The organism is Roseofilum reptotaenium CS-1145, from assembly GCF_028330985.1.
Taxonomy (GTDB): Bacteria; Cyanobacteriota; Cyanobacteriia; order Cyanobacteriales; family Desertifilaceae; genus Roseofilum; species Roseofilum reptotaenium.
This window is the reverse complement of the sequence record NZ_JAQMUE010000080.1, coordinates 1-57,671: the sequence shown is the minus strand read 5'-3', so window position 1 is coordinate 57,671 and position 57,671 is coordinate 1. Positions and strand designations below refer to the sequence as shown.

The following is a 57,671-nucleotide window of genomic DNA, read 5'->3' as shown; positions in this document are numbered from 1 at the left end:
TCTCCTAGTGTTTTCATTGGTAAGGGTTCGTCAATCCCTTCGAGCTTTACCAAAGGAATTCGTAGCGAACCACTTTGATTGCCATTCGGCTGTACAAAGGTGATATCTGTGATTCTACGCTCAATTAAATTCAAGCCGGAAATCACTTCTGATTTTAAAGGGGTTAAGCTAGTTAAATCCCATAATTGAGCAATGCTATGATCTCGATTTTTCTTCATCGGGATAGATTGACAAGGGATGGTATTATCTTCTAGAGGGATTGAGAAAAGTTTGTTGTCAAAAACTTTCAGGTCAATGAGTCGAGGCTTTTTACCTTCCTCATGAACAATAATAGAAGAAACAATATCTGGAATTTCTCCATTAGATTTTAGGGCATCAAGAGCAACGGGTACTTTTCTCAGCAATCCTTGTTCTTGTTGTATTTGGTATGGCATTAAGTTAATATGAAATTTAGGTATAGAAGGTTCTTCTGACAGAAAAATTCCTTCCTCTCCCATTTTGGGTAATTGATGATTAAAAAACAAATGACGTAGAGTTTCTAAGGTTGAAGTCTTCACGTCTACTGGTTTTCCCTTAAACCAATTCTCTTGTCGCCTATCTGTCAAGTCAAAAAGGACATCTTGGGAAGCTCTGCTGGCATAAATGCGGATGGCTTCTAAAAAGGTGCTTTTACCAACGTTATTTTTGCCGACGATCAGATTGACATGGCTTAAGGATTTAATTTCCAGTTGGCGAAATATTCTAAAATTCTTGATATAAAATGATTTCAGCATGATATCAACCGAGGCAATACACTCCAATTAGGGATTGGATAATCCAACCCCTAAATATCAGGTTAACTTAAAACCCAATTTACCAAAGAGCGAACGGGGAAACCGGTTGCACCAGCGCTATGGTAGCGGTAATCTTTATCTGTCCAAACGGGTGCGGCAATATCTAAATGCATCCAAGGGGTTTCCTTGATAAATTGCTTCAAAAATAGGGCGGCAGAAATGGAACCGCCTGCCCTTGCACCGGCATTTTTCATATCAGCAACGACGGATTTCATGCTGTCAAAATAGCTCTCTTCTAAGGGCATCCGCCAAAATTGTTCTCCGGCAAGTTCGGAGGCACTCATAAAGTCGGCGGCTAGGGTATCGTCGGCTGTCCATAACCCGGCAATTTTATTACCCAAAGCGATAACACAAGCGCCGGTTAAAGTGGCTAAATCGACGATCGCCTCCACACCCAGTTTTTCGGCAAACACCAAGGCATCTGCTAACGTAAGACGACCTTCAGCATCCGTATTATTGACCTCAATGGTTTTGCCATTGGAAGCTTTGAGAATATCTCCCGGATGCATGGCATGACCGCTAATCATATTTTCGGTCGCCGCTGAGATAAAATGAACTTCAACATCAGGTTTTAATTGGGCGATCGCCTTGGCTGCGCCTAATGTGGCTCCTGCTCCTCCCATGTCGGTTTTCATCATCTCGATGCTACTGCCTGCACCCGCTTTGATATTCAAGCCACCCGAGTCAAAGGTTAAGCCTTTACCGACGATGGCTAACTTGCGGCGCGGTGTACCTTGGGGTTTATAGGTGAGATGGATAAACTGAGGGGGAAGATCGGAGGCTTGGGCAACGCCCAAAAATGCTCCCATTCCTTGTTCTTCACATTCTTTTTGCCCTAAAATTTCCAGCTCTAAGCCATATTCGGAGGCGATCGCCCGCGCCGTTTCTGCTAAGGTAACTGGTGTGACCTCATTAGCGGGAGCTGCCACCAATTCCCGTGCTAAAATCACCCCAGAACAGATAATCTTGGCTTTCTCTAGAGCCGCTTCTGTACCGCCTAACCCCAACAGCGCCACGGTTTGCAACTCTGGGGGTTTCTCCTCTGGTTCTGACTTAAAGCGATTATCCTGATGTAAGCCTAACTCAATTCCTTCGGCGATCGCCTGAGTGGTTAAGTGGCGATCGTCATGCAACAGGGGAAAACTAATACCTAAATTTTGGCAGCGTTCCTTTTGTGCTAATTTAGCTGCCGATGCTCCTCCTTGACGCAGACTATCTACACTGAGCTTTTCCGATTTCCCTAAGCCCACCAAAATCAGTTTGCGGATCGGGTATTTTTTCCCTAAGCGAGTAAATATTGTACTACCCTCTTTACCCTTAAACTCCGCATCTTCAATGAACTCAGCCAGAGCGCCCTCTAGCTTCTCATCCAGTTGTGCCAGATCCGCACTCAGCTCCACCGCATCCTCAAAAAAGCCCAGGGCAAGTGCATCCCCCGTCCAATCTAACCGTGGCGTATCTGTAGGTTTGAATTCCATCGTGATTGATAATAAGTGTACCGTTTCCTTTTATTTAGTATAGTGGGGTAGCGAGCCTTAGACTATGCCTTAGACTATCCTAACCAGGAGCAATTGCGATCATATAATTCGCATTTGCCGATCGCTTTAGCTTCTCTAAAAGCTGTCCTTGCCGTAGAGTCAGAGAATATCAAAGCGCTGACTATAATCTTGATGTCAATTACAATTCTGTTGGTTTTCGCGATCAAGAAATGACTCTAGAAATTCTAGAGTTATTTCGTTAGCAATAGCTTGTTAGCTTGCTTCTTCCATGAGTTCTAGAAATAGTCTCTCTCCAGTAAGAGCGAGCGTTAGGGGCGAGGGCTATACTTCATGCAATAAAGAAAGGCTATATAACCAATCCTCTGGGTAAGCATTAATCGCTCTAGTGTGGGTGTAAGATCGGCACGGATGTAAATTTGCGATTAAGATCGGGGAATATACAGCGTAGAGCTAATCTTTTATGCTGGCTGAAACCTATCCCCCGGTTCCGTTCGTCTCCTAATCCGATCGCTATTTCTATCCCAATCATGTCTAAGGCTAAATCTAATCTTCCTCTCATTTTCTCGATCGCCGGAGTCAGTCTAGGGGCAATTCTTGGAGGGTTTGTCCTCCATCAAACCCATCTGGATCGCCAGATTGCTGATGAAGTGCGCTCTTGGCTGCCCGAAGTTCCGTCTGAAAAACCAACGTTTCAGCTTACTCCTGCTGAGGTTCAGAAGTCCCAGATTGCCCAGTTGGTGAAACTTTCGCCGACTGAGCGCCAACCCTATCTGGAAGCGATGAGCCAACAACCAACTCATCCAGAATATGCTCGCGCTCGCTATGTGTTGGCTATGGATCAGTTAGCTCAAAATCAACCCCAGGAGGCGATCGCCAGTTTAGAGAATTTAGAAGCCCGTTACCCCCTCCTCGCGGCTCATATTCTTTCTGAACGCGCCCAAGCTTATGCACAATTAGGGGAAAACACGCAAGCCGCAGCGACTTGGCAAAAGATTTTAACCACCCATCCCAATCATCCTGTGGCGGCTGAAGCACTCTATGAGTTAGGTAAAACTAATCCTAAACTGTGGGAAGAGGCGATCGCCAAATTTCCTGCCCATCCCCGCACCGTAGAAATTGCGGCGAATCAACTGGCGACGAATCCCAACTCCTTGCCCCTATTGCGCCTGCTGGCGAAACATGCCCTCCATAAACCGGACTATACCGAACTCCTGGATCGCCTCACCAAAACCCATAGCGCCCAACTTACCCCTGAAGATTGGGAAATTATTGCCTTTGGTTATTGGGAAAAAATCGAGTATGGCAAAGCTGGTGCAGCCTATGCTAAAGCGCCCGCAACTCCGAAAAACCGATATCGTGCCGGTAGAGGATTACACCTTGGAGGCAAAACCCAAGAGGCGATCGCCGCCTATAAATTCTTGTATAGTAGTTATCCCAATGAAAAAGAAACCGCCCAAGGCTTAATTCATCTTTCCCGGTTAGTCGATCTGCAACCTGCACAAGAGTATCTGAATATTGTCATTGATCGGTTTCCCCACAAAGCCGCCGCAGCCCTGGTAGAACAAGGCAAAGTGTTAGACGCGCTCAAAAGTTCCCAATCTGCAAAACAGGCGCGGCAGTCCATTTTAACCCAATATAGTCAATCAGAAGAAGCAGCCAAACTCAGATGGCAACAAGCCGAAGATGCAGCCGACAAGGGTAACTTACTGCAAGCCTGGAGACTTGCCCAGGAAATCACCGTAGAAAACCCGGAGACAGAGTACGCTCCCGAAGCCGCCTTTTGGGTAGGAAAATGGGCAAAAAAACTGGGCAGGGAGCGGGATGCCAAAGCTGCCTTTGAATATGTGCTACAGCGCTACCCTGAATCCTATTATGCCTGGCGATCGGCTCTCATGCTTGGATGGAATGTGGGCGACTTTACCAGTGTTCGCTATCTCGAACCCGACGTAGAATATAGCATCCCTCGCCCCCTGTTACCCGCCGGTTCTGAAACCCTGAAAGAACTTCATCAACTGGGACAAGATCGAGAGGCTTGGATGCTCTGGCAAGTCGAATTTACCAATACCATGAAACCCACTGTTGCCCAACAGTTTACCGATGGTATTCTGCGCTTGCAAGTTGGCGATTATTTAGACGGAATCTTCATGCTCAATAGCCTGGCATGGCGGGACGATCCTGAAGAGCAAAAACAATATCAAATGCTCCGTCAACAACTCGCCTATTGGCAAGCCCTCTATCCTTTTCCCTATCTAGAATCCATTGAAAGTTGGTCAAAAGATCGGCAACTCAATCCCCTTTTAGTCACGGCTCTAATTCGCCAAGAATCCCGGTTTATGCCCCAAATTCAATCCGTCGTTGGCGCTACCGGATTAATGCAAGTGATGCCAGAAACTGGGGAATGGATCGCCGGTAAAATCAATCTTGCCAGTTATCAGTTGGACAATCCGAATGATAATATAAAGTTGGGAACCTGGTATTTAGACTATACCCACAGCGAGTATAGCAATAATTCCTTGTTGGCTGTAGCGAGTTACAATGCCGGCCCGGGAAATGTGGCCGATTGGCTGAACCGTTTCGGTTTCCGCGATCCTGATGAATTTGTGGAAAAAATTCCCTTTCCTGAAACCTATGGCTATGTCAAGTCCGTATTTGGAAATTACTGGAATTATTTGCGCTTGTATAATCCAGAAATTATCCAAAAAATGGAAAAGATCAACTAAGTGAAGGATGTTTTAACTGGATAAACCATGAATCATAAAGTGCGAAATCGGAGAGCAGTTTCTCTATATGAACAAGATTTTGTCCTCTGGACTGAAGAACAATTTCGTTCTATTGGTAATCGTGATTTAGAAGCAATAGATTGGGAAAATATTGAAGAAGAACTGTTAGCCTTGGGACGCAGCGAACGGCATCAATTGGAAAATCGCTTAGACGTTTTACTTGAATATCTCTTAAAGCGATGTTATGTGGATAGTGCCTATGATAATCGCGGATGGGAGCTAACCATTAAGGAGCAGCGTAAACAACTCCGGCGTTTGTTGCGTAGCTCACCAAGTCTCAAAACTTATTTTGCCAAGATTTTCGTGGAAATCTGGGAAGATGCGAGATCGGATGTTGAAGATATTTACTCGAAGATCGATTTTCCTGAAATCTGCCCGTTCCCAGAAGATTTAGAGGTTTTGCTAACGGAAAAATTTTGGAATTCATAAAAATCATAGTAAAATCAGGAAAGTTTCTTGAGAACTAATTTTAAACTATCTTGAACCAACCTTACCCATTCCCAAACTATGCCAACTGTTGAATATAATCTAGAATTTTGGTCAAATTATAGCTGGTCCGAGCAAGGTGATGAATGGTCTCATGCTTGGGGCGGCACAGAGTTTTTATGGTGGGGAACCCTGTATCCCCGGATTCAAGCCTTTATTCCCACGGGCAGCATTTTAGAAATTGCCCCAGGTTATGGTCGGTTTACCACCTATTTTAAGGATTATTGTCAAGAGTTAACCCTTGTTGATTTAGCTGAACCCTGTATTGAAATTTGTCAAAAACGGTTCGCTAACTATTCCCACATTAACTATTATGTGAATGATGGGAAGTCTTTAGATATGATTCCCGATCGCTCCATTGATTTCGTCTTCAGCTTTGATTCCCTGGTTCATGCTGAATCTGATGTAATGCAAGCTTACTTAATGCAGCTAGGGCGAAAGCTTAAGCCCAATGGAGCTGGATTTTTTCATCATTCTAATATTGGCAATTTTAAGGACAGTTCCGGGAATCTTACTTTTCCCAATCCCCATATGCGAGCTGAAAGTATGACCGCTCAACTGTTTGCAGAGTATTGCGATCGGGCAGGTTTGCACTGTTTAAGTCAGGAATGGATTAATTGGGGAGAGAACGATGATATCCTCAAGGATTGCTTATCGACATTTAAGGTGAAAGATCCACAATGGAATCAAAATAATCGAGTGTTTAAAAATCCCCATTTTATGGAAGAGGCCAAACGACTGCAAGATATTTCTGTATTATATCGTCCTTCTCGGTTTTAATATCATAGGTGCGTTCGCGACAGCGTAATGCACCCTACTCTTTTACTATTGCCTATTGCCTATTTTCTATTGCCTAGTTTTCCATATTCAATAACACTTTCAAGACTCCTTTTTGTTGAGCCAATTCAAAGCCTTCTAGACCTTCACTAAGGGGATATTCTGCTTGGATTAAACGGTTAATATCGATTTGATGTTTCTCTAGTAGAGCCAGGGCTTTGTCAAAGGGACCGCAGCGCGATCCAATTAAGGTAATTTCGTTGACGACGAGGGTGGAAGCATCCAGGGTTAGGTTGCCGGCATACGTGCTTTTTAGGACAAGAGTTCCTCGTGGACGCAGGGCGCGGGCGGCGATCGCAAATCCCTCTGGATTTCCCGTACATTCTATACTTCGGTCAAATGTACCATCTTGTACATCATTTGCAAACCCTACCTTAATTCCTAAATCTTCTAAATTAGCTAACTTCTGCCGATGACGACCAATAACCAATAGATCGCATCCAGTCAGGGCCAAGCTTTGAGCCACCAATTGCCCCAACTTACCATCCCCAACCACTAAAACCCGGTCTTCAGCCGTAATCGATACCTGTTCTTGAATTTCCAAAGCTGCCGCTAACGGTTCTGTAAACGTGGCTGCATTGGTGTCCACCGTATCCGGAACCGGGTGTAAATTTTTAATCGGTAACGTTAAATAATCCGCAAATGCCCCATTCCGATTCACAATTCCTAAGACCGTCCGATTTTCGCAATGGGTGGGTTCTCCGCGTTGACAAAAACGACAGGTTCCACAACTGGCATTAATTTCCCCCACCACCCGTTGATTGAGTAAATTTTCCGGCCCTTCCGCCACAACACCCACAAATTCATGACCGAGAATCCCCGTATAGGGATAGTATCCACGCATCAGTTCTAAATCTGTATTACAAATTCCCGCCCGCAACACTTTGACTAATGCTTCTCCCTCTGGAGGAGTGGGGGTAGGTAAGTCGGTTCGCAGTTGCAGGTTTTGATTTTCGAGCCAGATTCCTTTCATCATTAATATAAGTGCTTCGCGCTGGTCATGGCTAATGGGTAAAATAATTGTAAAATAGATTGAAGTAATTAACAATCCAATTTGTTTCGGAGTCACAGAGAGTGAAGACCATCAAAACTTCTCTGTATGAACAGGATTTTGTCCTCTGGACTGAGAAACAATCTCGCTTGATTGCCAATCGGGATTACAAGAACCTATTACCCATTACCGCGCGTTTCATGTCTGCGATAGCGGAAAGCGCTTTATCACCATGTCTTTAACAGCGATCGCTCAAAAAATAACCACTATCGGAGAAGCAGAGCAGCACTTTAATTTAGTGCAGACAGTTGATCCTAACTTTTTTACCGAATGGCAAGTTGATTTACCGGAGTTAACGGAGACAGAAAAAACAGAATTAGATCGGATTAGAGCCAGATATCGCTATCATTGCTCTCAGGGACATCTGGCTGAAGGATTAGTTAATTTAGTCGTGTTATCTCCCTTATTGGAATTGGCAGGATTTTACGATCCACCGTTTCAAATGAAAGCAGAAGTTGCTATTGAAGTCAATACATACGTTTCTGCGAGTGAAGTTTCTGAGGAAGTTTTGCGCGGTAGAATTGATTTTTTGGTAATCTCCCAAGGAATTTGGATAGCAGTCTTGGAATCGAAAAGTAGCCAACTGAATCTAGATACGGCAATTCCCCAAACTCTTGCCTATATGATGGCGAATTCTCATCCAGAGAAACCGGCATTTGCAATGGCAACTAATGGTGGGGAATTCTTTTTTCTGAAGCTCAGTTCTCAAGGAATGCCACAATATGATATTTCTCGTAGTTTTTCCCTGTTGCCTTTACGGAATGAATTGTATGAGGTGCTGAGAGTTTTGAAAAACCTAGAACCAAATATCAAGCCATAGACTCTTATTTGGTTTAATGTAAGGGGGTGTGTTACAATAGCAAAAAGACAGCGTTTTCCTCCATTAGTTTATCATTGATCGTCAAGAAGGGAGATTAAATGGAAATCATTTCAAAAAATAAAGACGCTACTCCAATTCATGAATTAGTTGACCGAGCGATTGAAAGCAATCAACCCATTTTATTACAAGGTTCAGCCGGTAATGCGATTCTGGTTAGTGAAGCAGATTGGAATGCAATTCAAGAAACTCTTTATTTACAATCTATTCCTGGCATGTCTGAATCCATTAAAGAGGGTGGACAAACTCCCATAGAAGATTGTATGGATGAATCAACCATTAGGGATATTTTAAATGGATGAAATAGATGAATGGGAGATTGTATTTACTAAGCAAGCAGAAAAAGATGCTAGAAAAATTGCTTCTTCTGGGCTAGGAAAGCAAGTAACAAAAATTTTGGATGTGATTAAAGAAGATCCTTCTACTACCTATCCTCCCTATGAAAAACTAAGCGGAGATTTACAGGGTTACTATTCTAGAAGAATTAATATCCAGCATCATTTAGTTTATCGAATTTTACCAGAAGAAAAAATTATTAAAGCGATCCGGATGTGGACACACTATGAATTGTAAACTGCACAACTCGTGGGTCATATGGCGCGATCGCCCCCACTCGGTTCTTTAAGTAACTTTTTCTACCAACACAACGCTTCAGCATTGATTAGAAAGTCATAGTAAAATAGAAAGGTTGCCTGAGAACTGATAGTAAAGTATCTTGAACCAACTAACTATAGAAAACTTACCACAGACAGCCTCTACTAATCCGCCGAATCCCGGCATGATTTTTGCTCGTCATGAAACCTTTCATCCTCGCTTTGGTTGGCTCAAAAAAGGGTTTGATTGTGCAAAAGAAGATGAAAATATTTTTCTTGCTGATGATGCCCCAGTTCGGTTGGGAGTGGGGAAAAATATGGTAAAATCTATTCGCCATTGGTGCAGCGCGTTTAAGATTTTAGAAAATGATAGTCCCACAGAGTTTGCTCAACGGCTTTTGGGAGAAGAGGGTTGGGATACTTATTTAGAAGATCCGGCTTCCTTGTGGCTATTGCATTGGCATTACTTAAAAGCGCCTTGTTTAGGAACAGCTTGGGATGTGATTTTTAATCAATTTCGCGAGGTAGAATTTACCCAAGAAACTTTGTTTAATTATCTGGTTAAGTATCGCGATCGCCGTAGCTCTAAAATTGCGGACTCTTCCCTGCGTAAGGATGTGAGCTGTTTGTTGAGAATGTACGTTGAACAGCCGTCTAAATCTTGGACAAGTGAAGATTCTCTCGATTGTCCGTTTACGGAATTAGGATTAATTCATCGGGTGGGTGAGTCGAAATATTATACGTTTCGGATTGGCTATAAACCGAGTTTACCAGAGGCAATTATTGTTTATGCTTGTCTCGATTATGCGGCTCGAAAAGAGTACTCTGCTCGGACTATTGCTCTGGCGAACTTGCTCTATGATTTTGGCAGTCCGGGGTTGATTTTTAAGCTGACTGAGAGCGCGATTTGTAGGGCGATTGAAATGGTGGGCCGTCAGTTTAAGATGCTTCAGATTACGGATGTGGCGGGGAAATTGCAACTGGCGTTTGATGATGAGCCTCAAACTCTAGGCGATCGCATCCTGCAAGCCTATTATGATGCTCAGTAAAATTCAATGAACAGTTAATAATGAACAATGTTGTTCATTGTTCACAGTAAGGGAGGAAACATGAGTCAGAACGTTTTAGCGAATTATTTTCAGTTACATCGCCGCTATTATCGCTCGGTGAATTTGGAGCGGGATATCGATCGCTCGCAGGCGATCGCAGGCTATATTCTCACAGAGCGCTCTGCATCGACGTTGGAGCGGATGGTTTCAGCCTTCACAGAAACCACGGCTCATAAATCCTGGACGTTAACCGGGGTGTATGGTTCGGGAAAATCGGCATTTGCCCACTATATCGCTGGGTTATGTCATCCCCAAGATAGTCCCATGCGATCGCAAGCCGTTGCCATTGCACGGGAGGCTTTTGGGGAGAATTCGCCCGTGATGGAGGCGATAAACACACAATTACCCGATCGCGGTTTGCTCATTGCCGTTGCCACAGGACGCAGCGAACCCCTCAGTTGGACGATTGCCCGTGCTTTAGCTTCGGGAGCGGAACGATTTTGGCCAGGGAATGGGAAAAAGCCGAAGATTTTAAGGCAGTTGAATGATTGGCAATGTGCAGCCGATGAAGGCAAGTGTCAAGTAAAAGATCGCCAAATTCTGCAAGCGCTGCAAGAGGTAGCTAATGAAGCCAATACGCATGTGCTGTTAATTCTCGATGAACTGGGTAAAAGCCTAGAGTTTGCCAGCACTAACAAGGGGGTGAGCGATCTATATTTACTGCAACAAATTGCCGAACTTCAGTCCAACCCAGAGCAACAGGTCTATTTCTTAGGATTACTGCATCAATCCTTTGCGGGTTATGGAGATCGCCTGAGTACCAGCGAACAGAATGAATGGATTAAAATTCAAGGTCGCTTTGAAGACATGCCATTTACGGATTCTCCCAGTCAAATGACGCGGTTGATAGGTCAAGCGATCGATCGCCATAATGCCGATCCGATTCTGCGCCGTGTCCAGCAGTGGGGAGATGAGTGGTATTCAGCTTTACATCACGTGTTATCTGAACAAGAAATTCAAGCGAAATTAATTGAAAAAATCGGCCCTCTGCATCCGTTAACTGCTCTCGTGTTGCCCTTACTCTGTACGCGCTATGCTCAGAATGACCGCTCTTTATTTACGTTTTTAACTAGCGATGAACCCTATGGATTTCAGAAGTTTTTAGAAACCACAGGGATTGAAATTGAAACGGATTGTTTGCCCACGCTGAAATTGCATCAACTCTATGATTATTTCGTGGAGAATGTCACTGGATTAACTTCGCGGTTTAATTTACAGCGTTGGGTTGAAATTCAAGGCTTGATCCAGGATGCTCGCGACCATGCCCCCGAAACATTAGCGATTTTAAAAACTATTGGTGTTCTCAATTTAATCACGACTACTGGAAAATTACGAGCAAGTCCCGATTTAGTAGCTTTGGCTTTATGTGACTCTCCTAGGGAGGATCAAGAGGAGTGGAAAATGGCGATCGCCAACTTACAGAAGCAAGGATTAATTACCTACCGCAGACAGGCAGAAGAATTGAGGATTTGGGAAGGCTCCGATTTTAATGTGGAAGCGGCAATTGATGCTGAAATTGAAAAAGACCGGTCATCTTTGCAGCAACTCCTGAGTCAGGTTTATCCCTTAAAACCGCTAGTGGTTCAACGTCACTATACACAGACAGGAACCCTGCGCTATTTTGAACGGCTATATGGAGATAATTCCACCAATTTACAGGAATTGAGTTGCACCTTAGAGAGTCATGATGGCTTAATTCTCTATTGGCTAGAGCCTGATTTTCCTTCGTCTATTCCCGATCAAATTGCCCATAATAAACCCTTAGTAATGGTGAAGGTGAATCAATTAGAAGAATTGGCGATACGGGTGCGAGAATTTAGGGCGCTGGAGATGGTGAAACAGGCTCCGGAATTGCAGAATGATGGGGTGGCGCGTCGAGAGGTGAAACACCGCCGCATTGAGGCAAAATGGTTGTTAGATGAAACGTTTGCTAAGTCCCTGTCTTGGTCGGGAAATCAAGAATGTTGGGTAGGGGGAGAAGAGGTTAGGATTGGACGAGACCGACAGTTTCAGTCTAGGCTATCTGATTTGTGCGATCGCGTCTATGATCAAGGACTCAAGCTTGATAATGAGTTAATTAATCGTCGGCAATTGACCGGTCAAGGGGTAAAAGCGCGGAGAGTTTTAATTACAGCCATGATTGAAAAATCGCCAGAAGAGCGGTTAGGATTAACCGGTTATGGGCCGGAAGTGGCGATTTATTATTCAGTATTGGAAACCACAGGCATTCATCGACAAGAAGAAGGAATCTGGGATTTTTATCCCCCCAATGAAGAGTCCGGAGTTTATACCCTTTGGAATGCCATTGAACAGTTTTGTTATGAAGCGCAGGAGTCTCAAAAATCCCTGCATTTACTAGGGGAAAAACTCCAAGATCCTCCCTTTGGAGTCAAGGAAGGGGTGATTCCGATTGTATTTGCGGCTGTTTTGTTGTATCACAGTGATGATGTGGGCATTTATCGCGATGGTAGCTTTATCCCGGTGTTGGGTGCAGAGCATTTTGAACTGTTGCTGAAAAATCCTGGACGCTTTTCGGTGAAGTATTTTCAGATTGTTGGGTTGCGATCGCAGGTATTTAAAGAGTTACAATCGATTTTCAGTTCTCCTCAAGTCAAGACCAGTAAAACTCTCCGTAATGCTTCCCTGTTGGCTGTGGCCAAACCCTTATTGAGTTTTGTGGCTCAGTTACCAAAGTATACCCGGTCTACTCAGAGTTTAAATGCAGAAGCACGGAAAGTTCTACAGACCTTGCAAGTAGCCCAAGAACCGGACAATCTACTGTTTCAGTCTTTACCCACAGCCTGCGGTTTATCCCCGATTACATTTACCGATGAACCGGATCGAGATTTAGCTGTTGCTAAGACCTATCGACAGAAGCTCGTCAGAGCGCTGCATGAAATTCAAACCGCCTATGATCGCCTATTGAGTGACTGTCGGCAACGGCTCCATGAGGCTTTTGGTGTCCGAGATGAGCAAAAATTGCGAGATGATTTAGCCACTCGTGCCACTATTTTAATTGGGAGCTGTATTGAGCCGTTGTTGAAGCGATTTATTCTAGCGGCTGTGGATGAGCATAAGTCGGAGCCGCAGTGGTTGGAGAGCTTGGTAATGATTGTAGCCGATAAACCGGCGCGATCGTGGACAGATGGAGATGTCACCCAATTTGAGATGACCTTAAGCGATTTAGTACGCCGATTCAAGAATCTAGAGAGCCTGCAAAAAGATGCCGAAGCTGCCCAGAGTTCAGGGTTTACAGCCAAGCGCATCACGGTCACTGAATCTGATGGTCGAGAAGTTCATCAAGCAGTCTGGCTTAATCAAGCTGAAGAGAAACTTTTAGAGACTTTAGTCCAAAAGACGCTAGCGTTAGAGGGATTAAAGGATAATCCAAAACGGCAACAAGCTTTTATTGCTAAACTAAGCGAATGGGTTTTCGGTGAAAATGTTACAGATGGTGAAGACCAACTCGACACCCAACGAAAAAAGCGTAAAAATCAAGACAGTCAAGATCAGGTTCTATGAGTCACAAGAAGGTTCGCCATATTCTCGGTCTCTCAGGGGGAAAGGATAGTACAGCTCTGGCAGTATTGATGCAGCAACAGCATCCAGAGTTAGAGATCGAATATTTTTTCTGCGATACTCACAAAGAGCTACCGGAAACCTACAACTACCTAGATCGAATTGAAGCTCGCTTAGGGATTAAGATTCACTATTTGAGCGCCAAACGGGGGTTCGATCATTGGCTGGAAATTCATGATAGGTTGCTACCGTCCCCACAGAGGCGCTGGTGTACGGTGATGATGAAAATCAAGCCTCTTGAGAAATTCATTGGAGACGATGAAACCATTAGTTACATTGGCATTCGTGCTGATGAAAATCGAGAAGGCTATATCTCTACAAAACCAAACATTAAACCGGTATTTCCATTTAAGGAACAAGGGTTAGTGAAAGCGGATATTCTTCGCATTTTGGAGGACAGTGGTATTGGACTCCCTGACTATTATCGCTGGCGCAATCGTTCCGGTTGCTTTTTCTGCTTTTTCCAACGCAAGTATGAGTGGGTGATGTTGGCTCAAGAACATCCCAAGCGATTTGCTGAAGCTGTTAAATATGAGGAAAATCATAAGGATGGCAGAACCTATACCTGGACTGAAGGAGAGACCTTATCGGAGTTATGGGAGAGAAAGGAGGAAATTATTAGAGAGCATGAGGAAGCTATGGCTAAGGCTAGGGCAAAAGAAAAAGAACATGCACCTAATCAACCGTTAAGTCAGGTTTTAGACTCTGTGTTTGAGGATGAAAGTTTTTGCTTTGCTCAGGCCCTTGAATCTGTTCTTGATGAACAAGATGATGACTTACCTTGTTTAGCTTGTCATTCGTAAAATATCTGGTAGGAATTACATTATGTTTGATATCTCTACAGCATTTGATAGTTCAAGTAAAAGTGTATCTGATTTCTTTCAAACTCCAGATGTCGGATTTTATATTCCCTTATATCAACGTGAGTATAGCTGGTCTAGAGAAAATATAGATCAACTCATGGAAGATATCTGTAATGGAGTCGATTTATTAGTCGATCCAGATAAGACTGATTATAATGCCATCCGCTTTTTAGGTACTATTATTCTCTTGGCAGAGAAAGATAAAAAAAATAATATTTATCCTTTAGATGATCGAGGATTACCCGAAACAATATATAACGTCATTGATGGACAACAAAGAATATCAACTCTTGCACTACTTGCCTGTCAAGTATATGAAAGATTATGTTTTCATGAGTCTAAGTTACCCAAAAATCCTACTGATGATGGTATAAGAAACGCTTGCGATAGCTTGAAGGAAGCCGTAAACCGCTATAAATCAATGCTACAAAAACTATTTTCTGTTGATTTAAAACGTGGAAATCCACAGCAAAAACCAATAATTATCCGAGGACAAGTCGATACTTGGACATTTGAAGGTACTGATGACTCGTATCAGTCTGACACTTCGTATTACTTGGCTTTATTTATACGGACAATATCAGAAAAAAATCCGAAATTCCCCCCTATTCCTAAAAGCTCTTTAGTGGGTGCAAATTTAAGGAAAATGTCCAATTGCTTAAAAAAAGTGGTAGAAGATAGTCATAAATCAGAGGATGAGGATCAAGATTTTCCATCAGCATCAGAGATTTTAGAAAGAGTCCCTCAAGAAGATTTATGGAGTTATGATCGACCAGAGCTAGTTGAGGTTATCAAAAATGGTGGAGATAAAATGCCTTTTCCTGAGTCTAGAATTTGGTCTATAATACAACTCCTTGCCTTTAGTTATTACTTACTCAAGCGTTGTTGTTTTACAATTATACTCCCAAATTCAGAAGATTGGGCATTTGATATGTTTCAATCTCTTAATGCAACAGGTACTCCGTTGACTGCACTTGAAACATTTAAACCATTAGTGGTTAACTCTGTTAATACTAATGGTGGATTTAAAGAGTCAGTGTCCGCCCATCATTTTTCTAAAATAGATGAGTTATTTAGTGATTCTAAGAGTTCTTCTGATAAAAACAAGCTCACTAATGACTATTTGAATTTGTTCGGATTAACCTATGATGGAGGAAAAGAGCCTTCTCGTCAGTTTAGTTCTCAAAGAGGATGGCTAACTAAAAAATATAATGAATGTCAATCCCAAAATGACAAGCAAGAATTTATCCATAGGATGGCAGATATTGCTACATACTGGAATGATCTTGTTAAATATAAAGATCCTGCTGAGGCTCCTATCTTCCAGGAAACACAATGCCAAGAACAAAAGAAAGAAGCTATTTTTTGTTTTGTATATCTTCAAGAGGCCAATCATAAAATGGCTAACACGGTTCTTAGTCGTTTTTACTCCCTTTACTTAAAGAATAAGGATGATAATCATGTTGTAGGTTTAAATTTTATGAATGTCTGTAAGGTAGTGGCAGCTTTCTTTACCCTTTGGCGTTCCGCTTTACCCAATGCGGGTTTAGATGAAATCTATAGAACATTACTCCGTACAAAAATATCATGGCAGAAAGGAGATTCTCAATTATCCTTAGACTCACTCAAAAGCTATTTTCAGGGTATTCTAGAAGATAAAAAAATAGGAACAAAAGCAGATTGGAAACAAAAAGCTATGTCTCATCTTAGATACGACAATGTTAAAATTGTTTCTAAATTTGCTCTAATGGTTACGTCACACAATACAATCCCTGATCCAGATGAAATAGGTTTAATGAAAAGTTTAGAAGCTGGATCGAGTCCAGATTACCTAGATACCAGAAAATGGAAATCTCCAGACTTAAAAACGATTGAACATATTGCACCTCAAAAGTCTGATCGTTTGCATGATGATGATAGTTGGGATGAAGCATTATACAATCAAGATGATTATCAGCAAATTGGGAACTTAACTTTACTACCGACTAATATCAATAGTTCTGCTGCAAACAAAAAATGGATCCAAAAGTGGATTTACTATTGTCACTTAGCTGAAACTAACCAACAGGAAATTGCGAAATTACAGCAAAAAGCTCAACAATATGGAATTGATTTAAAAGATCCTACGATTACCAGTTTAACTAAGGCATCTTTGGCTCACCATATCAAGCCAATTGTACAAGTTGGCCCGACAGGTACATGGGATAAAGCATTAGTTGAGAGAAGAACTGAACGTATATGTGATATTCTTTGGGAACGAATGAATCAATGGTTAACAGAATAGCTATGATAATGGCGGGAAATATTCCTAAAATTATCATTCTTTAGTAATGGATTCATACCCAATTTACCTTGATTATCATGCGACGACACCGGTCGATCTCCGCATCGCCGATCGCATCCTCGAAACCATGACTGCCACTTTCGGGAACGCCAGCAGTATCGATCATCACTATGGTGACCAAGCAGCAAAGGCCGTGAAAAAAGCGCGTAAACAAATCGCTCAACTCGTCCATGCTGCTCCCAAAGACATCATTTTTACCTCTGGAGCCACCGAAAGCATCAATCTAGTCATTCAAGGGCAAGTTCCCAAATATACGGATTGGCATCCACCTCGTCTCATTGTTTCTCCCGTTGAACACAAAGCCGTTTTAGACACTTGCAAAGCCTTGGAAGACAATGGACGGGTGGAAATTGAGTGGCTCAAAGTCGATCGCCAAGCACGAATTGACTTAGAACATCTCGAACACCTCTGCTCCCAAGGAGCCGATCTCCTGTGCCTCATGGCAGCCAATAACGAAGTCGGCAACATTTACCCCCTACAAACCATCGGTCAAATAGCCCAAAACCATTCTGTCCCCTGGTTCTGTGATGGCTCTCAAGCCGTCGGTAAAATTCCCATCAACTTCTCCGACTGGGGAATCACCTATCTCGCCATTTCTGGTCATAAACTTTACGCTCCCAAAGGCATCGGCGCATTAGTTATCCGTCCCCGTTATTCCCTCCATTCCCTGCTTTATGGTGGAGGGCAAGAGCGAGAAATCCGTCCCGGAACTCTCAACACTCCTGGTATTGTCGGTTTAGGAGAAGCCTGTGCCTTACGTTACCAGGAAATGGAAGAGGATGAAAGCAGAATTGCCCAAAACCGCGATCGCCTCCAATCTCTGCTCGCCGAAAATATCCCCAACCTCATCGTCAACGGCGATCTCAACCACCGTTTAGCCGGAAACTTGCACATTTCCATTCCCCATATTCCCAACAGCGCCATCATTGCCAGAGTCCGTCATCAACTCGCCATCTCCACCGGAGCAGCCTGTTCTTCCGGAACCCCAGCCCCCTCCCATGTTCTCCGAGCCATGCAACTGCCAGAGCCTGAAATTGACGGAGCGCTACGAATCAGCCTCGGTAAATTTACCACAGAAACCGAGATCGATCGCGCTGCCTCGATCTTAGTAGAGGCGATCGCTAAACTCAATCAACTCCTGAATTAAAAGCATCGCCACTTACGTCTTTAACAGCTCAATCAACTCTGCTTTCTTCAATTTAGAATAACCTGATAATTCCCGTTCTTTGGCAATTTTTTTCAATTCGGCAACCGTTAAACTCTTCAGATCGGTTACCTGAATATCCTCTTGCGCTTCCTCCAGGGTGCTAGTCGGTTGAGCAGAGAGATAAAAGATTTCCTTAAATACATTCAGCTTTGCACCTTTAGTAATGCCACACTTGAGCTTAGTTACCTCCATTAAACTCGACTTCCAATGGTGGCGCGGTGCTTCAACAATACGGTTCGTTGCCACAGCAATTTTTACCCCTTTTAAGGGATTGACTGGGCGATGGATTAAGTAATCTAATCCGCACTGAATCTCGTCAACGGTTGCAGTGGCTAAGTCGATTTTCGGTAAGCGCTCTTGAGAGAGTAGCTCGGAGGCGGTTTGAGTCGCTTCTGAATCATCGGCAATAATACACCAGACTTTCTCTAAACCGGCTTCTTCAGCGACAGCATAGGCGAACATATTACTGATGACTTGGTAGCGATCTTGACCGATTTGTTTGACGAGGATCGGCAGCCAGTTGCGATCGCCTGCCTGACTGACTGCCTTCGCAGTCTCTTTAATCAGAAACTCATGCATCCTTACCGGTTCTCCCGGTTCAATTTCCTCTAAATAGAGGTACATTAGAGCGCCAATTTCCTGTTGCATTAGATAAAATACTCCCTAACTAACTTTTTGTAACTCTCCAAAACAGTTTTATGCAGATAAACCCCTGGTTTTCTAGCAAAAGCACCGTTCGCAATATAAGCATAGTTATTCACGGTAAAAACATCCCTATTTTGCGTCGATCGCTTATATTTAGGAAAGAAATAAGGAAAGAGATTTAATCCCAATTGCTGGTGATATCTATCAATAATTTCTTCAATCGCTTTCTGTGCTTGAATTTTCTGAGGCTCTGGAATTTTTGCACTGCCTTGATTATAAAAAATAGGTAAAGCAATTGGATCGGCACAATCAGGAAAAAATATTTCCCGTTTTTGCCTGCCAACTTCTGGAAACAACTCCGATATTGCCATTGCCGCATTTTCTAAAGAGGCGAGATTATTATACTGAGTCGGCATCAACACAACATCTGTGGTAATGATGGCTTCTTGACTAAAAATTTTCCAATTCGTTGGTGCATCAATAATAATATAATCGTATTCATTTTTCAATGAATGTAACAACTGACTTAATCTACCTCTCGTTACCTTGGCCGTCAATTCTTGCTCTTTTAGATGCAGAAATTTTTGATCGGCGGGAATGACATCAAACCCATATTCTTTTCCCTGACGATATTTCACTCTATAGGTCGAGATAGCATTGATGATGTGATGGTTTCTGTAGTCCTCTAAGCAATCATATAAAGATTCTGATGCCGGTTTAATCGCTAAGTTTTTGCTCAGATCTCTCTGATTAGGATCGAAGTCAACCACTAAAACTTTTTTATGATAGACCCCATTTAGAGTAGCAGCTAGATTAATGGTCGTTGTAGTTTTTCCTACTCCACCTTTATTGTTATACAGAGCAACAAATAATGCTCTTATTGGCCCTTCTATATATTGTTTAATATTAGCAATTTTTTGATCGATATTCTCTGCATCCAGTTGAATCAGTTTTGTCACCGGAAAGACAACCTTGCCATGCTTGCGAAACAATTGAATATAATCTCCATTCGTAATCATACCCCAGCGCACTGATTGACAATGAGTGGCTTCAGAAGCTAGATAATACTTGAGCTGATCGACGGTCTTTTTATAGGGCGTTTTATGCATGAAATTAATATGCCGTCCTTTACTTTCAATGATTAAAAAGGGGTCTTGGCGAGTTTGAGCAAATTTATCAGTGTCCGTGTTTTGACGAGCTGCAAAATCAACCTTATGCTTACCTCTACCAATATAATATTCACAACAATATTCATGTTGAGTAAATCCTAGGGAGTCTAAGAAAACGGGTATAAAATTTTGGTTAACACTAGATTCTGAAGCCTGTTCGGGAAGAGATAACCAAGCTCTCTGGAGTGCAGATTGGGTCATGAGATCGGGACGGAGAGTATAATTATAGGAATAACTTGTATCTTACCGCACTTAGACCCGGATTTTGGTTATGAAGCTCTTAAGACTCAACCGTGTATCCACAATACTGCTGATGGTTGTAGGCGTAATCCTATTTACCAGTTGTAGCCTATTGAATGGCAATAGTCAGGCCCAAACTCAAACTTGGCCGAAATTTGCCCAACCGATTCAGTGTTCTTTAGGAGAGGACTGTTATATTCTGCGCTATGTAGACCGCGATCCAGGGCCAGGTTATGTGGATGTGGGATGTGGCCGGATGACGGATGATGGTCATTCTGGAACGGATTTTGGGATTCCGGATGAGTGGGCAATGCAGCAAGGTGTACCCGTGCTGGCGGCTGCTCCGGGGCGAGTGTTACGGGTACGGGATGGGATCGAAGATAGGCGGATTACATCTCCGGCAGATTTAGAGGCCATTGAAGGTATTAATTGTGGTAATGGTATGGTCATCGATCATGGCCAGGGTTGGGAAACCCAATATTGTCATTTACGCCAGGGGAGTGTGGCAGTGCAACCGGGAACGGAGGTACAAACAGGCACGGTGTTGGGGATGGTGGGGTCTTCTGGAGAGTCTTCGTTTCCCCATGTGCATTTGACAGTGCGGTATCAGGGGAATGTAGTCGATCCGTTTGTGGGGCCGGAAGCGGAGCCGGGATGTAATGTTTCGGGGACTTCCCTGTGGAGTACGGAGATTGAGTATCAACCGATGGGGTTGATTCGGGCAGGATTTGCCAGTGAACTGCCGGATTTGGATCGGGTTTGGTCGGGTGAGTTTCGCGACGATCGCCTCTCAGTGCAGGGAGGAGCGTTGGTGTTCTGGGTGCATGGGTTTGGCGTATTACAAGGAGATGAGGAACATTTGCGGGTGATCGATCCCCAAGGTGAGGTGGTGAGCGAGAACACGAGCGTGCGCGATCGCCCCAATCGCATCATCCTAGTTTACGCTGGTAAAAGAAACAGCCGCGATCGCCCCCTAATTCCAGGAACTTGGCGCGGAGAATATCAGCTTAAACGCGGCGATAAGACCCTGATGAATGTAACTCAAACCATTAAACTCGAATAAACTCCTCTCCCCAGAAAAATGGCAACGTGGGGGGATGGGGGGACTCTGAGACACGGAGATTACTGCCCACTCCCTCTTGCCTTTTGCCTATTCCCCATTACCCTTCTGGCGTGTAAAGCGCTGTATCATCTACACCAAACGCCGTACGGTTTCTAATAACAACTCCTGACTAAACCCTCCCTTCGTTAAATAGGCACTTGCCCCAGCTTCTGCGCCCCGATGTTTATCTTCATCGGAAGCCAAAGACGTGACTAAAATAATTGGTAAATCGGCATATTCCTTATGCTCCCGAATTTTAGCTGCTAATGATAATCCGTCTAAATTGGGCATTTGCACATCAGAAATCACACCATCAAAATGACGACCTCTGAGCTTATTATAAGCATCCAAGCCATCCACCGCTGTTACCACTTCATAACCAGCACTTTCCAAAATTCGTTTTTCTTGGGTGCGGGTGGCGATCGAATCTTCCGCTAACAATAAAACGGCTGATTTTCGATGCTCTTCTTTTTCTTTTACCACCTGTGACGACTCGATTTTACGTTGGATATTTCTCTTCTGGACTGACTTGATTAAATCTTGAGGATTTAAAACCATACAGACTTCCCCTGTGCCTAAGATGGTCGCCCCGGAGATATTACGTACCCGTTGCAGCAATTGACTTTGAGGTTTAAGAATAATGTCCTGTTGATCGAGCAACTCATCCACAATTACGCCCAATGATTCTGGCCCTACTTGCAGAATCAGACAAGGCAAAAGTTCTCTTGTTTTAGGGTTGTATGACTCAGACTCAGATTCAGAAGAAGAGGATAATTCTAAAATTTCTTCAAGTCGAGCAATAGAAATCGGCTGATCTCCCATCGCATAAGTATCTCGACCCTCGATCGCAAAGATTTGATCCTCTGGAATTAACAAAGTTGTCTTCACAAATTCCACTGGAATGGCATAGGTTGAATCCTGAACTGAAACCAGTAACACGGAAGCCGTGGCTAAACTGGTACTCAGTTGAATGGTAAATTTACACCCTTTACCGGGAGTCGATGCAACATGAATATTTCCCTTCAAATGTTCAACATTGGTCCGCACCACATCTAAGCCGACACCGCGTCCAGAAACTTCGGTTACGAACTCTCGAGTAGAAAACCCAGGGGCAAAAATGAGAGCTTGAATTTGTTGATCGCTCATGGCTTCAAGTTCTTCAGGTCGCCGCAATCCCTTTTTTTTAGCTGTGCGTTTAATGTGGTCAAGGTTTAAGCCTTGACCGTTATCCTCAAGTTCAATAATAATACTATTGCCAATTTGAGACCCTTTAAGATGAATCGTTGCTTGAGCTGGCTTGCCTTGAGCAATACGTTCATCGGGAGTTTCAATGCCATGATCGATACTATTACGGATCATGTGCATTAAAGGGTCTTTCATTTCTTCTAAAATTCGTTTATCGGCTTTTGTTTCTGCGCCTTCAAGAATTAAGTTAACTTGTTTTCCTTGTTGTTTGGCTAAATCGCGAACTAAGCGCCCAAATAGGTTAAAAATAGTGGATAATGGTAACAGGCGTAGGGTGCGAATCCCAGAATCGAGTTGATTGGCGATCGCCTCTAAGCGAGCTACATCTTCGGAGGCTCGCGATCGCAACTGATTTAACAGTTTCCCCATCTCTTCTAAATACTCTTCATGGCGTTGTTTGAGCGCTTGCAAGTTGTCTAGACTCTGCTCAAAACCCAGATTGCCATAAGTTTGTCGGTTCCACTCTTCCCACAAGTTCACCATATCGTTCATGGTATTGATATGATGAGCCATGCGGATTTTACTGACCGTTAACTCTCCCGTTTGCGTCATCAAATCATCTAAATTTTGAGTCGCAACCCGCACACTCTCAATTCGATATTTAGATCTGACTATCGGTGCTTCCTGCTTTGAGGCTGTCTGTTGAGGAACGGGTGGGGGAGATGGGGACGCGGGGACAGGGGGACGAGGGGAAACGGAGATCGGTTTTACAGGCTCTTGTGGCTCCTGTACTACGGGTTCTGGTTCGGGAAGGGAGACCTCCGGTGCAGATGGCACTTCTGGTGGTGCTGGTGGCTCCTCTGGCTGGGGTTTCGACTCCGGTTCGAGAAGGGCAGATGCTGCTTCTTCTAGCTCTATTGGCTCCTCTCGTTCGGTTTTGGGTTCCGAGGCTGCTTCTTCTGGCTCTAGGGTTTGCTCTGGCTGGGGTTCAGCTTGAAAAGTGGGGCTTTCGGGGATATTCGCTCCCATGAGTACCGCCAAAGCTTTATAGCATTGAATGCCTGAAGGCTCTCCAGTGACTGCTTCCTGGACAATTTTGCCCATGGCATCTAAACCATAGTAGAGGCGATCGCCCATTCCTCCCTGAAGTGCTGTACTATCCTCTTTAAGTTTACCCACCACTTGCTCGATTTGATGGGCGAGAGATTCCACATCCTTCACCCCCAACATGCGCGAGTCTCCTTTGAGGGTATGAGCTTCTCGCAGCACTTCTTGAAGTTTTTCCCCATCCTCTGGGTGTTGCTCTAAGTGCAAAATACCTGCCTCTAGATTTTGCAGGTGTTCCTCGCTAGAGACCTTATAAAGTTGCCGCAGTTCTTCATCTTCGATGATCATAATTCACCTGGGATCGACAGAAAGGACTTAAGTGTAAAAGGGTGGGTCGTTGCTCAAAAGTTGCTCAAAGATTATTCATCAAATAGCAGACATCCGATCTGATAAGGTTCTATTGTTTAGACCTTATCGTGGGGTTAACCTCATGCACCACTCTAACCACGTCATCGAATGTAAAGATCGACCAGATGTCATTGAGGAATTTCAATATCTTCAAACTCAATGGCGAAATTCACTCTCCCATCAAAGTTGTGAGTTACCTCACAGGGTCGATCAAAATGCGATCGCGCCAGCGAAACGGAGTTTTATCCCCCCGACTTGGCAGACTTCGCACCTAACCGAACCTGATGATTATGATATCTTGGTTATTCCGTCTCTGACCTTAGATCAACAAGAACTTCAGAAAGTCGAAGGGGTAATGCACTACGAAGAGCGGATGCTCTTTTCTCTGATTCGATTAAAAAATCCTCGCACTCGCCTCATTTATGTCACCTCTGAACCCCTACCAGAGATTATCATTGATTATTATCTCCATCTTTTACCTGGTATTCCCTTTTCCCATGCTAGAGATCGCTTATTACTTTTCTCCGCTTACGATCGCTCCTGTAAATCTCTAACGGAAAAAATTTTAGACCGTCCCCGTCTAATCGAACGAATTCGGCGATCGCTCCGTTCCCCTCGATCCTATATGGTGTGTTTTAATTCCACCTCCTGGGAACGGGAATTATCCGTCAGATTGCAACTTCCCCTGTTTGCTTGCGATCCCAATTTACTCTATTGGGGCACAAAATCGGGCAGTCGAGAAATTTTTGCCCAATGTAACATTCCCCATCCCGATGGCTGTTATTCTGTTTGGAACTGCCAAGACTTAGCCGAAGCATCCGCCGAGTTATGGGAGCGACAACCCCATCTAAAGTGCATGGTTATTAAGCTCAATGAAGGATTTTCTGGTGAAGGCAATGCCTTACTGCATTTAACTCCCATTGCTGATTATCAACCGGGAAAGGCCTCCCATGGCGATCGCGTCCGCGCCATTAAAAACCAGTTTCCGTATCTCAGATTTCAAGGCCCTGGAGAAACCTGGTCCAGCTTTAGCTCCCGTATTCCCGAATTAGGCGCTATTGTCGAAGCCTTTATTGAAGGAGACAAAAAGCGATCGCCCAGTGTCCAAGCCCAAATCACCCCCCTAGGAACCGTAGAAATCCTCTCCACCCATGACCAAATTTTAGGCGGCCCCGATGGTCAAATTTATCTAGGGTGTCAATTTCCCGCCGACGAGGCCTATCGCCTTAAAATCCAGGAATTTGGCCGCTTAATTGGCCAAAACTTAGCCGAAAAAGGAGCCTTAGAGCGCTTTGCCGTTGATTTTATTGCCGTTCCCTCTTCGGATCAATCTTCCTCGGATTGGGATGTATTCGCCATTGAAATCAATCTGCGCTGCGGGGGCACAACCCATCCTTTTATGACCTTAAAATATTTGACCGGAGGCTTTTATAATTCTGAGGATGGCTTATTTTATAGCCAAAAAGGGCGGCCGAAATACTATCTAGCGACCGACAATTTGAAAAACAAACGTTATCAAGGATTATTGCCCCACGATTTAATCGATATTATCGCCCATCATAATCTTCATTTTGACACGGGAACTGAAACCGGAACCATATTTCATTTAATGGGAACCTTGTCTGAATTTGGAAAACTGGGATTAACCAATATCGGCGATTCTTTAGCCCAATGTGAACTCTGTTATCAAAAAGTGATTTCGGTTTTAGATCAAGAGACCCAACTCTATACTGGAACCGCTAAAACTCCAATTTCACCACAGTCCAACGTTGTCGGCAATCCTCTCACTCATCCTTAAAGCGCTTTCGGCTTCGCCGACATCAAACGTGCTAGGTAATCGGTGCTGGGAAACCGATTATTCATACATTTGGTTGAACCAGGCGATTAAATCGTCAACACAATTAAAGTCGAGTAAGGCTTCTCCCAACGCTTCTACTCGATCAATTTCTAAGGCTTTAATTTCCGTTTCCAATTCAGAATCAATCTCGCCTAATTTACGCTTAATCAGACGGATAATTAATTCCTTCTCTCGCATCAATCCCTGATCGATCCCTTTTTCCATCCAACTGGTGATAATTTCCATACCTGCCTCCTGTTCCGGTTGAGTAAATGTGCTAATTTCCTGTTCAAATTTTATCTCTTCTGAGGCATTCAGCTTGAGATAAGTGTCCACAAATCCTGAGATTAGCTGCATCCGGGCTGGATCTAGCTTCAAAGTGGTTAATAATCGTAAACATTGGGCCTTGACTTTGGGTCTATCTTGGGGGTCAATTCTCATTTTAGCCATCAAAGCAGACGCTATGGGATTTGGCTGATTGAGAAAATCTCGCCAATTCAGGCGATTGAGTTGCACAACCTGATACTTAAATTCTAAAACCTTCAAGTCAGGAAAGGTGATTTGATATTTATTTTTGGCTTCCTTGAGAGGGATATTGTAGGAGAAGATGACAATGGGATAAACGGGTAGGGCAAATTTTTCATGTAAGCGAGAAAAATAGACAAACATGCGTCGCTCAAAGTCTTTTTGTGAAGTCGATTGTGCTTCTACATGAATTAAAAAATAAGACGGTTTCCCACGAAATTTGACTTGTGCAATTAAATCGCTTTCGTGTTTCTCTCCTTCGGTGACATCAGTAAATACTTCCTTATCCAGTAAAATAATGGATTGAGTGTCTATATAATCGATGACTTGAGGGAAGAACAATTCAAGGAATTCAACAAAAAACGTTGAGAGCAATTCTTTAAATAAACGATCGTGGTCAATCATTTTAGACATAAGTTCAAGGCAAGACAATCTGTCAATTTTTCATAACTGCGGTTTAATCTGATCCTGGGGAATCTCTGGTGCAGTTACACTCTCTTTGAATTGATAGCCTTGTTGTTGCAGGTCTTGGACAAAATCGGTCGTGTCTAAAGGGACAGACTCCGGCTGAAGTTTTGGGGTCTGGGGTTGATGGCGTTGATGTTTGAGTTTAGCTTTGCGTCCCATAGAATTATAGTGCTACGCGCTGGTAATGGGTAATCGGTAATAGCAGATTGACTGCTATTTTACCAAAGGATTTGATGACGGGAGAAATCCCCAAGAGTCCGTAGAGATGAAGCAAGCTGGGTTTTAGGGTGTAGGGTTTCTGGAGGAGCGTTAACACCTCCCCAATTTTGAGCTAATTGGCGCAATAATTCATCCTGTTGCACGCGAAAGCCTTCAATATCCCAGCCTTGATTCATAATACTAAACCAAACTAAACCCCGATCGCGGGTAAAAATGACTCCGACTAAAGCACTGACGGTTGATAATGTGCCGGTTTTAACGATACTATACTGAGGAGGCTGGCGATCGCTAATGGTTCCCCCGTCATAACCGACCACCGGAAAAACATTGGCAATACTGAGGTGATACAACTGTAAATAACGCTGTATTGCCATCAGTAATAAGACGGAAGCACGGGGAGACATGCGGTTATCAACTCCCAATCCCGATCCATTGATCAGGTAAATTTCATCCGAGGGAATACCGGCAAAACCAGCCGCCATCTCTTCAATTCGATCGTCTCCTCCTAGGGATTCGGCTAGAGTTTCGGCCAAGAAATTGTGACTATGAACATTCAGTCGTTTGAGGATGTCGAGGAGGGCGAGGGACTGATGACGCAACACCGGAGTTAAGTTAGCTGGGGGTAGCTCCTGGGAGCGAATGGAACCGGCGATCGCCACTTGGGGGCGCGGCAACTTATGAGGTAAACTGCGATACTGATTTTCCACATAGCTACTCCAGAGATTAGCATTCATACTGCGATAGAAAAGTGCCCCCACCGTTGCTGGATCGGTTTCATAATTCATCCACAGGGGGCCAGTAATGATTAAATCTCCTGTTACTTCGGTAATTCCTAATTCATGAAGCTGTTGACCGATCGCGATCGCCTCTTGCCACACCAAGAGCGGATCTGAACCACCGATGATCACTAAATCTCCTTCAACCACACCATTGTTGAGTTGACCGGCGATCGCCACTTGAGTCGTAAACTGATGATAGGGGCCCCATTCCTTGAGAGCAGCTAACGTGGTTGCCACCTTGGTTAAAGAAGCGCCAGAGAAAAGAGTGGTCCCTTGATGCTCAAATAAAACCTGTTCTCCCGATTGTAGCCATAGGCCCTGATAGCTTTGACCGAGGCTTTTTTCACTCCAACTGTTCAGATAGGGGTCGATCTGGTCTGTTAGATTAACCCTTTGATCCGAATGCAGAACCCAGCGAGACGTATTTTGTTGCCAGGTAACTGGGATCTGCAAAACATCTTCTAATCCGGCTTGGTCTAACCACAAGGCTAGGGGAATTGCACTTAACCACTCCAACACGCTCGATCTCCCGTTCAGAAAAACACTCCTGAGTAGGGGCGAAAAATATGCAAGCCCCTACAGCCCTTTCCCTATTCCCCAGCGCATTCATGTCCGCGATAGCGGAATGCACTGTATTATAAATCTTGGCTAAACGTAACTTAAGATAACATTGCCATGCCCACAACCGCAGATTTTTTACAGGCTTCAGAATGGTTTGCGATCGCCACTGGAGTCAGTATTGCCTTTTTTACTGTCCTTAATCTCAACTTTCCTTGAATTTAGGACAAATCTCAAACGCTAACTGAGACCCATAAAAACACACATCAAACTCGGTCAAAAAATTGGTTCGTCCTAAAAGAATCGGAATATTATTGGCTCTCGTCCAAGCAAAAGCTAACCGCACTGGCTCAAAATCTCCTACGGTTGCCCAAACCAATAAACCTCTTGCTTCAGCACGGGCTAAATTACCCGCTAAATTCATAGACATTTGCTGCTCTTCCCAAATTACCCCCAACTGTATGCCAATAGGATAAGGTAAAACATTGACACTCGCTCCTGTATCCAATAACCCCATCACCTCAACAGAGCGATCGCCATAATTCAGCCTTAAAGGCAGATAAGGAACATTGGCCAAAGCACCCAACTCATCGCGTTTCCTCTGAAAACGATATCGCCGACCATTAAACATTTTGCACTTGTTCTGCTTCCATTTCCAGTAATTGCATCAGTTCTGCTGCACCGGTATTACCCGTATGCACCGCAGTCATAATTGCCTCAGTGTCATTTGCCCAACTTAAGCCCTCTTCCTTGGCGAGTTCCATCACTAAAAACTGTATTATTTTGAACTTCTCTAAGCGAGATAGCTGTTGTAATTGTTCTAATAATTCAGAACGTAACATAAAAAGCCCTCATTTTTAATGGATTTGACTTATGATAACTTTTGGCTAAACATAACTTAAGATAACATTCCTAACCTAGTCTGTTGTTTGTTCCCCCTATCCCCCCATCCCCCCATCACAGCGCAAAGCGCTGTAACTCCCAGTTGGCTTAGTTTAAATCGTTTTCCGGGGGGCGATCGCACATTTCTAACACTTCCTCTTCATTCTCTGAAGGTAACGGAGCTGCTAGTCTAATATTAATGTCAATCAGGAGTTGATTTTGTTCTATTTTTATATTGGCTTTCTTCACCACCAAATCCAAAGATAAGCAATCATTGATTTGATAGAGAGGCGCTAAACATTGAGTTTTATATCCCGCTTCATGTAGCCATTCACAAATATTGCGCCAATTATCTACCTTGCCATTTTCTCTACCGACCAAACTTTTAACATAGCGATACAAAGTGTTACATAAATCCGCTTCCACACCTTTAGGAATTTTACCCAACTTATTAGCAATTTCCGCCGGACTGTGACCGCAAAGCAAACCCCGCAAGTGCAGCTTTTCAGTGGGGGTGAGCCGTTTGCCCTTAGCTGAGGCTAAGTCTGCATAGAGAGTTTCCAAGTCCCATTCCTGCGAGGCTTGGGCAAAGCGATCGTCCGTAGAAGCCATAATCAAAGTTCCCGTTGAAAATTTTTCTTAGTCATATTCTAGCGTAGTTCCTAGTTTTGACTAAATGACAGATCGGGAATATTTTGTCTAGACTAGATTTTGGGCGGGCAAAATCCTCCGGATAAAGGATGGTGTCAGACGAAATAATCAGTAATAGTAATAATCTATACTGATTATTGGCAATCTTGCCCGATCGCCAAGCCCGGATTGATAGCTAAGTAAAACTATATATTTTTGGGTTTTATTACTATGGTTAGCTAGATAAATGGGGCGATCGGTCTATAGCGTTTTTCAAGCCTTTGACTGTGTACTGTCATTCCCGCGAAGGCTGGAATCCATCAATAATCTGTACTTCAGCCGTTCGAGAACCGCTATCTGAAGAAAATCATTTGGAGGAAATTAAGCAATGAGATTTCCTAAGTGGCTTAAAAAATCGTCTTCGGAACATAAAAAAATTCCCCCAGAGGATGAAAGGCGAATCATACAAAGATTTGAAGAATTCTCATCGCAGATTCCGATCGTACCGGAAATTCTGCCCAGGGTTACCTTTGATGCAACGATCGGTTATTTCGAGAGCGATCGGCCATCCAATCCTGTCCCTACTAAGGGTGTGATGATTTGTCAAAAGCATCGCGAAGGCTACCAATTAGCACAGTTATTTTTGGATGAAAATAATCAGTTAATTGTCCGTCGCGATGGCAGCCCTTATGGTCGGCAGTTAGTGGCCAGGGAACTTGATGACAAACTCTGGGATAGTTTCGATAAAACTTCATCAGTATTGGTTATAGAACTTGGGAACTACCAGCCCAAGACACCCGTTATCGAACCTGAAGTGATTCCGGTTTCCGATGAAATTCAATTAACAGTGAAAGGCCTTCCTTCAGAGTTAAGCGAAGAAGAACGTCAATCAGTTTTTGAAAGCTTAGTTCGTAATACGTTATTGCGGGTAACTAAGCAAAGCTACCAAGCTGGTGAAAAGATTCACCAAGGTAAATTTAGCTTGAAAGTTAAGGGCATCGCCTATGAAATCATGTTTTCTCTAGATGCAATTCAGGCGATCGCTGCTTTACAAATTTACAAAGATGCTTTTGAAAAGATAAAGCAAGGAGCCAAAGAAGGAATTTACGATCTAGATTTAGCTGAATCGGCAGCTCAATATATCAAAGAATCTGCTTGGGATGAAGTCAGAGATTTAATTTACCCGAAAATTTCACAACCGAAATCTCATAATATGGGCGATTGACCTGGAAAATGCGATCTATAAATGGACAGATTGGTTATATAGATGTACTGAAGGAGTCACAACAATGGGAGTAGTTACAGAAAAAATTGGCGATGGCATTGAAATGATGATAGAAGGCTTGCCTCAAGCAAGCATAACTCCAGCAGTTCAAGCGAAAGCTGCTTTAACGATTGCACAACATGGAATTCCTATGGGAGTCGATCTCGGTGTAGGTATTCTTGGAGGAATTCGTGAAGCTACATTAAAAATTGGTAGTCAATACTATAAGCTAAAATATTCAATTCGTGTCATGCGGGTTCTAACAGCTTTCGAGATTTACAATGAAGCAATTCAGTGGATTGAATTTAAAAAGGGGTCGGGTGGTGTAGATACACAACTCGCTGATAACACTATTAATTACTTAAGGATTGATTTTCAGAATCAAATCTCTAAAAGATAGTGACCTGATATAGATGCAATGGTGCGTTACGGCGGATTTCGGGCGAATCGATCGCTCCACCAGATTATTTCCGCCTAACACACCCTACTGGACTGTTTCATCTAATTTGATGCATTAGATTTCGTTTGTAGTGAGGGCTTTAGCACTCTCTAGCTAGGTTTTTAAGCACTCTTCGTGCTTACTACAAACAAAGCACTATTTTAGCTGAAACAGTCCACTACAGCATCTTTTTCAAAATATAACCCTGGTATTGCTCGTTAATTAAAATTAAAAATTTATCGAATGAGTAGAAAAACTATAAATTTAGGAAACGATGTAGAATTGATTTTGGATGAACCCAATGAATTATCTTCTATAGATCGTCCCTTATTAGTTACATCAGCCCTTGTGGAAGCCTTCTCCACTACCACAACTCTTAGTCGGGGAACGCGAACTGGATTCTTACCCCTGAAAATCGGTGCCAAAATTTATCAGATCTATTATCAAATTCGAGTCAACTGAATCATCAATGCTTTAACGGCATATTCCGAGGCGATTAATCATATTGAACAAAATCCCCATCTTTACGATCGCCGTTTGGCTAGTCAAGCAATTACAGTATTACGTGATTGTTGTCAAGAGCGCATGAAATCATAAATCACGCCATTCAATCAACATGAGCGATCGAAATAGAATCAATAAAGTCTTAAAAGCTCTACAAGAAGGAACCGAGGCAGTTCGCCGGAATTCCAGCGAACAGAATTACCAGAGATACGAAAGAAAAATCAAACAAGCTGGTCAAAGAACTAATCCTTGGCTTTGGTTTATCTGCGTCACAACTGTTGTAGCAATGCTAGTGTTTTTCTTTTCTTTGCTGGCTCAAAAAGATCCATCTATAAAAACGACTAAAATAAAAAATATGTATAAATTTCCCCTGAGTATTTGCGGCGATGTATCAGCGGGGGGAACTAATATTTGGTATCCAGTTTATATAGATTATAATGCCAGCAATTTTCAGAGAATAAGTAAAAATTTCTGCTGCGATGCTTACTATAATCAATCGTTTGGGGTAATTCAAGTCGCTTCATTTTATAGTCGTTCTAGAGCTGATAACCTGGTGCGAGAACTGAAATCGAATAATTTTAAAAGCGCCACAGTTGGTGAGGGACAGGTGGTGACAACAAGACCTTCATCTAATAGAAACAATTGCAGGTAGAGCGATCTGTATGGGTAGTGCGATGACTGTGCCGACCTCAATTTTCTATGGTTATGGGATGTGCAAGCTTAAGTCCTGACTGACATATTCTAAACTCTTGAGACTCTTAATTTTTTCCTCCAGTTCTAAAAAAAACTGATATTCTCCCATCCACTCGACATATTCTAAGTCTCCACCTTCCATATCTTCTGCTGCGAGTGTATCCTGGAACTGGCTCGATCGCTGTTGATATTTCTCTTCAAAATAATCCAGCCGCTTTCTGGCAAGTCTTTGGCTGTTTTCTAACCGACAGAGTTCGGCAGAGATCGCCTTTTTAACCAGTTCCCTCACTCCCTCTGGGTTATCGGTTTTGAAAATAATTTCTGCCATTTTGTCACCGCTTCATACTTTCCTCTTTCAGTATACAGCCATCTCGGAATTGCGATCGCTCACAATTGCCAACGATTTATCCTTCTCCTACCAACTTCAAAGCTTCTACTTTCAAAGCCTCAGTGAGATAAAATCCATTAACTTGTAATTCATCCAGAAGCAGCTTGAGACATGAAATGAGTCCAGCTTGTTTTGCTTTAACTAAAACACCCACAGTGCCAATCATAGAAATTCCCAGATTTTTAGCCACAGATCGGGCTTGTCGGTCATCCAGAATAATCTGGAATCCTCTTTCATAAGCCAGAGCGATCGCCTCAGCTTCCCCCTCATCAACCAGTATTTTTATCGCCCCCACCATCCCCAAATCTGATGGTTTTTCTACCTGAAGCCAAGGCAGATAAATCCCAAACTCTGCTTGTACAACTTGGGGAATTATAATTTCCTGAAAAAGCGCCGGAAGCAAATCTAGATGGCCAATTCTTTCTAGCCCAATTAAACAAGTGCTATCGGTAATCACTACTGAATTCATAACCCAACTTCCTCGCGCAATTCTTCGGGGGAATAGGCAAACACGGGAATGCGATCTTTGCCTAAAATTTCTATAAAACTTCGCTTAGAATACCCGGCTAAATTAGCAGCTTTTCCCAGGGATACCTTACCCACTTCATAGAGTTTGATGGCTAAAAGGACTTTTGCTTCATCCTCAGATAAGCCTGGGGGTAGACTTACTTTTAACTCGATTGTGTTCATCATAGTAGTCTGTATCCAATAATTTAAAAAGAATCTGAATTTGATATCGATCGCGATTATAACGTACCGATCGCGATCGCCTCTTGCCACACCCAAAGTGGATCGGAACCCCCGACGATCGCTAAATCCCCTTCGACCACGCCATCTGTGATTTCACTAGCGATCGTCACTCAGGAATCTCTCAATGGCCTATGATAAGTTTTGGCTAAACATAACTTAAGATAATATTGCCATGCCCACAACCGCAGATTTTTTACAGGCTTCTGAGTGGTTCGCGATCGCCACCGGAGTCACTATTGCCTTTACCGTCCTTTGCTTTATCTTCAAGTGGGGGTTTCGCTTCCGCTTTGTCGGTGTGAGTTCGTTTATGGTAGTCTTAACCGTCAGTGTATTTGCCTTGAGCTTAGTGCCCTTTACCCGAACTGTCGTTCCTGGATCGGTGCATTACTCTCTGGTGTTCGACAATGGTGCAACTCATACCGTGATTGCCGTACCGCCCCAAATTACGGAATCGGAATTAGAAGCAACTCTTAAACAAGCAGCCATTAACCTCTTTTCCTATGGGCGACCGACAACAGAGGGCGATCTCCCCACTGTACTGGCACGCACTATTATCCACCCCGAACCCCAAATATCCGAACCGATCTATTTAGGAAAAGCTGAACAATCGGTCTATCAGGAAGAGCGAGACATTAAAGTAGAGATTAACCAACAACAACTAAACCGGCTTCAGACTTTAAATCCTTCTTAATTAGGAGATGCTATAGATGATCCAATCCACCCCATTAACTTCTGACTCTACAACTTTGCTGCGCTCGATCGCTCCAGTAACCAGTCGGATAACCATTCATGTAGCCCCAGCGCGAGTGATCCGAGGATCGCAGATTTTAGACGAATGTGGCCCAGAATTAGCGGCTTTAGGCCAGCGTCCCTTGGTGATTGGGGGAGATCGCTCTTTGAGTGCGATTAAAGAGCGTCTATTTCCCGTTCTTCAAGACCAAGGGTTAACGGCTCAAACGGCTTCCTATCTCCCGGACTGTAGCGAAACTTCTTTAGAAACCCTACGCCAAGCGGTAGCCGATCATCAAGCTGATTTTATTATTGGTGTTGGTGGGGGTAAAGCCTTAGATACGGCCAAACTGGTTGCCCATCAATGCCATCTGGCGATCGCTACCCTACCTACTTCTGGAGCAACCTGTGCCGCTTGGACTGCTCTCTCGAATGTCTATTCTAATCAGGGGGCATTTCTCTATGATGTTCCTCTAGAGCGCTGTCCCGATCTACTGATCCTAGATTACAATCTGATGCTCACTGCTCCGAAGCGGACATTAGTTGCTGGAATTGGAGATGCGATCGCCAAATGGTATGAATCTTCTGTGAGTAGCGGTCATTCGGAACAGACTTTAATTATCGCTGCCGTGCAACAAGCTAGAGTTCTGCGCGATATCCTCTTGCAACATTCCCTAGAAGGACTGCAAAATCCTGGCAGCGAGACCTGGCAACACATTGTCGATGCTTGCGTGTTGATGGCGGGAGTCAGTGGAGGCTTGGGAGGCGCTCAATGTCGCACCGTAGCTGCTCATGCCGTGCATAATGGCTTAACTCATATTTGCACCAACCATAAAACTCTCCATGGGGAGAAAGTTGCCTATGGCATTTTGGTGCAACTGCGCCTAGAAGAAATGATTCAAAATAATCATTTAGCTCTCTCTGCTCGCCAACAGTTGATTCAGTTTTACGATCAAATTGGTTTACCCAAAACCTTAGAAGACTTGGGTTTAGCGGAGGTGACGTTAGCTCAATTGCGACAAGCGGCGGCGATCGCCTGTGCTGAATCTTCGGATATCCATCATCTTCCCTTTGCCGTAAATCCAGATCAGTTGGTGGCAGCCATGGTTTCTACCCTGAATTAAAGGGAATAGGGAATAGGAAAAACCGGGTTTTCCCTCTTACTTCTTGCCTTTTGCCTCCCCAATTGCCTATACCCTCTCGATTATGGTAATAATGTGAAATTACAATTCACCACCAAAAGGAGATTTTATGGCTGTGCAACCCCCACCCCCTCCTCCCATTACGCCCCGTCAGATGAATGTATTGCGTGTGGTTACGGCCATGGCATGGTCTGATGGGGAGTTAGCCACTGAAGAAGTGGATGTGATGCTCGATCGCTTTAGTCAATTGTTTGCTCCCGGAAACTCAACACAACAGGAAGCACTGAAACAAGAGTTACGGGATTATATGATGCAAAATTTGCCTCTGGAGGAGTTAATTCCGAAGTTAGAGACAGTTGAAGAGCGTAAAGTTGCTTTGAAATTGGGGTATCAAGTGATTGCCTCTAGCGCCCGTACTCCTGATGAAGATTTGATTAATGCTGAAGAGGAAGAAGCCTATAAAAAGTTGGTTGAATTGGTGAATTTGCCCCCAGAAGAAGCTACGACGATTGCCCAAGAAGCAGCCGTAGAGATAGCTAAAGACCAAACAATGGTAGAAACTCTGACTCAGGAATTGGCTAAATTTTTTGAGGCGTAAATCCGTAGAATTGTTGAGATAAAGGGCGATCGCTGGCTTAGGACTGTGATGTAAGCGGCGATCGCTCCTTCCTTTCTTGAAAAGACAGCCCCAGCTTGGAATATCGTGAGATCGCGTGGGCAAAACTGCGAGTCCCAGCATCGGTTTTGATGGGCGATCAGACAAAACACTCTAACTCGAAAAAATCCAGAAATTGCGCCTTGAGATCGTCTTGAGGGTAGAAGGGCAAAAAGCTTCTCGGTCCTGCAAGCTTCGGCTAAAAAACCTGAAGGCTGCAAGCAAGGATAGCGACGTTATTCATTCAAGACGTTCAAGACTTGGATTGTATGCGATCGCTCCTCTTGCAAGAGAAAACAACGCCCTTTGCCACACGAATTTTGGCCCTGTGCTGGCGTATTTGGAGGAACACCCGGGATGGCGATCGGGCGATCGTTTACACGGATGGTTATCCTCCTTGCCCCGCATCGCCCCAGAATCGGCTTAGATTCTGTGGTTGTTTGTTAGCGAGGAGAATTCCCGGAGTTGTTATCCAAATCTACAGCACCTGGGGCAGGGAGCCTATCTGAAAGCCAATGGCGCATCCGTAGCTTGGTTCGCGATACGCTATGACCTAATATCTAGTAATTTAGTTAGAAAAGTAAGGAGAGATAAGATGCCAACAATCACAGTCAATAACAACATTCCACAGCAACAATGCCCAAATTATGTGGTAATTGGTGGTGGCCAACAGGTTAAGTATGCGAATAATGGGAACACAATTGCAATTGCTAACACAGGGCCTGGCATATATGGATATGGTTGGATTGAGGGACAGAATTCGATCGCATCATTTGGATATACAAGCTGCACAGGAATCATCACCAGACATGACAATGGAAGAATCACTTTAGCTCATGTATTTCCTGATGGGTATTCCACTATTCAAAAAAATGCCTACAAGGAATGGTTGAACAACCAAGTCGGGGGACAGATACAAAACATTTGGTTAGTAGGTGGAAAAAATAGCCAGAATCCAAATGATTTTAGTTACTATATTCCTGCGCAATATAACGGTGACTTGGTTTATATTGGACCCATAAAAATAAATAACCAAACTTTCAACGCGATAGATGTCCTGTGTACTCCAAATGCCATCACAATAAGGTGTCGTCCACAACAGTATAATAATTGGTCAAATGGCTTTGTAGCAGATGGTGCTGCGTTCAATAATAACTTCAGGAACAATAATGGGAACCCTTTTTTAGGTGCAGTCAGGCAATTTCAGATTTAAAAGGGTCTGGTCAGAAACAGTTGGTACGGGGAGATACTCGCGGGGTGCAGGGCGAAGTATGCGGAGAGGAAGTATATCTTTTATGCCATAATCTGTCGCCCGAATCCTTCGCTCCTATAGGGGGATGCGACAGACAGGAGAACCCAGAAACGATCGGCGGGTTTTGACCACACCCACTTTAAAACCCTTGCAAATCCTCAACATGGGTTTTGATGGGCGATCGCACAGAAACCGGGTTTCTTTGAAAAATCTTCACTCTTCTTGCAAAAATTGTCATAGAAACCCGGTTTCTTCATTTGATATCTCTAAAATCTCTAAAATACCCGAATTGGAATCTCGGCTGGTGCCAACAACAAATCTTTCAACTCATCATCCACCTTACACAAGGTAATTGACATCCCAGCCATTTCCAATGAGGTGCAATATTCGCCCACATAGCTGCGCCACACTTTGATACCTTTGGCTTCCAACTGTTCGTGAGCATAGCCATACAGCAGATAAAGTTCGGAAATTGGCGTACCCCCTAAACCATTGATCATCAACGCCACTTCATCGCCATTATTAAAGATGGGGGCAGCGGTTTCGGTTTCTGAGATTGGCTTGGCATCGGTGAGAATAGCTTCCAACATGCGATCGACGATTTCATTGGCGCTGGTTAATTTTTCCCGCGCTCGACCCGGTTCCCCATGAATGCCGACACCCATCTCAACTTCATCTTCTGCTAGGGTGAAAATGGGTTCGCCTTTGGCTGGGGGAGTGCAGCCCGTCAACGCCATTCCCATAGAACGAATCACATCATTGACGCGATCGCCGAGAGCGACCAATTCATCTAGGGAAGCGCCTTTTTCTGCTGCCGCGCCAACCGCTTTGATGACAAAGAAGTTGCCCGCCACACCACGCCGACCGACCGTGTAGAGGCTGTCTTTAACCGCGACATCATCATCGACAAAAATAGTTTTTACTGTAATTCCTTCATCTTCCAATTCTTCAGCGGCATCGCGGAAAGCCGCTCGATCGCCCGTATAGTTGTTGACAATATGCAACACCCCTTTGGCGGAGTTGAGCTGTTTGGAAGACTCGACGACATAATCAATGGGCGGAGCCGAAAAAACATCCCCCGGACAGGCCCCGTCAAGCATCCCCTGGCCGACAATCATCACATGGGCTGGCTCGTGACCGGAACCGGAACCCTGAATGATCGAGACTTTATTATCATTGGGAGCATCGGCTCGCATAATCAGGTTGTAGTCGGGGACATATTTAACCTTACCTGGATTAGCCAGCTCGATTCCCTTGAGCATTTCGGGAACAAATTGCTTGGGATTATTAACAAATTTCTTCATTTATTTTTTTCCTCCGATTGATGACCACTGATGTGCCAACCCCACGAGTCTGATCAAGCTTACCCTTGAGGTCAGTTAAATTTCTTTGACTGTGTAAGTCAGATCTTAAGATCATTAGTTGCTCATTCTGAGTCAGAAATGATTTTAAGATCCTTAAGATTTCGCCCAGGCAGTGGCGACATTTTCAAACATCACAGCTACAGCTACTGCACCAGCATCATAAGTATCTTTACTGCGATCGCCCGTGTAGGCTGCGCGACCTCGTTTGGCGACCCAAGCTTTCGTAATTTCTGCCTGCTCTCGTGCTACTTTAGCCGCTGCATCGATCGCGTTTTGAGTATTGCCGCCATTGGCTATTGTTTGCTCAAAAGCATCTGCCCCTGGGACTAAGGCATCGAGCAGGGTTTTGTCGCCTAGGTTCGCTCCCCCGCGATCCATAATTCCATCTGCCGCAGCGCGAAACATCGTGACAACATCTTCAGCGGTTAGCATTTCTTTACCGTTAATGCTCTTGCCCGCACAACGAAAAGCCGCTCGCCAAATTGAACCGGACGTGCCGCCAATATTTCTGGAGATAATTTTGGCACATCCGAGCAGAAAACCCTCACCGCTACTGCGATCTATTTCGTCCCATTGTGACAAAATGGCACTAAAGCCGCTTTCCAGGGAGGTGCCGAAGTCCCCATCACCGACCACACCATCCAACTCAGTAAAATATTTTTCGTTATCAATGGATGTTTGGGCGATGGTTCGCACCACCAGTTCTATATTCTCTAAACTACTTCGCGCCATCTTTCTCTCCGATACTTTTTGACTAACACTAACGTTCCCAATATACGTTGCCACGCTCGTCATCCAGATACACATTGACAACCCCAGCTTCCATCTCGAACTGAGCCCCAAAATCAGTGTTCGTCCAATAGACGCGACCACCTCGCTCGTCCTCCATATAGTCGAGTGAAGTGTCTTGAATAAACCGTGAGTGAACTCCGTCGTACCAGGTGATTCCCACGATTCGGAGCGTAACGCCTGGTCGATCTACAACAAATGTCGAGCGTGTGGAAAACAGACAGGGCATTGCTGTGACTGCCTGCTTGGGGTCATAGGGAATGTACTCGCAATACGATCTTCTATCCACCTCTGCGGCACGAGAAGATTGCATGATGCCAAGTCCCAGACTGAAGAAAGTGAGGAGTCCTAGAGAGAGTTGTTTGAGTTTTTTCCTGTTCATGAGAGAAATACAAGTATCGACGAACTGCTTCTCAGTCTAATACGGTTCTAGCTTCCGGCGTTTTGAAAAAAGCCGTCAGTTAGACGGTTTTAGCCTGTGGACTGGTTGAAGCCGACTTCAAAGCGAGTGAAGCAGGAAGTAAGCTCCAAAGATGGCCATGTGTGGGTAACTTTGGGTAAGTCTTATTTAACGGAAATATCCAAAGTGATAGAATTCAGTTGTCCCGAACCTATAATTGTCTCGCGAACCCAGGTTCAACGCCTTCAATAGCCCCCCATGTCCTACAGCAGCTTTAAAACCCTTGCCAGCGTCCAAAGTGCCTTTGGACTCGAGCTTGACGAAAGCCAAAATCTTTTTGCTCAAACCAAACCACGTCAGCCTAGCGACTACCTAGCAATCTCCCTAGCAGAAAATGTGTCCCTCGCTAATGCAGTCAACACTGAAAAAGCTCGGTCTGAACTGATTATCGCTCCCGTTCTACTCGAAATTCGGCGCAGCTTTCAGGGGCAAGTGGGCTTCTTTTCCGGGACTGAATTCAGCGTCGAACCAGAAAAGGGATTGCACGGCTATTGCGATTATATTTTAACGGCTTCATCAGAGATTTATGAAATAAAAGCACCCATAATCGCTGTAGTAGAAGCCAAAAATGAAAATATCAAAGGTGGACTAGCCCAATGCCTTGCCGAGATGGTGGCAGTGAGGGAATTCAATGCAGCAACTAATCATATTGGTCTAATTCTCGGTGCAGTCACGACCGGAACACTGTGGAAATTTTTGACCTTAAATGGCCAAGTCGCTGCCATCGATCTGGATGAGTATTACATCAAGGAAGTTGCTAAAATTCTTGGCATCTTAGCAACTCCTCTTCAGCAATTCATTTGAACTTAGAGCTAGAGGTGTACCAGGAGGTGTACCAGGTAGACCCTTTCGGGAGTTGGTTTGGCTCAAAGGCTACCCATACATTGATTACAGCAAATGGGGCTGCGATGATGGATTGACAACTTGTATTGGGATGATGCTAAGATATGATATATCTAATACAAATACCCCGCCCCGCCAACAAACCACCAACAACAATCCTTTGCTGAACCGAACACCATTGTAGCAAGCTTCTCCCTCCTAGCGAGTCTGTTTTATTAAAAAAATACAGTAACAACCGATACCAAAAGCTAAGTCTAGGATGAAATGAATGATTCAAACCTTTAAAAATAAAGCCCTTGACAAACTGTTTAAAGAAAATATTAATAAAGGAGTGCCACCAGATCTTGAAAAGAAAATCAGAATCAGATTAGAGGTAATAGATTCAGCCTTAATATTAGAAGATATGAGATTGCCAGGTTATGATTTACATAAACTAAAAGGAGATAGAAAAGAAACTTGGTCAATTAAAGTATCGGCAAATTGGCGAATCACATTTAAATTTGAAGATGGCAATGCTTATGAGGTAAATCTCGAAGATTATCATTAAAAGCCTAGATGATTTAATTAGGGAAAATGAATTATGGTACAAAAATTGCAAAACAAAATACAGGATAGACCAGAAAGACCCGTACATCCCGGAGAAGTTCTTGCAGATATTCTGGAAGATTTAGAGATTAATCAGAGACAATTTGCAGAGATTCTAGGAGTAACTCCTGAAATCGTTAATGAGATTATTCAAGGCAAACAACCAATTACAGTTGATTTAGCGATTAGAATTGGTAAAGCTTTAGGGAATGGTCATAGATTGTGGTTAGATCTACAGCAAAAAATTGATGTTTGGGACGCTTTGCAAATTCATAAAGAAGAATACGATCGCGTTTTAACATTAGTATAATCGCTACTATCTCTTTTGCAAAAGTGACATGCTCCCAAAGGTAGCTTTCAGCTTTGCTGGGCGATCGGACTCGTACCAAGCGTCCATGGTGCGCAGGGCAGGGTAACGGGCCAATAATACTCGATGCTCAAACCTGCCCACCCTACGATGGATGCAAAAGTGACTTTCGTTGATGAAAATTTTCTTATGCCTGGCGATCGCGCCAAACCTGCTCCAGGTCATCTACGGTAAAATACCCCTGTGGTTGAACATTCGTCCGATTTTGACCGATCGCGATCGCCTCGTTCCCAGGTTCTCCGAAATCCGACAACACTAATGCCGCTTCACTGAAATCCTCATTGTTGGTCAACTCATTGTATGTGACGATACAGGTCATCCGGGCAGCAGTGGCAGCCAGCAAACCATTGCGCGTATCTTCTACAACTACACAGTGAGCTGGGTCTAAGTTCAATTTTTCCACTGCCAGATTGTAAACATCTGGGGCAGGTTTTTTGGCTTTGACCATATCGCCGGCAAAAACTCCGGCGAATTGACGAGCCAGTTCAACCCCCATGACGTGGCGCAGCACTGCCTCTACGGAAGCGATCGCAGAAGTCGAACAAACGGCGAGGAGCCAACCCTTGGCCAAAGCTGCCTGGGCTAGGCGTTTGACACCAGGACGACCGGGAATTGCCCCGTTTGCGATCGCCTGCTTATAAATTTCCGTTTTGCGCTTGTGCCAACCCATGACAATATTCCACCAGGCTGACTCCGACTCTGGAACCGGGTACACAGCCCGAAAATCCTCATCTTTGGCCAAGCTGAACATGCGCTCTTTGCCGCCGCCAATTTTAACTTTCTGGGCATATTGTTCCAGGCTCCATTGCCAATTGATGCCCTGTTCGCGCCACATTTGGTTGAAGGCGACTAAATGCCCATCTCGCTCGGTGTCAGCCAACACGCCATCGCAATCAAAGATTAGTGCTTTTTTCATGCCTTTCCTTCGCTGCCAAACAACTTACAATAATGCTGCGTCAATTTCATCACTTCACTATGGACCGCCCCAACCAGTTTCAAGGGATTGTATTCGGTGGGTCGCTCTTCGAGGTAAGTGCGGAAGCGATCGGCGTAAGCTTGCTTGAGTGCGGTGGAGATATTCACCTTAGCTGTACCCAGACTAATCAGTCTTAAAAAGACATCATCGCTCAGACCGCTGCCTCCATGCAGAACCATTGGGGTCTGGGTCGCTTCTACTATCTGCTCCATGCGATCGTAGCGAATTTGTGGGGTCGCTTTGTAAAAACCGTGTGCGGTGCCAATAGCGGGTGCATAACAGTAAATCCCAGTTTCCTTGACAAACGCGATTGCCTGTTCAATAGAAATCAGTTGCCCTTCGGTATCGCTCCCGATGTCATCTTCAACACCTGCCACCGCGACCACTTCCCCTTCTACATGAGCGCCGTACTGAGCCGCATATTTGGTGATTTCTTGAGTGGTGCGAAAGTTTTCCTCAAAAGAGAACCCCGAACCATCAAAGAGTACCGCATTCCAGCCCAACCGGAGGCATTCTTTAACGATTTCGGGGTCGGGGCAGTGATCCAAATGGAGGCTTACGGGGACTGAGGCTCGTTCGGCCATGTTGCTAAACATATCCTGGATCACTTTGGCTCCCCAGAATTTAATCGTTTTAACTGAGATTTGAATAATCAAGGGGGAGCGAGATGCCTCAGCCCCCTTAATCAAGCCATCCATCGTAATATCATCGAAAGCATTAAATGCCGGAACCCCGTACCGGTTTTCAAAGGCCGGGTTCATAATTTTGGGTAGGGTGACAACAGTCATTTTTTTCTCCTTTCTGTATGAGGTAAATGTCGCCTTTACCTTACGATACAGCGCTTCGCGCGGTAATTGCCTCTAAACGACCAAATTCATATTGCAGAGACGCTACACTAATGCGAATCAGTTCATTACGACTTTCAGAAGCCGGTAAACGTTGCGGTTCTCCCTCTTCATTAACAGGAGGTTGTTCCGGATTAGATGAAGCAACTAAAAAGCCATTGCGTTCAATGATAAACGCTTGTCCTGTTTTGCCAATCTTCAACCCTCGCAGAAATTGGCTAATATGCCAAAGACTCAAATTGACAACCAAGATCCCTCGTAGGATTCCTTGGGCATCATAAAACGGTTCCACCGCAGAAAAAACGGGATGTTTCTCGGACGTTAAATAAATGTTTGTCCAAGACTGCTTGATTGGCTTCTACTGCGATTCGGTACCAAGGACGAATTGTGGGATTATAACTTGGCTTTTCTTCAATAAATTCCCCTGGCTTTCCTTCAGCATCAACCGCATAAACTGCATTGACAAAATTGGTGCTACGATCAGTCAAATAAGTCACTAAAGATCCATCATTATTTCGTCCTGCTCCGGCAAATTCCTGTTCTTCTCCACCAAATCCCAGATAACTGAGATTCGGAAATTGAATCAGTTGCTCGGCAATATAACCTTCCATCGCACTCATGTTTTCTATATTCCACAGGTTGAAGCGACGAAAGGCTTTAGCCGTTAAAGCATTCACCAAATGAGGGATTTCTAAATAAGAGTCTAACCGTTCTTGAATACGACTGGAGATTTCGCTCCGGAGCTGCTGCGTGACTTCATTCACTGCTTGTTGTCCATTGCGAATGGAGAGATACCCCGTTAATCCTACAGCCGCAAAAATTTGCACGACAAAGGGAACGACCAGAACCCAACGTAGAGGAACTTGAGGGGAAGCAGAGGAAATGGGGCGAGGTAAAGTCATTACAAGAAAATCAGTGAAAATGTTTAAGAACAGTTCAGCCTAGTCAGCACCCAACCAATTGTTCGATCGCGCTCTATTATTGAAGCAACCTAACTTTAAAATGACGTTAATCCTAGGTTATCATTCTGCTGAGTGTAGATGGCGCAATTTTTACTTTTTTCTCAAGATATTGCCTTCTATTTGTTGTTTTAATTCTTGTGCTGCTGTAAATTCTGGATGCAGTGCCAAGGCTTTATCGAGTACCTCTAATGCCCTATTCCACTGTTGCAGTTTGCAGTAACATTGGGCTTGATTATGATACATCCCTGGATCTTCACCGTAGAAGCAGAGGGAGTATTGGAGAAAGGAGATCGCCCGCTCGTAGGCTCCTATTTTATACAGCAACATGGCGCAATGGAAGGGTAAGTCTTCCGGTTCGCCAATAAAATAGTAGGTTTCCCAGATCTGGTGAATGGCACGGGTTAGCTCTTGGAGTAAGACCTCCGAGGCGCTTTCAACTTTTCGCATGAGAGTATCAAAGCAGCCGAAAAAGAGCTTACTGTCCCAATGACTGAAGCGCAAATAAGTCAGGATTTGCTCTAGAGTGAGGACATTAAAATGGGGTGCGATCGCCTTTTTGAGGATAAAAAAGTCATCGGGACTCGATTCTTCGATCGCCGTTTGATAGGCATGGGACGTTTCGAGAAAACACTCGATCTCTGGTGCAAATAGAAACGCACCAATCACAATACTGCGGGATTTATGATGGGGAAGCAGAGCCATACCCCCTTCGTATTCCGTATATCTGGCGATCGCCGGATAGTTCACCATCAACGAAAAGCAACCTTGATGAAAGGAGAGTTTCGGTCTGGGTCGTTTCTGCAACTCTTGTTCGCTACCGTAGCCTTTATCACCAGAGAGCAGAAGTAGGCGATCTCCCGTCAGTTTCCGCAAGTTCTCTATCCCCTTCAAACCCACAGAGGGAAATAAGAGCGTGGTATCCCCTAAATAAGTTTGGTAATCCTGTAAAATTTGGTTAAACACCGGATTCTCGTAATAGCGATCGGCATCAATTGCTGCATCTTCGTAAGTAATATCCAGATTTTCCAGTAAAGGAGTATCCTTCAGATCTCGATTCGCTTCAGGTGCAGTAACCGTTAGCAATGTTTCGTACAGTTTCCCCTCTCGGATCGAGAATAGATCTTGAGGAATGCTATCAAAGAAATAATTCGCAACAACAATCAGAGGATTTTTCAGCGTTTCTGAAGACAAAACCGCTCCAGAATGCCGTAGGCTAACTGTTACATCTCCTTCAATATCAAATCGGGCAAAATCGAGCAATCCTTTTTTGGTAAATGCCTGTAATGAAGGGTGAGTATCCCAGAACTCTAGGTTTGGCTCGGCTAAATCCGTCATAATATATTTGACTGGAATTGCGCGCAGTGCCGAGTTGAAATGGGACGTAAAAAATTGCTTCAGAAAGTGATAGGCAAATCGACCCGATCCAGACCCTAACTCTACAATATAGACCGGTTGACTAAAGTCAATTTGATCTTGGGGATGTTGCACGCAGTCACGCAGGAAACTCATGACCACTTTTCCATAAGCATTAGCGATAAAGGGGTTGCTCGTGACATAGTGGGGCACTTTTCCTGTATTCCATGCTTTCACCCCCTCTTGGTTAAAAAACTCGCGTTGAAACCGCCACAGCAAGGATTGAGAGAAGCGCTGATGAGTTTCTAAAATCCTAGATTTAGCACGGTTAGGTTGCATGAACTCATTCACGGTCAAAATAACTATTTTCTGCAACGAAAAGGCAAGGGTATATTAGTCTTAATTCAAAATACTAATGACCCTTACCCATACGATCCAATTTACAAAGTCCCCCTTCAATTACTCCAGATCGTTTTTATTAGGAGGCATGGGAGCAAATTGAGGTAGAGGAGGGGGAAGAGGAGCTTTATCATTACCATTATTCTCATTTCCAGGCAGAGGTGCCATAGGTGCAAATCCACCTCCTCCCATTACTGGAGCTTCTAACTGGTTCGGTTTCTTCTTCTCTGTTGGCTTGTATACTCGGAGAGTTTGATGCAGGTTACCATACCTTCCGGTGGCACCATGTTTCTCGTGAAACGATTGACCCTCTTCCGTACCATAAAGCTCAAATGTCCAACCCTCTTTTATGGAGTGTTCGTCTCCCTCAGATGCTGCCTCTAAAGTTAATCTATCATTACCATCTTGTGCCACAACTCCTCCCCAGTGATAAGGAAAGATGTGGCCCTTACCTAGATTTTTATGTTTGTGGTGTACGTCAAAATCTGTTGCTCTTTGCCCAGATATAATAACGTAGCCTTCTCCTACATCAGGGAGAGCATACTTACCGAGACCGTACTGCTTATTGAATTCGTCTTGATCATCTAGCCCGAAATAGGCATCATCAGCCGAGATGTTGTTTTTATTCCTCTTCTGCCATTTTTTCAGCCTCTTATTATAATCAGCCATCTCCTGTACGTTCGTTTCGTCCAAAGGTTTATCTGGGGGCATCAGACGCCTGACGAGCGTTTTAGCCTCTTCCTGATTCGGTGGATGTGTTTTGAACCATTCCGTAAGCAAATCAAAATTGATCTGGGTAAGCATATCGCTCGGCATCTCATTCTTGAATTTCTTTATCCTTGTGCCCAAGTCATATCGTATTTCTCTCTCTAGTTGAGATCCCATTACAGCACCAGAGGATTTGCGGCAATCTTTCCATAGGTCGAGTACAGGCTTGACTAGCTGCTGCCCATCAAGCTCTACATGACGTATTTCTTGTTGCTTAGGAATCGGAGCTTGAGGAATCGGAGCTTGAGGAATCGGAGCTACATCTGAGCCATCTTGATTAAGAATCGGCGGAGCTTGAGGAATCGGAGCTTGAGGAATCGGAGCTACATCTGAGCCATCTTGATTAGGAATCGGAGCTGGAGCTGGAGCTGGAGCACGCCGTTGCCCTTGCCGTTGGCGTTGCTGTTGCTCTTTCATCTTGCGTTCTTCCTCGGGTGAAGGTACTGGGTTCCCCAAGTTCTGTTGCTGGGCGCGATAGTGTACGTTCTCCTTACTTTGAGCCTCTTCTCGTGGGTTCCATACGGGTTTTAGCTTGTAAAGATCGGGTAGCTCTTGATTGTAGGCTGTATTTAAATGATTTTGCTTAGAGAATACACTTCCTTGTTTGAGCATAACAAAAGATCCGCCAGCCTCTAGTTGTTCATTAGAAGATTCGATTATCTTTTCAGTAGCCCAAGCCTCTCTATCGTTGCTCCCCTTAACGACAATCGCCCCATTCTGACTTCCAAGATACCCCTGTAATGCTGTGAATGCAGTTCGTTTTGCACTATCGGGATCTACGTCATTTTTGGGTGCTGGTTCGAGTCCGTTAAGCCGGGATGTAAAATCAGCATAACGTTGCACAATTGGAGAGCTTGAGGTTCCGACACGAGTCTGGAGTTTCTCAGGCGACTGGGAACGTTTTGCTGGTTTGCGTTGAGCTGTTTGTGGCTTTGCTCCTCCTTGCTGCATAACATGGGTTAATTCATGGGCAATTAACTCCTGTCCTCCCTGACTGCCTGGGTTATATGCTCCACTCTTAAAAAATACATCTTGTCCGGTAGTGAAGGCTTTGGCTTGAATGGTCTGGTTTAAGGTATTGGACTGAGTATCGGTATGGACTCTGACTCCACTAAAGTCTGCCCCCATCACGGGTTCTACCTGAGACCTGAAGTTAGGGGGTAAGGGTTGTCCTCCTCCTCTTGCTCTCTGAAGTTTCGATTCAAATGCGGGTGAAGCGGCTCCACTGACGATTCCTGAGCCGTCTCTTTGAATGCTGGGTCCGTTCCAGAAATTCACGACTTGCCGTTGCAGGCTCTGACGAGGGCGTTGAGTTTGGCCAATTGAACGCACGACTTGGCGAGCTACATTATCGGCTTGGTGTTCTTGGGAGTCTTGGGGGTCGCCAATTTCTAATTTGGCTTGTATGGCTAAAGGGGTCTTAGGTTGAGTGTCTTGGGTGGTTTCTCCTTGCCCTTGCTGCTGGTCTCGCTCAATCATTCGTTTTAAAATATTGCCGCTACGCGCTAGCGGCGAATCTTTGCTTATGGCCATATTCTGATCCTCGCCGTTCTGTGACATGGAGTTAGATTTGGCTTGCAGAGCGCCCTTTTTCTTCTGAGTTTGAGAGGGGGCCATTGAACGTTTTCTGAGGCGCATTTGTCCGCGTGCCATGATTAACTCCTTGCTCTTATGAGTGCGATCGCTTAGTTTTTGTTATGTTAGATATCCCTATTTCCTAATTATAAGAAAGTTTAAAACTTCTTTCAAGACTTGCGGCGATTCAACAATAAAGTGAGGGCAAAACCGGTTAAACCTCCCACAATTAACCAGACACATCCTAAACCGATTACGTCACCAAGAAATAGACGAAATTGAAGCCGGAGGAGACCTCCAAGTGCCCAACCACAGGCTAGGGCGATCGCCCAATCAATGGTACTGGCAATAATCCAACGCCAGGCTTGGGGAACTTCGTGGGAAAGGAGTATATATTGGCCCACACCCAGAACAAACCCCACTTTAGCTCCTTCCCAAAGACCATAGAGCAAGCGCACAGAAATATCTAGGGTTCTAGGGGCGATCCAACCCATTGCCCCTAAGTCACTCCAGCCCATAATTCCCCAACAGAGAGCACTGATGACCATCCACCAGCGAGCCTGTTTGAAGTGGGGTAGAACCACGATCAATTGCATCAGGCCAACGATCGCGCCGCCAATGAATCCTTCTGCGATTCCCAGATCTGGTCGTTCGCCAACTTCAATCAGCAACAGACTCAGTAGAAATCCGATGAAGGTATTGATTGTCCATTGAATTCCAAAACCCGATCCAATCATGGGGGAATTATAGCGCTTTGCGGTAGGGAATAGGGAACAGGAAATGGGGGAGATTACTCAGTTTTGGCAATAATCTCCTGGAGTCCTCGACGGCGAACTTGGGGAGATTCTGGGGCAATATATCCCCACAAACTTTCCCAATAAAAGAATGAAAAGCCATCCAAAGCGCGATCGCGAACTGCATTGACTTGTTGTTCTATTAAATTTAAGGGGATAGGTGTTCTCACTGTTCCAGTAGAAATACCGATCGCCACTGGAATCTTCTGCTGTAACTTCGGAATTACCGGATCGGGTAAATCTCGCAGAAAACTGTCCATCCCACTCCGATACACTTGGATCACCAACTCATCAATTAAACCCGCCTCGACCCAAGTTTGCCAATCTTGTAGATAATTGCGATACGCAAATGCGCGGGGATTAGGCGATAGGGACACAATACAATCGGGCTTAATTTCTTTAACCCGGTCATGAATCCGCTTAACCACGTCAGTCAGTTTATTGGCTCTCCAACGCATCCATGCCTCATTTTGATAATTTTCTGGCGGAATCTCTCCGTTATGTTCCTGTTGATAAAGCCACAGGGTAAAAGGATCGTATCCTAATTCCACCGGTAAACTAAAATGGTCATCAAGTTGGATGCCATCCACATCATAACGGGTCACGACTTCTACAATCAGATCGATCAACAATTGTTGGACTTCTGGATGCAGAGGATTAAGCCAATCTAAACCATATTTACCATGGTAATTCAAAGCTTGCCCATCCCGACTTTGGGCTAACCAACTGGGATGGCGTTTCGCCAACAAAGAATTTTTGGGAGCCATAAACCCATACTCAAACCAGGGAATTACTCGCATTCCCTGCTCATGACCCAGAGTAATGATTTCTTCTAGGGTATCCTGACGAAAACGGATGGTATTGAGCAATACATCTTGCTGGCGACCAATCGTTTCTTTGGCCGTATCGCTGGGGTAAAACGTTACGCCTCGGTTCCAGGCCACCGGATAAATCGTGTTAAAATTGAGTTGGGATAGTTGGGCGATCGCCCGATCGATGCCCCAAGGACTATACAAAACGGCACTACTGACATTCGTTAACCAAACGCCTCGAATTTCATCGATCGCTTTTGGAGGGTTCGCCTGTATTGGTTTGACAGCTTGCAACCCCATAATCAAGACCGTGATGATTAGGGACAAGCTCACCCATTGCCATGGTCTTTTAATTATTGCTCTCATTGTTGGAGTCTGTGCTGCATACCTCAGCCGTACTTTAACAAATTTCTACACCCGGCTCCCCTAAAATCAAGGCAATTAAAACACTAGCCGGATAGGGACAGATAAGCTTTTATAGTAGTGTACTCGAGTTCTTTCTGCGTCAGTCCTGTGAAACTCTACGCAATCTGGAGATTACTCAAAGAAACCTTTGTGCAATGGCGGCAAGACCGGGTTCCCATCCTGGCAGCAGCCCTAGCCTATTATATGGTGTTTTCTTTAGCTCCCACGCTGATTATTGCTGTTGCCGTAGCCAGCTTTGCGATCGGCAAAGAAGCCGCACAAGAACAACTGGCGATTCAACTGCAACAGTTTATTGGGTCAGAAGCCGCTCAATCTATTCAAACCTTGATTCGCGAACGCTATCAACCCCAGTCGGGTCTGATGGCGACTGTCGTGGCGATCGCTACTTTGTTTTTTGGCGCAACTACGGTCTTTGCTCAACTCAAAGTCGCCCTCAATATTATTTGGGGCGTTACCCCCAAACCTGAACGCGGCTTCTTGAATTTTCTCATGGCTAGAGTTCTATCCGTTTTAATGATCATCGCGATCGGGTTTCTCCTGCTCGTCTCCCTCGTCTTTAGTTCCGTTCTAGCTGGCGTGAGTGAATGGCTGGATCAATGGATGGATACCCCCGCTAATGTTTGGCGATCGACTGAACTTTTGGTTTCTTTTATTGTTGTTACTCTTCTGTTTGGAGCCATTTATAAAATCTTGCCCGATGCCAAAGTTTCTTGGGCCGATGTTTGGGTGGGTTCTACCCTAACCTCTATCCTCTTTACCCTAGGGAAATGGGGAATTAGTTTATACTTGGGACACAGTAGCGTCAAATCCTTTTATGGAGCTGCTGGCTCATTTGTGGTTTTACTATTATGGATCTTTTTTACTGCGCAAATCTTACTCATTGGTGCAGAATTTACTCAAGTTTGGGCGAACCGCTATGGCACAACGATTCGTCCTCGTCGTCATGCTATCCATACTGGTGAAGGATCTTGGAGTCATTCCAAAACGTTCCACTCACCGTCTGAACCCTTAGAGCAACAACGGAAAAAACGCAAGAGAATTGTTCAACTGAAAAAATTTATCCGTCGAGTTGAACACTCTCTGCATCATCAGGACGATCAAGTATAATCTATTTCCATCATTCAACGTCTGCATCTATGAATACTCTAACCTCTTCTCTGGAATACAACCGCCTGCAAATGCTATCTTTTGTGGAGCATTTGGAAATCCAATATCCTCAGGCTTCTCCCTATGAGATAGCCAATGAATTGCGTCGCTATACCCGCAAATCTTATACAAGTTCTCTATTCCGTTGGGCAATTTTGTCAGATGTTGAATATATTGATAATCGCTTAGATACCACCATATCATTATGCGCTCACAATACAGATCTTGCCCATTTCATTGCTTCTTTGTCCGATCAAATTCAACTTCCGGGTTTGGGCAGTTGGTTCAATTTTACGACCGCTTGGACCGCTAAACATAGTTCTTGGAGTGGCGATTTAGCCCAAGCCGTTCTTGATTTTCGCTCCAGAAAATTCCCAACCATTTATAAGGCTTTAGAAGCGGATGCATCTGAACTCGACCTAGTCGCTAATGTGGCTGCATTTCGCGTTGGATATATGGTTAATAAACGGACCGATCCGGGAATTCCTGGATTCCGTAAACCTCGCTATGGACTCAAGATTTCAGAAGCTATTTTAGCCTACGATCGCGGAGTTTACAGTGGTCAAGTGCGAGAGTTTATCATTGAAGGACTGAATGGTAAAATTGAGAAGAATAAAATTGTGAATCCGGGGGAAGTGGAAGCAAAAATCCGTAAATCGATTGTGGAATTTTTGGCGTTTATGCAGTTATATCAATTGGGAGTCAAAATTAAAAATCTGTCTAAGGTGAAGGAAAATTACCGCACGCTTTCTCATATGACTCACCACGATATTACACCAGAGCAAGAAGCTAGTGAAGATGATGTCCGCATAGCGACCCTTTATTTCTTCAATTATTTAGTTCAGCAAGGAAAGCTAGATCCGGTACAGATGTATTTTATGCACGATCTTTGGAATAGTGGAATTTAAGGAGGTTGGTTATTGAACTTTAGCGCTCTGAGCTGCCATAGCGCTAAAGTTCAACACGTGACGATAAATTTTCTTTCACTTGTTGATAACGTTGTTTAAATTCCCGTTGTTGTTGATTGTGGTTGACAATGGGTAAGGGATAATTGCAAGCTTGACGGACTAAAGGGGGAATATTCCCCGTTACTAAATCTTTGGTTTGAACTGACTTTAGTTCCGGTAACCATTGGCGGATATACTGGGCTTCTGGATCGAACTTTTGTGCTTGAGTGGCAGGATTAAAAATTCGTAAGGGTTTGGCATCCATACCACTCGATGCGCTCCATTGCCATCCCCCGTTATTGGCGGCTAAATCTCCATCGATGAGATGCTGCATAAAATACTGTTCTCCCCATTGCCAATTAATGATTAAATCCTTGGTTAAAAAGCTGGCAACAATCATCCGACACCGGTTATGCATCCATCCAGTTGTGTTCAGTTGACGCATGGCGGCATCGACGATGGGATAGCCGGTTTTTCCTTCACACCAAGCTTGGAACTGTTGGGGGTTATTATCCCAAGGAAAGCATTTAAATGGCGATCGATACGGCCCATCAGCGAGTTCGGGAAAGTGGTAGAGTACATGCTGGTAAAATTCTCGCCAGGCTAGTTCTTGTTGCCAAGTTTGGATGTTTTTAAGGGTTCGATCGCTGGCAGCTTTGCCGATCGCCTCTTGAGTCGTTTGCCATATCCTGCGAATGCCGATCGCTCCCAATTTTAAGGCAGCACTGAGCTTCGATGTGCCGTCTATACTGGGAGTATTGCGTTGCTGCTCGTAGGTTTCCAGGGAGCGATCGGCAAATTCTTCCAATTGCCGTTGAGCCGCACGCTCTCCTGGTGTAATGAATAACTTCTCTGGCTCGGAATATCCCCAATCTTTCAAACTCGGAAAATCAATAACCTCCACCCGATCTAACGCTTTTTTCTGGGATTGAGTTAACCCTTCTCCCGGTTGTAAATCGGAGACTGGATTGAGCTTTTTTTGTCCTTGCCAGTTCTTCCAAAATGGAGTATAAACCGTATAGGGATTTCCCGCTTGTGTGTGAATCGCTTCTGGAGCCACTAAAAGCTGATCCCAAACTGTTTTAACCTCAATTCCTCTTTCGTTTAAGCCTTCAGTCACTCGGCGATCGCGCAGTTGACTATAGGGTTCCACATCCCGATTCCAAACCACCGCGATCGCCCCTAAATCCCGAGCAACATCAGGAATTACCTGCTCCGGTTGACCTTGCAATAACAGAAACGGATGCTTAAGGTGTTGATAGTGCTGTTGTAACTCTTGTAAACAGCCTAAAAGATAATGTAGGCGGATCGGTGAAATATCATCCCTATGCAAAATTTGTGGATCGAAGCAAAAACAACCCACTAAAAGATTCGCTCTGGATTGGGCATAGCTTAACCCTAAATTATCCCTAACCCTTAAATCGCGTCGATGCCAAAATAGAACCAGATTCGACATAAAACTTTAATATTCTTGGGTTAGTATATCATGGTTTCAACCCTCTCTTCTTGGCATAAGTTCTAAGGTTTGCGCTACGGTAGAAGCGATCGACAAAACTGCACCTCTGAGCTATGACTTCTACAGAACGCTTTACCCCCTTACCCGATCGCACTCAAGGTCCTGGTGAAGATAACTCGATTTTGGAAGACTACTTCGATCTCCTCCCGGATCATACTCAACTGCCTTGTGAGGATGGCTCCTTCGTGAAAAATTTCCAAGAACTCCCCCAAAGCATCTTACTGACGGAATCCATTCGTCCAATTCTTGACCAACTTCATCCAGAACGTGATTATTGCATTGGTCAAGATAGTGGAATTTACTGGCACTTAACCCATCCTCCCGAAAAAGGAGCCGAATCTCCCGATTGGTTTTATGTAGCTAATGTACCCGCTACTCTAGATGGGCAAATGCGTCGCTCCTATGTTCTGTGGAAAGAATTGATTCACCCTCAAATTGCCTTGGAGTTCGTGTGCGGAAATGTTTCAGAAGAACGCGATCGGACTCCTCTTTTCGGTAAATTTTGGGTGTATGAACAAGTCATTAAGCCAGCCTATTATGGAATTTACGAAGTCACAAAGTCCAATGTAGAAGTGTATCATTTAGTGAATGGAAGCTATCAATTACTCTCACCGAACTCACGCGGCCATTTTGTCATTCCGGAAATGGGTGTAGAATTGGGGATTTGGCAAGGGCGGTATCAAAATGTCGATCTACCCTGGTTGCGCTGGTGGGATAGAGAAGGAAATTTATTACCCACTGGAGAAGAGCAGGCACAGCAGGAACGCGAACGAGCCGAGCAGGAGCAACAACGAGCGGAGGAAGCAGAGCATCGAGCAACCCTTCTGGCGGCTAAACTCCAGGAATTAGGCATTGATCCCAATGAAATTCAATAGACCTCTTGCATAAGTGGGCAGAATATGAATAGTGATGTAGTAATCCTCTATTCTTATGACTATTGTCTATTGCTATTCGTGCCTATTGCCTGATTTCTGCAAGAACCTAATCTATTAGGATTACTGCTAAATCGCCTGCAATCTACCGCAAACGTCAACCCCTATCTCATGAGGTCTGTAGTGTGAGGAGTGCCTTATTTATTTCCAGTCTATCTGTGAGTACCTTAGTGTTCCTGATGGCTCCGAGTTGGGCGAGTTCCCCCAGGACTCCTAATACATTGGAAATTGGATCTGACCCCATTTCCCCTGAGTTTGAATTTGTTCCTGAACCCCTAGAGGCGATCTCTGCTCCTGAATCGTTCTCTTGGAGTTTTTCCCCGATTGCTCCTCTAGACGATCCTACCTTGTGTGCTGCGATCTCTGCTCCTGAACAGATAGATCTTTCTCCCCAATGTTCTCCCCTCTCGCAAAATACGGAGACTCCCCAAAGCACTCAACCCATTGAGGTAAACGAAATTCGAGTAACGGGAAGCACGATTTTCAGTCAGGAACAACTGAAGGAAATTGTTGCCAATTATGAGGGTAAGTCCCAAACTTTAGATCAGCTTAGGGAGGCGGCCGATAAAATTACAGAACTCTACTTGAATGGGGGTTATATTAATAGTCGGGCAATTTTAGGCGATCAAGTGGTGGACAATGGCGTTATCGAAATTCAAGTCATTGAAGGCCGTTTAGAAGATATTGTTGTTGAAGGGGCAGGCCGTTTAAATCCAAGTTATATTACCAGTCGGATTCGCAGAATGGCGGGAGTACCGTTAAATAGTGCTTCCTTGGAAAATCAATTAAGACTGCTCAAAACCGATCCTCTTTTTGAGAGTGTAGAAGCAAGTTTGCAACCTGGATCGGGTATTGGTCAGAGCAAATTGACGGTGCGGGTGAGCTTAAAAAAACCGCTGACCGTTAATTTATTTACAGATAACTATTCACCTGCAAGTGTGGGATCGGAGCGGATCGGGTTTCGAGTCGGATATCAAAATTTGAGTGGTTTAGGCGATCGCGCCACCATTGGTTATAACCGTACCACGAACAACGCCAAGACCAGTCGCTATGAGTTTGCCTACCGTATCCCCATCAATGCCATGGATGGATCGTTGAGTATTCAATTTCTACCCGATAATAATGAAATTAGTAATATTCAACTGCAAGATTTGGGAATTCGCGGCGAAACCCAACGCTATGAATTTGACTATCGCCAACCCCTGATCCGCTCTCCCCGTCAAGAGTTCGCCCTCTCTCTCGGATTTTCCCACCATCGCGGGCAAACGTTTTTAGGGGATGTTCCGTTTGGCTTTGGATCGGGACCAGATGATCGCGGAAGAACCCGCAGTAGCGCCATTCGCTTTGGTCAGGAATACTTGCGTCGGGATGCGAACGGAATTTTGGGAGTGCGATCGCAATTTTATCTGGGAATTGATGCCTTTGGCGCAACCCTGAATCCCGGCTCAACTCCCGATAGCCGTTTTTTTAGTTGGCTCCTAAGTTTACAGCGCTTGCAACGGTTAGGAGACCATCATTTACTCACCATTCGAGGAGACCTACAACTGGCCACAACTAGCTTACTTCCTTCACGGCAATATGTGATTGGTGGCGGTCAATCTGTTCGAGGATACCGACAAAATGCCCGTTCTGGAGATAATGGGTTTTTAATCTCCATCGAAGACCGAATTACCATACAACGAGATACCAAAGGTCAACCCACTCTAATGGTTGCTCCTTTTGTCGATCTTGGTCAAGTTTGGAATAGCCAAGGCAATCCTAATGTTTTAGCCTCTGAGAACTTTTTAATGGGTGTGGGAGTCGGATTACTCTGGGAAGTAGCTCCTGGATGGAATATCCGCTTAGATTATGGCTATCCCCTTATCGATCTACCTGACCGAGGAAATAATGCCCAGGATGATGGGTTTTATTTTAGTGTTAATGTGGAACTTTAAATTAGAAACCTTTTAGCCAGTTCACTAAATCTTCGAGACCCTTGAAGTCTAAAATTTCTTCTCCTAGATCTTCTAAGTTTTCAATCGATAAGCTTTCAATTTGGCGGCTGATCTCGTCTGGAATTTCTCCAAAACGTTTTTTAAGTAAACGCATAATTAATCGTTTTCCTCCTTTTTCTTCGGCATAAGTGATTCTTCCTCTTTCATCTTGCAGCATCATCCCCCGCCGATCTACTATTTCAAATTCTTCGGGGGTCATATTCGCTTGACTGGCTAGATTTAACGCCCATTCTATCTCCGACACTTCTCC

Annotated in this window: 56 protein-coding genes (1 of these 56 running past the window's edge); 29 read left to right on the top strand and 27 right to left on the bottom strand. The window is 44.3% G+C overall.

Annotation, left to right across the window (positions count from 1 at the left end; genetic code table 11):
• Together PN466_RS16270 and PN466_RS16265 are read right to left on the bottom strand one after the other, a co-directional pair.
• On the bottom strand, positions 1-773 hold the 5' portion of the coding sequence (locus PN466_RS16270; RefSeq protein WP_271941018.1) for an AAA family ATPase. It extends 331 nt beyond the left edge of the window; 773 of the gene's 1,104 nt are visible here — the first part of the coding sequence; it begins with the start codon at positions 771-773; the stop codon falls past the left edge of the window.
• Between the two features lie 62 nt (positions 774-835).
• The gene (locus PN466_RS16265) at positions 836-2,311 is read right to left on the bottom strand and encodes a leucyl aminopeptidase (RefSeq protein ID WP_271941015.1); all 1,476 of its coding nucleotides are present in this window, start codon (positions 2,309-2,311) and stop codon (positions 836-838) included.
• Positions 2,312-2,859: 548 nt separating this feature from the next.
• Here PN466_RS16265 and PN466_RS16260 point away from each other — a divergent pair.
• The 3 genes from PN466_RS16260 to PN466_RS16250 all read left to right on the top strand — a co-directional run bounded on the left by PN466_RS16260 (position 2,860) and on the right by PN466_RS16250 (position 6,378).
• Positions 2,860-5,052: a lytic transglycosylase domain-containing protein gene (locus PN466_RS16260; RefSeq protein ID WP_271941014.1), complete on the top strand. Its 2,193-nt coding sequence runs from the start codon at positions 2,860-2,862 to the stop codon at positions 5,050-5,052.
• A 27-nt stretch (positions 5,053-5,079) separates the two neighbouring features.
• On the top strand, positions 5,080-5,541 hold the full coding sequence (locus PN466_RS16255; protein WP_271941012.1) for a DUF29 domain-containing protein: 462 nt from the start codon (positions 5,080-5,082) through the stop codon (positions 5,539-5,541).
• Between the two features lie 78 nt (positions 5,542-5,619).
• Entirely contained in the window at positions 5,620-6,378 is a 759-nt protein-coding gene (locus tag PN466_RS16250; protein ID WP_271941010.1) for a class I SAM-dependent methyltransferase, read from the top strand.
• Between the two features lie 73 nt (positions 6,379-6,451).
• Here the strand turns inward: PN466_RS16250 and PN466_RS16245 are convergent, their stop codons facing one another.
• Positions 6,452-7,408 (bottom strand): MDR/zinc-dependent alcohol dehydrogenase-like family protein, encoded by a 957-nt coding sequence (locus PN466_RS16245; RefSeq protein WP_271941340.1) that lies wholly within the window; start codon positions 7,406-7,408, stop codon positions 6,452-6,454.
• Between the two features lie 250 nt (positions 7,409-7,658).
• Here PN466_RS16245 and PN466_RS16240 point away from each other — a divergent pair, with 250 nt between their 5' ends.
• From PN466_RS16240 to PN466_RS16205, 8 genes are all read left to right on the top strand, one after another.
• Positions 7,659-8,306: a type I restriction enzyme HsdR N-terminal domain-containing protein gene (locus PN466_RS16240; protein ID WP_271941008.1), complete on the top strand. Its 648-nt coding sequence runs from the start codon at positions 7,659-7,661 to the stop codon at positions 8,304-8,306.
• 98 nt (positions 8,307-8,404) lie between these two features.
• The gene (locus PN466_RS16235; RefSeq protein ID WP_271941006.1) at positions 8,405-8,665 is read left to right on the top strand and encodes a type II toxin-antitoxin system Phd/YefM family antitoxin; all 261 of its coding nucleotides are present in this window, start codon (positions 8,405-8,407) and stop codon (positions 8,663-8,665) included.
• A 1-nt stretch (position 8,666) separates the two neighbouring features.
• Positions 8,667-8,936, top strand: coding sequence for a Txe/YoeB family addiction module toxin (locus PN466_RS16230; RefSeq protein WP_390890023.1), 270 nt, complete (start codon positions 8,667-8,669; stop codon positions 8,934-8,936).
• A 205-nt stretch (positions 8,937-9,141) separates the two neighbouring features.
• On the top strand, positions 9,142-10,005 hold the full coding sequence (locus PN466_RS16225) for a DUF4007 family protein (protein WP_278003121.1): 864 nt from the start codon (positions 9,142-9,144) through the stop codon (positions 10,003-10,005).
• A gap of 60 nt (positions 10,006-10,065) precedes the next feature.
• Positions 10,066-13,587 (top strand): hypothetical protein, encoded by a 3,522-nt coding sequence (locus PN466_RS16220; RefSeq protein WP_271941001.1) that lies wholly within the window; start codon positions 10,066-10,068, stop codon positions 13,585-13,587.
• Positions 13,584-14,447 carry a phosphoadenosine phosphosulfate reductase family protein gene (locus PN466_RS16215; RefSeq protein ID WP_271940999.1) on the top strand — a complete coding sequence of 288 codons (864 nt, stop codon included), beginning with the start codon at positions 13,584-13,586 and terminating at the stop codon, positions 14,445-14,447. Before PN466_RS16220 ends, PN466_RS16215 begins: the two co-directional genes overlap by 4 nt.
• Positions 14,448-14,469: 22 nt before the next feature.
• Positions 14,470-16,791: a DUF262 domain-containing protein gene (locus PN466_RS16210; protein WP_271940998.1), complete on the top strand. Its 2,322-nt coding sequence runs from the start codon at positions 14,470-14,472 to the stop codon at positions 16,789-16,791.
• 46 nt (positions 16,792-16,837) lie between these two features.
• Positions 16,838-17,998, top strand: a complete 1,161-nt coding sequence (locus PN466_RS16205; protein ID WP_271940996.1) for a cysteine desulfurase family protein — start codon at positions 16,838-16,840, stop codon at positions 17,996-17,998.
• Between the two features lie 12 nt (positions 17,999-18,010).
• Here the strand turns inward: PN466_RS16205 and PN466_RS16200 are convergent, their stop codons facing one another.
• Both PN466_RS16200 and PN466_RS16195 read right to left on the bottom strand, forming a co-directional pair.
• Entirely contained in the window at positions 18,011-18,706 is a 696-nt protein-coding gene (locus PN466_RS16200; RefSeq protein ID WP_271940995.1) for a Rho termination factor N-terminal domain-containing protein, read from the bottom strand.
• Positions 18,706-20,073 carry an AAA family ATPase gene (locus PN466_RS16195; protein ID WP_271940994.1) on the bottom strand — a complete coding sequence of 456 codons (1,368 nt, stop codon included), beginning with the start codon at positions 20,071-20,073 and terminating at the stop codon, positions 18,706-18,708. The genes PN466_RS16200 and PN466_RS16195 overlap by 1 nt, the downstream gene beginning before the upstream one ends.
• 70 nt (positions 20,074-20,143) lie before the next feature.
• Between PN466_RS16195 and PN466_RS16190 the strand changes: the two genes are divergently transcribed.
• A complete protein-coding gene (locus tag PN466_RS16190) occupies positions 20,144-21,175 on the top strand; it encodes a M23 family metallopeptidase (RefSeq protein ID WP_271940992.1) in 1,032 nt (343 codons plus the stop codon).
• A 129-nt stretch (positions 21,176-21,304) separates the two neighbouring features.
• On the opposite strand, the gene PN466_RS16185 is transcribed toward PN466_RS16190, so the two are convergent.
• Entirely contained in the window at positions 21,305-23,794 is a 2,490-nt protein-coding gene (locus tag PN466_RS16185) for a hybrid sensor histidine kinase/response regulator (protein ID WP_271940989.1), read from the bottom strand.
• A 142-nt stretch (positions 23,795-23,936) separates the two neighbouring features.
• Here PN466_RS16185 and PN466_RS16180 point away from each other — a divergent pair, with 142 nt between their 5' ends.
• Entirely contained in the window at positions 23,937-25,652 is a 1,716-nt protein-coding gene (locus PN466_RS16180) for a peptide ligase PGM1-related protein (protein ID WP_271940986.1), read from the top strand.
• 57 nt (positions 25,653-25,709) lie between these two features.
• Here the strand turns inward: PN466_RS16180 and PN466_RS16175 are convergent, their stop codons facing one another.
• The 6 genes from PN466_RS16175 to PN466_RS16150 all read right to left on the bottom strand — a co-directional run bounded on the left by PN466_RS16175 (position 25,710) and on the right by PN466_RS16150 (position 29,734).
• The gene (locus PN466_RS16175) at positions 25,710-26,630 is read right to left on the bottom strand and encodes a DUF4351 domain-containing protein (RefSeq protein ID WP_278003116.1); all 921 of its coding nucleotides are present in this window, start codon (positions 26,628-26,630) and stop codon (positions 25,710-25,712) included.
• A 30-nt stretch (positions 26,631-26,660) separates the two neighbouring features.
• Positions 26,661-26,843, bottom strand: a complete 183-nt coding sequence (locus tag PN466_RS16170; protein ID WP_271940983.1) for a hypothetical protein — start codon at positions 26,841-26,843, stop codon at positions 26,661-26,663.
• Positions 26,844-26,902: 59 nt separating this feature from the next.
• A complete protein-coding gene (locus tag PN466_RS16165) occupies positions 26,903-28,201 on the bottom strand; it encodes a D-alanyl-D-alanine carboxypeptidase (protein WP_271940981.1) in 1,299 nt (432 codons plus the stop codon).
• A 244-nt stretch (positions 28,202-28,445) separates the two neighbouring features.
• Entirely contained in the window at positions 28,446-28,871 is a 426-nt protein-coding gene (locus PN466_RS16160; protein WP_271940978.1) for an aspartyl protease family protein, read from the bottom strand.
• A complete protein-coding gene (locus PN466_RS16155) occupies positions 28,864-29,082 on the bottom strand; it encodes a hypothetical protein (protein ID WP_271940976.1) in 219 nt (72 codons plus the stop codon). Before PN466_RS16155 ends, PN466_RS16160 begins: the two co-directional genes overlap by 8 nt.
• Positions 29,083-29,230: 148 nt before the next feature.
• Positions 29,231-29,734 (bottom strand): helix-turn-helix domain-containing protein, encoded by a 504-nt coding sequence (locus tag PN466_RS16150; protein WP_271940973.1) that lies wholly within the window; start codon positions 29,732-29,734, stop codon positions 29,231-29,233.
• Between the two features lie 406 nt (positions 29,735-30,140).
• On the opposite strand from PN466_RS16150, the gene PN466_RS16145 reads away from it, so the two are divergent.
• The 4 genes from PN466_RS16145 (at position 30,141) to PN466_RS16130 (ending at position 32,611) form a co-directional block, all read left to right on the top strand.
• Positions 30,141-30,977 (top strand): hypothetical protein, encoded by an 837-nt coding sequence (locus PN466_RS16145; protein ID WP_271940970.1) that lies wholly within the window; start codon positions 30,141-30,143, stop codon positions 30,975-30,977.
• A 64-nt stretch (positions 30,978-31,041) separates the two neighbouring features.
• Complete coding sequence (locus PN466_RS16140; RefSeq protein WP_271940967.1) at positions 31,042-31,416, top strand: hypothetical protein; 375 nt, start codon at positions 31,042-31,044, stop codon at positions 31,414-31,416.
• Between the two features lie 282 nt (positions 31,417-31,698).
• Positions 31,699-31,917 carry a hypothetical protein gene (locus PN466_RS16135; RefSeq protein ID WP_271940964.1) on the top strand — a complete coding sequence of 73 codons (219 nt, stop codon included), beginning with the start codon at positions 31,699-31,701 and terminating at the stop codon, positions 31,915-31,917.
• 154 nt (positions 31,918-32,071) lie between these two features.
• Positions 32,072-32,611: a hypothetical protein gene (locus PN466_RS16130; RefSeq protein WP_271940962.1), complete on the top strand. Its 540-nt coding sequence runs from the start codon at positions 32,072-32,074 to the stop codon at positions 32,609-32,611.
• Positions 32,612-32,662: 51 nt separating this feature from the next.
• Here PN466_RS16130 and PN466_RS16125 read toward each other — a convergent pair whose 3' ends face one another.
• From PN466_RS16125 to PN466_RS16115, 3 genes are all read right to left on the bottom strand, one after another.
• Positions 32,663-32,980: a hypothetical protein gene (locus tag PN466_RS16125; protein WP_271940959.1), complete on the bottom strand. Its 318-nt coding sequence runs from the start codon at positions 32,978-32,980 to the stop codon at positions 32,663-32,665.
• A 76-nt stretch (positions 32,981-33,056) separates the two neighbouring features.
• Entirely contained in the window at positions 33,057-33,509 is a 453-nt protein-coding gene (locus tag PN466_RS16120) for a DUF3368 domain-containing protein (protein ID WP_271940958.1), read from the bottom strand.
• The gene (locus PN466_RS16115) at positions 33,506-33,733 is read right to left on the bottom strand and encodes a UPF0175 family protein (RefSeq protein WP_271940955.1); all 228 of its coding nucleotides are present in this window, start codon (positions 33,731-33,733) and stop codon (positions 33,506-33,508) included. The genes PN466_RS16120 and PN466_RS16115 overlap by 4 nt, the downstream gene beginning before the upstream one ends.
• A gap of 229 nt (positions 33,734-33,962) precedes the next feature.
• On the opposite strand from PN466_RS16115, the gene PN466_RS16110 reads away from it, so the two are divergent.
• The 5 genes from PN466_RS16110 (at position 33,963) to PN466_RS16090 (ending at position 37,529) form a co-directional block, all read left to right on the top strand.
• Entirely contained in the window at positions 33,963-34,481 is a 519-nt protein-coding gene (locus tag PN466_RS16110) for a Ycf51 family protein (RefSeq protein WP_271940952.1), read from the top strand.
• Positions 34,482-34,497: 16 nt separating this feature from the next.
• A complete protein-coding gene (locus PN466_RS16105; protein ID WP_271940950.1) occupies positions 34,498-35,643 on the top strand; it encodes an iron-containing alcohol dehydrogenase family protein in 1,146 nt (381 codons plus the stop codon).
• A gap of 127 nt (positions 35,644-35,770) precedes the next feature.
• A complete protein-coding gene (locus PN466_RS16100; RefSeq protein ID WP_271940947.1) occupies positions 35,771-36,259 on the top strand; it encodes a tellurite resistance TerB family protein in 489 nt (162 codons plus the stop codon).
• A gap of 322 nt (positions 36,260-36,581) precedes the next feature.
• Positions 36,582-36,743, top strand: a complete 162-nt coding sequence (locus PN466_RS16095; protein WP_271940944.1) for a hypothetical protein — start codon at positions 36,582-36,584, stop codon at positions 36,741-36,743.
• A gap of 168 nt (positions 36,744-36,911) precedes the next feature.
• Positions 36,912-37,529 (top strand): hypothetical protein, encoded by a 618-nt coding sequence (locus PN466_RS16090; protein ID WP_271940942.1) that lies wholly within the window; start codon positions 36,912-36,914, stop codon positions 37,527-37,529.
• 314 nt (positions 37,530-37,843) lie between these two features.
• Here PN466_RS16090 and dhaK read toward each other — a convergent pair whose 3' ends face one another.
• Positions 37,844-38,872 carry a dihydroxyacetone kinase subunit DhaK gene (gene dhaK, locus PN466_RS16085; RefSeq protein WP_271940940.1) on the bottom strand — a complete coding sequence of 343 codons (1,029 nt, stop codon included), beginning with the start codon at positions 38,870-38,872 and terminating at the stop codon, positions 37,844-37,846.
• 153 nt (positions 38,873-39,025) lie between these two features.
• Entirely contained in the window at positions 39,026-39,664 is a 639-nt protein-coding gene (gene dhaL, locus PN466_RS16080) for a dihydroxyacetone kinase subunit DhaL (RefSeq protein ID WP_271940937.1), read from the bottom strand.
• 715 nt (positions 39,665-40,379) lie between these two features.
• Here dhaL and PN466_RS16075 point away from each other — a divergent pair.
• The 3 genes from PN466_RS16075 to PN466_RS16065 all read left to right on the top strand — a co-directional run bounded on the left by PN466_RS16075 (position 40,380) and on the right by PN466_RS16065 (position 41,919).
• Positions 40,380-40,985: a hypothetical protein gene (locus PN466_RS16075; RefSeq protein WP_271940934.1), complete on the top strand. Its 606-nt coding sequence runs from the start codon at positions 40,380-40,382 to the stop codon at positions 40,983-40,985.
• Positions 40,986-41,292: 307 nt separating this feature from the next.
• Positions 41,293-41,571 (top strand): type II toxin-antitoxin system RelE/ParE family toxin, encoded by a 279-nt coding sequence (locus PN466_RS16070; protein ID WP_271940932.1) that lies wholly within the window; start codon positions 41,293-41,295, stop codon positions 41,569-41,571.
• 33 nt (positions 41,572-41,604) lie between these two features.
• Positions 41,605-41,919 (top strand): HigA family addiction module antitoxin, encoded by a 315-nt coding sequence (locus tag PN466_RS16065; protein ID WP_271940929.1) that lies wholly within the window; start codon positions 41,605-41,607, stop codon positions 41,917-41,919.
• A gap of 184 nt (positions 41,920-42,103) precedes the next feature.
• Here the strand turns inward: PN466_RS16065 and PN466_RS16060 are convergent, their stop codons facing one another.
• From PN466_RS16060 to PN466_RS16025, 8 genes are all read right to left on the bottom strand, one after another.
• Positions 42,104-42,892 carry an HAD-IA family hydrolase gene (locus tag PN466_RS16060; RefSeq protein WP_271940926.1) on the bottom strand — a complete coding sequence of 263 codons (789 nt, stop codon included), beginning with the start codon at positions 42,890-42,892 and terminating at the stop codon, positions 42,104-42,106.
• A complete protein-coding gene (locus PN466_RS16055) occupies positions 42,889-43,740 on the bottom strand; it encodes a class II fructose-bisphosphate aldolase (RefSeq protein ID WP_271940923.1) in 852 nt (283 codons plus the stop codon). The genes PN466_RS16060 and PN466_RS16055 overlap by 4 nt, the downstream gene beginning before the upstream one ends.
• A 40-nt stretch (positions 43,741-43,780) precedes the next feature.
• Complete coding sequence (locus tag PN466_RS16050) at positions 43,781-44,089, bottom strand: cache domain-containing protein (RefSeq protein WP_390890020.1); 309 nt, start codon at positions 44,087-44,089, stop codon at positions 43,781-43,783.
• Complete coding sequence (locus PN466_RS16045) at positions 44,073-44,699, bottom strand: hypothetical protein (protein ID WP_271940920.1); 627 nt, start codon at positions 44,697-44,699, stop codon at positions 44,073-44,075. Before PN466_RS16045 ends, PN466_RS16050 begins: the two co-directional genes overlap by 17 nt.
• A 150-nt stretch (positions 44,700-44,849) precedes the next feature.
• Entirely contained in the window at positions 44,850-46,451 is a 1,602-nt protein-coding gene (locus tag PN466_RS16040; RefSeq protein WP_271940917.1) for a tetratricopeptide repeat protein, read from the bottom strand.
• Between the two features lie 120 nt (positions 46,452-46,571).
• Positions 46,572-48,932: an eCIS core domain-containing protein gene (locus PN466_RS16035; RefSeq protein ID WP_271940915.1), complete on the bottom strand. Its 2,361-nt coding sequence runs from the start codon at positions 48,930-48,932 to the stop codon at positions 46,572-46,574.
• A gap of 92 nt (positions 48,933-49,024) precedes the next feature.
• Positions 49,025-49,591 (bottom strand): hypothetical protein, encoded by a 567-nt coding sequence (locus tag PN466_RS16030; RefSeq protein ID WP_271940913.1) that lies wholly within the window; start codon positions 49,589-49,591, stop codon positions 49,025-49,027.
• A gap of 53 nt (positions 49,592-49,644) precedes the next feature.
• On the bottom strand, positions 49,645-50,826 hold the full coding sequence (locus PN466_RS16025) for a glycoside hydrolase family 10 protein (RefSeq protein ID WP_271940910.1): 1,182 nt from the start codon (positions 50,824-50,826) through the stop codon (positions 49,645-49,647).
• Positions 50,827-50,973: 147 nt separating this feature from the next.
• Between PN466_RS16025 and PN466_RS16020 the strand changes: the two genes are divergently transcribed.
• Together PN466_RS16020 and PN466_RS16015 are read left to right on the top strand one after the other, a co-directional pair.
• Entirely contained in the window at positions 50,974-51,993 is a 1,020-nt protein-coding gene (locus PN466_RS16020; RefSeq protein WP_271940907.1) for a YihY/virulence factor BrkB family protein, read from the top strand.
• A gap of 29 nt (positions 51,994-52,022) precedes the next feature.
• Complete coding sequence (locus tag PN466_RS16015) at positions 52,023-52,940, top strand: hypothetical protein (RefSeq protein WP_271940904.1); 918 nt, start codon at positions 52,023-52,025, stop codon at positions 52,938-52,940.
• A 43-nt stretch (positions 52,941-52,983) separates the two neighbouring features.
• Here the strand turns inward: PN466_RS16015 and PN466_RS16010 are convergent, their stop codons facing one another.
• The gene (locus PN466_RS16010) at positions 52,984-54,435 is read right to left on the bottom strand and encodes an FAD-binding domain-containing protein (RefSeq protein ID WP_271940901.1); all 1,452 of its coding nucleotides are present in this window, start codon (positions 54,433-54,435) and stop codon (positions 52,984-52,986) included.
• Between the two features lie 113 nt (positions 54,436-54,548).
• Here PN466_RS16010 and PN466_RS16005 point away from each other — a divergent pair, with 113 nt between their 5' ends.
• The gene (locus PN466_RS16005; protein WP_271940898.1) at positions 54,549-55,370 is read left to right on the top strand and encodes a Uma2 family endonuclease; all 822 of its coding nucleotides are present in this window, start codon (positions 54,549-54,551) and stop codon (positions 55,368-55,370) included.
• 182 nt (positions 55,371-55,552) lie between these two features.
• Positions 55,553-57,361, top strand: coding sequence for a ShlB/FhaC/HecB family hemolysin secretion/activation protein (locus PN466_RS16000; RefSeq protein WP_271940896.1), 1,809 nt, complete (start codon positions 55,553-55,555; stop codon positions 57,359-57,361).
• Position 57,362: 1 nt separating this feature from the next.
• Here PN466_RS16000 and PN466_RS15995 read toward each other — a convergent pair.
• Positions 57,363-57,671 (bottom strand): DUF4351 domain-containing protein (locus PN466_RS15995; RefSeq protein ID WP_271940894.1); only part of this gene is annotated, 309 nt, incomplete at its 5' end.

Excerpts from the sequence above, each read along its gene's own strand:
- PN466_RS16185 (WP_271940989.1), bottom strand. The coding sequence starts at position 23,794 with ATGATCATCGAAGATGAAGAACTGCGGCAACTTTATAAGGTCTCTAGC.
- PN466_RS16045 (WP_271940920.1), bottom strand. The coding sequence starts at position 44,699 with ATGACTTTACCTCGCCCCATTTCCTCTGCTTCCCCTCAAGTTCCTCTA.
- PN466_RS16075 (WP_271940934.1), top strand. The coding sequence starts at position 40,380 with ATGTCCTACAGCAGCTTTAAAACCCTTGCCAGCGTCCAAAGTGCCTTT.
- PN466_RS16150 (WP_271940973.1), bottom strand. The coding sequence starts at position 29,734 with ATGGCTTCTACGGACGATCGCTTTGCCCAAGCCTCGCAGGAATGGGAC.
- PN466_RS16005 (WP_271940898.1), top strand. The coding sequence starts at position 54,549 with ATGACTTCTACAGAACGCTTTACCCCCTTACCCGATCGCACTCAAGGT.
- PN466_RS16130 (WP_271940962.1), top strand. The coding sequence starts at position 32,072 with ATGAGCGATCGAAATAGAATCAATAAAGTCTTAAAAGCTCTACAAGAA.
- PN466_RS16115 (WP_271940955.1), bottom strand. The coding sequence starts at position 33,733 with ATGATGAACACAATCGAGTTAAAAGTAAGTCTACCCCCAGGCTTATCT.
- PN466_RS16190 (WP_271940992.1), top strand. The coding sequence starts at position 20,144 with ATGAAGCTCTTAAGACTCAACCGTGTATCCACAATACTGCTGATGGTT.
- PN466_RS16060 (WP_271940926.1), bottom strand. The coding sequence starts at position 42,892 with ATGAAAAAAGCACTAATCTTTGATTGCGATGGCGTGTTGGCTGACACC.
- PN466_RS16175 (WP_278003116.1), bottom strand. The coding sequence starts at position 26,630 with ATGTCTAAAATGATTGACCACGATCGTTTATTTAAAGAATTGCTCTCA.
- PN466_RS16035 (WP_271940915.1), bottom strand. The coding sequence starts at position 48,932 with ATGGCACGCGGACAAATGCGCCTCAGAAAACGTTCAATGGCCCCCTCT.
- PN466_RS16260 (WP_271941014.1), top strand. The coding sequence starts at position 2,860 with ATGTCTAAGGCTAAATCTAATCTTCCTCTCATTTTCTCGATCGCCGGA.
- PN466_RS16200 (WP_271940995.1), bottom strand. The coding sequence starts at position 18,706 with ATGCAACAGGAAATTGGCGCTCTAATGTACCTCTATTTAGAGGAAATT.
- PN466_RS16125 (WP_271940959.1), bottom strand. The coding sequence starts at position 32,980 with ATGGCAGAAATTATTTTCAAAACCGATAACCCAGAGGGAGTGAGGGAA.
- PN466_RS16055 (WP_271940923.1), bottom strand. The coding sequence starts at position 43,740 with ATGACTGTTGTCACCCTACCCAAAATTATGAACCCGGCCTTTGAAAAC.
- PN466_RS16225 (WP_278003121.1), top strand. The coding sequence starts at position 9,142 with ATGATTTTTGCTCGTCATGAAACCTTTCATCCTCGCTTTGGTTGGCTC.
- PN466_RS16030 (WP_271940913.1), bottom strand. The coding sequence starts at position 49,591 with ATGATTGGATCGGGTTTTGGAATTCAATGGACAATCAATACCTTCATC.
- PN466_RS16245 (WP_271941340.1), bottom strand. The coding sequence starts at position 7,408 with ATGAAAGGAATCTGGCTCGAAAATCAAAACCTGCAACTGCGAACCGAC.
- PN466_RS16145 (WP_271940970.1), top strand. The coding sequence starts at position 30,141 with ATGAGATTTCCTAAGTGGCTTAAAAAATCGTCTTCGGAACATAAAAAA.
- PN466_RS16090 (WP_271940942.1), top strand. The coding sequence starts at position 36,912 with ATGCCAACAATCACAGTCAATAACAACATTCCACAGCAACAATGCCCA.
- dhaK (WP_271940940.1), bottom strand. The coding sequence starts at position 38,872 with ATGAAGAAATTTGTTAATAATCCCAAGCAATTTGTTCCCGAAATGCTC.
- PN466_RS16140 (WP_271940967.1), top strand. The coding sequence starts at position 31,042 with ATGGGAGTAGTTACAGAAAAAATTGGCGATGGCATTGAAATGATGATA.
- PN466_RS16100 (WP_271940947.1), top strand. The coding sequence starts at position 35,771 with ATGGCTGTGCAACCCCCACCCCCTCCTCCCATTACGCCCCGTCAGATG.
- PN466_RS16220 (WP_271941001.1), top strand. The coding sequence starts at position 10,066 with ATGAGTCAGAACGTTTTAGCGAATTATTTTCAGTTACATCGCCGCTAT.
- PN466_RS16105 (WP_271940950.1), top strand. The coding sequence starts at position 34,498 with ATGATCCAATCCACCCCATTAACTTCTGACTCTACAACTTTGCTGCGC.
- PN466_RS16210 (WP_271940998.1), top strand. The coding sequence starts at position 14,470 with ATGTTTGATATCTCTACAGCATTTGATAGTTCAAGTAAAAGTGTATCT.
- PN466_RS16240 (WP_271941008.1), top strand. The coding sequence starts at position 7,659 with ATGTCTTTAACAGCGATCGCTCAAAAAATAACCACTATCGGAGAAGCA.
- PN466_RS16215 (WP_271940999.1), top strand. The coding sequence starts at position 13,584 with ATGAGTCACAAGAAGGTTCGCCATATTCTCGGTCTCTCAGGGGGAAAG.
- PN466_RS16180 (WP_271940986.1), top strand. The coding sequence starts at position 23,937 with ATGCACCACTCTAACCACGTCATCGAATGTAAAGATCGACCAGATGTC.
- PN466_RS16205 (WP_271940996.1), top strand. The coding sequence starts at position 16,838 with ATGGATTCATACCCAATTTACCTTGATTATCATGCGACGACACCGGTC.
- PN466_RS16040 (WP_271940917.1), bottom strand. The coding sequence starts at position 46,451 with ATGCAACCTAACCGTGCTAAATCTAGGATTTTAGAAACTCATCAGCGC.
- PN466_RS16195 (WP_271940994.1), bottom strand. The coding sequence starts at position 20,073 with ATGACCCAATCTGCACTCCAGAGAGCTTGGTTATCTCTTCCCGAACAG.
- PN466_RS16110 (WP_271940952.1), top strand. The coding sequence starts at position 33,963 with ATGCCCACAACCGCAGATTTTTTACAGGCTTCTGAGTGGTTCGCGATC.
- dhaL (WP_271940937.1), bottom strand. The coding sequence starts at position 39,664 with ATGGCGCGAAGTAGTTTAGAGAATATAGAACTGGTGGTGCGAACCATC.
- PN466_RS16015 (WP_271940904.1), top strand. The coding sequence starts at position 52,023 with ATGAATACTCTAACCTCTTCTCTGGAATACAACCGCCTGCAAATGCTA.
- PN466_RS16170 (WP_271940983.1), bottom strand. The coding sequence starts at position 26,843 with ATGGGACGCAAAGCTAAACTCAAACATCAACGCCATCAACCCCAGACC.
- PN466_RS16120 (WP_271940958.1), bottom strand. The coding sequence starts at position 33,509 with ATGAATTCAGTAGTGATTACCGATAGCACTTGTTTAATTGGGCTAGAA.
- PN466_RS16255 (WP_271941012.1), top strand. The coding sequence starts at position 5,080 with ATGAATCATAAAGTGCGAAATCGGAGAGCAGTTTCTCTATATGAACAA.
- PN466_RS16065 (WP_271940929.1), top strand. The coding sequence starts at position 41,605 with ATGGTACAAAAATTGCAAAACAAAATACAGGATAGACCAGAAAGACCC.
- PN466_RS16235 (WP_271941006.1), top strand. The coding sequence starts at position 8,405 with ATGGAAATCATTTCAAAAAATAAAGACGCTACTCCAATTCATGAATTA.
- PN466_RS16135 (WP_271940964.1), top strand. The coding sequence starts at position 31,699 with ATGAGTAGAAAAACTATAAATTTAGGAAACGATGTAGAATTGATTTTG.
- PN466_RS16010 (WP_271940901.1), bottom strand. The coding sequence starts at position 54,435 with ATGTCGAATCTGGTTCTATTTTGGCATCGACGCGATTTAAGGGTTAGG.
- PN466_RS16070 (WP_271940932.1), top strand. The coding sequence starts at position 41,293 with ATGATTCAAACCTTTAAAAATAAAGCCCTTGACAAACTGTTTAAAGAA.
- PN466_RS16025 (WP_271940910.1), bottom strand. The coding sequence starts at position 50,826 with ATGAGAGCAATAATTAAAAGACCATGGCAATGGGTGAGCTTGTCCCTA.
- PN466_RS16155 (WP_271940976.1), bottom strand. The coding sequence starts at position 29,082 with ATGTTACGTTCTGAATTATTAGAACAATTACAACAGCTATCTCGCTTA.
- PN466_RS16160 (WP_271940978.1), bottom strand. The coding sequence starts at position 28,871 with ATGTTTAATGGTCGGCGATATCGTTTTCAGAGGAAACGCGATGAGTTG.
- PN466_RS16265 (WP_271941015.1), bottom strand. The coding sequence starts at position 2,311 with ATGGAATTCAAACCTACAGATACGCCACGGTTAGATTGGACGGGGGAT.
- PN466_RS16250 (WP_271941010.1), top strand. The coding sequence starts at position 5,620 with ATGCCAACTGTTGAATATAATCTAGAATTTTGGTCAAATTATAGCTGG.